Below are 42544 nucleotides of genomic sequence, written 5' to 3' on the forward strand. Positions count from 1 at the left end.
ATAACAAAGACGAACATGCAACTAAGCGACCTCGATTTTAACAAAACCTACACCTACGCCGATTATTTGACCTGGACTTTTGATGAGCGGCTGGAAATTTTAAAAGGTAAATTGTTTAAAATGACACCTGCGCCAAACAGGTTTCACCAAAGATTATCAGGAATAATTTTTAAAAAGCTTTCGGTGTTTTTAGAACGGAAACCTTGTCATGTTTATTCGGCACCTTTTGATGTCCGGCTTTCGAGGAAAAACGCTGCCGATCAAACCGTTACCACAGTTTTTCAGCCGGATATTTGTGTGGTTTGTGATTTGACAAAATTGGACGACCGTGGTTGTGTTGGCGCGCCGGATATTGTAGTGGAAATCCTTTCGCCTGGCAACAACAAAAAAGAACTGCGCAACAAGTTTGAGATTTACGAGGAAGCAGGGATTAAAGAATACTGGGTTGTTTGGCCGGTAGAACAAACTGCGTTGCAATATACTTTAAATGCAGAAGGAAAGTATGTGGCCTCACTAATTTTGGCCGCAGGCGATAAACTCGCTACGCCAATTTTGCCGGGATTTGTTTTGGATTTGGAGGAAGTTTTTGAGGAAGCATCATTGTAAAACTAATTATGGAAAACCAACCGATTGCCCGTTTAAACTTTACCTGCAACCGCAAATGGGAAGAAATGACGCCCGTAGCAGGCGGCCGTTTCTGCAACAGTTGCCAGAAAAAAGTGGTTGATTTTACCGATAAAACGAATGATGAAATTGCAGCTTATTTGATGGGCAGCACAACGCAAGTTTGCGGCAGGTTCCAGCAATCTCAATTGGTTCCTGCTCCTCCAAAGCCAATTTGGAAACGATGGCTTTCGGCCGCGGCCATGTTTGCTGCTGTTTTTATGGGGATAAAAGAAGCATCGGCACAAAAAGTTGTTCAAACTGATTCTGTTTCAAATCAACAAAAAAATCCAGGAAGTTTTCTTGGAGCCATTGAAATGTTGCCGAATTTTCCAGGTGGAGAAGCCGCTTTTGCTGCTTACCTGCATAAAAACCTTCGTTCGCCAAAAGGTGTTAAAGGAAGAGTTACTACCGCTTTTGTGGTAGAAAAAGATGGTTCATTAACAGACATTCGGATTTTAAAAGGCTTGAACAAAGAAGCTGATGAGGAAGCCATCCGGGTTTTAAAGGAAAGCCCAAAGTGGAAACCTGGCAGCCAACTGGGTATTGTAACAAGAACTGCTTACACTATGCCGATTACTTTCAATAATAAACAGCAATAGAATCCTAAACCACTTCCGGTTCAATCCAATTCCCATCCGTTTTAATAATCCCGATCAATTCATCCAAAGCCAAAGCCGAAGAAACGTTTTTCTTCACCACTTCTTTGCCGCGGTAAAGCGTAATTTTATCCGGGCCGGCGCCAACATAACCATAATCTGCATCGGCCATTTCGCCGGGGCCGTTTACAATGCAGCCCATAATACCAATTTTTAATCCTTTGAGGTGAGAAGTACGGCTGCGGATCATTTGCGTAGTAATTTGCAAATCGAACAGCGTTCGGCCGCAACTTGGGCACGAGATATATTCAGTCTTAGAAATCCGCGAACGCGTAGCCTGCAAAATACCAAAAGCGGTAGAAGTGATGGTTTTGGCAGGGATTTCGGGCGCATCAATCCAAATGCCATCACCAAAACCATCTACCAGCAAAGCGCCCAGATCGGTGGCGGCATAGAGTTGGAGAAGGGTTGTGAGGTCTGAGGTGTGAGGTGTGAGACCGGAAGCTGATTGCTGATTGCTGATGGCTGATGGCTCATAGCTCATACCTCCAACCTCATACCTCCTCCTCACAATCACCGGCACATCAATACCATTTTTTTGCAGGTAAAAGAAGCATGCGCGCTGATCGGCCATTCCGTGGGCTTCGTCTGTTTCCATCACAAAAACTAAGGTTTGATCGGCGTTGATCTGCTCAAAAGCTTCGGTTTGCAGGTCCCTGTTTTTGATCCTGACTAAATTTAATGCTACATCTTTTTCTGCGGAAGTATTGAATTCTTTCAACGTAAAAACCGGATGGCAGTTCTTTTTATCGGTTAAAAACTGCCAGGTTTTGTAGTTGTACAATTGTTTGAGATTGCCGGGGAAAGCGAATGAAGGCAGTTCATCCGCCAGGTAAACAAAATCAACCGACTGATCGGCCATGTTGTATTTATCCAGCAAAGGCGAATATAAATAACCGGCATCTGCCAAAATAGCTGGATATTTTAAGTTCCTGGCCGAAAAATCAAGCACCACACGCGGCACCATGTGGCCGCCGATAAAAGCGTTTGCTTCGTAGGTTTCGCGCTTCTTGTATTCGTAGGGAGAGTGAGAAAAGAGCGAAGAAGATAGAGCGGAGAGCGGATTTACAAGTTCAATCCTACCGGCGCGCTCCTCGCTCTTTGCTCCAAATACTGTGTTTGCTTTTCCTCGCTCCCCGCTCTTCGCTCCCCGCTCCCTGTACCGCTCCACCAAAGCTATCGCAACCGGTGCTTCAAATTCCGGTTCTTCGGTTAAAGAAACGCGGACGGTATCGCCCAAACCATCTTCCAACAACGTGCCAATGCCAACTGCTGATTTTATGCGGCCGTCTTCACCGTCGCCGGCTTCGGTTACGCCCAGATGCAGCGGATAGTTCATGCCTTCGGCCACCATCGTTTCCACCAGCATCCGGTAAGCCTGAACCATTACTTGCGGGTTGCTGGATTTCATCGAGATCACCAAATTATAATAATTCAGGCTTTCGCACATTCGGATAAATTCCATTGCCGATTCGACCATACCGCGCGGCGTATCGCCGTACTGGCTCATAATCCTGTCGGAAAGCGAACCGTGGTTGGTGCCAATGCGCATTGCCGTGCCGTATTCTTTGCAGATGTTGACCAGCGGCGTAAACTTTTTAAAGATGCGCTCCAGCTCATTCTGATATTCCGATTGCGTGTAAACTAGTTCGTCGAAACGTTTTTTATCGGCATAATTTCCGGGGTTGATGCGCACTTTTTCTACAATGCGTGCCGCAACTTCGGCCGCGTTTGGTGTGAAGTGGATATCGGCTACCAACGGCACATTGTAACCTTGCTGGCGCAATTGCTTTTTTATTTCAGCCAAGTTTTGTGCTTCTTTAACGCTTGGCGCCGTAATACGCACATACTCGCAACCGGCTTCTACCATGCGGATGGTTTGCGCTACGGTCCCGGCCGTGTCCATCGTATCCGTTGTGGTCATGCTTTGGATGCGGATCGGGTTTGCTCCACCCATCGGCACATCGCCAATCGTTACTTCGCGCGTTAACCAACGCAAATACGTGTTTAAAGAATTGCAATAGCGGCCCGGAAGCGATTTGATAATTTCAGCGTTCATGCTTCAAAATAAAGGATACAAAAGTAAGCATTCTTACGGCAAGACTGATTTTTAGGTGGTAAAAGAAGTATCAAATAACTTTTGATTCATCTTTTAAAAAAGTAAATTTGAATTATGGCAACTCAATTTATTGTAAACGATAAAGGCGAAAAGACAGCAGTGGTGCTTTCGTTGGAAGATTACGAAATCCTGCTGAACAGAGGGAATATTGATTTTGAACTATCAGACGAATACAAAGCCATGATAGACAACATGACCACGCAGGAAGAAAACGGCCAGGCCAAATATAAAACTTTGGAGGAAATACAAGGCCGGTTTTTAAACCGATAAATATGCATGAAATTCGTTTTCGGTTTGAGGCTTACGTAGATTTGGAAGAAATAGAATCTTATTATAGTGAAATTTCTTTGACTATTGTAAGTATGTTTTTCAAAGAGTTTTCTAAAACATTAAACTTGATCGAGCAGCAACCAAACCTATTTCAAGAACGATATAGAAAAATAAGAATTGCTCACTTATATAAGTTTCCTTATGGAATACATTACAAAATTACAGGCAATTTAGTTACCGTTTACAGAATTTTGCACACGAAAAGGTATTTTAAGCAATGACAATTTCAGGATGACTACTTATTTTTTGCCGATAAAAGAAGCATTAACCCAGAGAAATCGTTTTTAAAATAACTTTATGATAGGTTTTGGCTAAAGCCAATTTTTGTCACTTTGCTACCGTCCCATAAATGGGACGGCAATGAATACCTTTATAGCTGCCCTAAATTGTTCCGGCTCGTAATTCATTGCCGTTGGCTTCAGCCAACGGTTAAATGGGTAGGACAAGGCTTCAGCCAAAAACACACACAAATTTTTAAAAGAATTTCCCTGAATATCAACTTACTTCCGGATCGTAAACTGAAAAGTAGTGCCTTCGTTCAAAACCGATTCTACACAAATTTGTCCGCCTAAACTGTCCACCAAATTTTTTACGGTTGATAATCCGATGCCCGAACCTTTTTTATTGTAACGGTCGCGGCTGTTCAGCGTTACCATCGGCTCAAATATTTTACCGTAATTTTTTGGTTCGATGCCTATGCCGTTATCGCTCACGCGAAACTGGTAGCAATCGGCCTTTTCCTCAAAAGTTAAACGGATAAAACCGGCATCCTTATCATTGTAACGAACGGCGTTGTTTAAAAGGTTGATCAGGATTTGTTCCAGCGCAATGGCGGAAGTGCGGATGTACAATAAATCTTCCGGCGTTTCTACCCGAAAAGACTCGGGGACAGAAACCAGTTTCAAAACTTCCTGGATCAGTTCGTTCACACAAAATTCATCCTTTTTTTGGGTAAGGATATTGTACGATTTGGAGTACTCCAGCATCTGGTTCAAAAACTTGAGTAAACTGCTGGCCGAACTATTAACGATGTCCAGCATCTGGTTGCCTTTTTCGTCTAAACTACTGTGGTACTTCGCTTTAAGCACCTGGCCCGTCAGCATAATACTGGTTAGCGGGCTTTTAATATCGTGCGAAGCCATCAGCGCAAAACGCTCTAAATACTCGTTGGATTTTTGCAGTTCTAACGTGAGCGCATCCAGCTCTTTCACTTTTCGGCGCAACTCCAACTGCGCCATCACCTGGTTGGCCAGACTTTTTAAAGCGATAATTTGGCTTTCTGTCAAAACTTTAGGTTGCGAATCTACCACACACAAAGTACCCAAAGCGTGGCCGTCTTCGTTCACCAAAGGCACACCAGTATAAAAAACCACCCTGGGATCGCCGGTTGTTAAGGGGTTGTCTTTAAAACGCTCGTCTTTTGTGGCGTCTTCAACCATCATCACTTCGTCTGGCTTTAAAATGGCGTGGGCGCAAAAAGCATACTCTTTGGGCGTAGCCGCTACTTTTGCCCCATGACTTGATTTAAACCATTGCCGTTCCGAATCAATAAAGCTGATCAGGGAAATCGGTGTGTTGCAAATTTCGGAAGCTAAACGGGTAATGTCATCATAATCCTTTTGCGGCAAACTATCCAGAATATTGTAGGACTGAAGTGCTTTTAAACGATCCTCCTCATTTTCCGGTAAATTTGCTATCATCGTTGAACACGAAATTTGATGCAATAATAGTACATAAAATATGTGTGAATTGTAAATTTTATAATGCTAATTTTTGCATGGTAAAAACAGTATTACAAGCTGGTTAAAATATTACGCGCCCATCGCATACAAAACAATGTTTACCCCAAACTTGGTATTGTCTTCCGCCAGAAAACGCTTGTTCCTGAAATCGTAGTCCCACTCGCAGCCGTAATCTTTATTGCTGTACAAAACGGCAATCCGCCCGTTTATTTCGATGGCTTTTAAATAATCGTGGATCAAATCATCGCCCCAGCCGTTCAACTCAAATGAAGTATTGGGCGGGCCTTTTTCAAACTTAAAAAAAGAAGAATAAATGGGATGCGTGGCCGGGATTTTCTTCAAAGCATGTGCGCCAAACAAGGCCGACATTTGCGCTTCAAAAGAACGCGCAAAAAGCCCGTCAATATCGTGGTTGCAGTCATCCGCAAAAACGAAACCGCCGTTTTGCACATATTGCTTAAAATTGCTGCGTTCCTGCGCGTTAAACTGCACCAGTTTATGTCCACTGAGGTAGCAAAAAGGCGAGGCAAAAATTTCGTTGCTGCTTAAATCAATGATTTTTTCCTGCGTGTTGATCGGGATTGTGGTATATTCGAGCAGCGAATTGAGGATATTGGAAGGCATCCGCTGGTCGGTGTCCCAATCTCCCGATGTATATCGTAAACGGGTAAAAGTAAATCTGGCCGCATTCATAGCCCTAAATTATTGTAAAAATTGCGCAATGCTTCTTTTATCGGCATAAATCCTGTAAAGTTTCTGCTACCTTTTAATAGTTTTCTAAATTTCAGGATTTTATTTATACTTTTCTCGAAACAACAAATTCAGTTTTGCTCATTTTAATAACCAAACGTTTTGGAAACTACAGAAAGTACCGTAAAAAACCTGCTCGCCCAGCTTTCATCGCTTAAAAAAGAAATACAAAAAGTAATTATCGGGCAAGATCAGGTGTTGGATGAAATCCTCGTCGCTTTGCTGGCTGGCGGCCATTGTTTGCTGGAAGGCGTTCCCGGACTGGCCAAAACGCTGATGGTGCGCACGTTGTCTCAAGCTTTGCATTTGTCGTTCCGCCGCATCCAGTTTACGCCGGATTTGATGCCTACGGATATTGTGGGCACAGAAATTCTGGAAGAAGACCATGTAACCGGTAAACGTTTTTTTAAATTTAACAAAGGGCCTCTGTTTGCCAACATTGTTTTGGCCGATGAAATTAACCGTACGCCGCCAAAAACGCAATCGGCTTTGCTGGAAGCGATGCAGGAATTTGAGGTAACTTACGGCGGGCAAACTTATCCTTTAGACCGTCCGTTTTTCATCCTGGCCACCCAAAACCCAATCGAACAAGCCGGAACTTATCCGCTGCCAGAAGCGCAGTTAGACCGTTTTCTACTCTACGTAAAAATTGGTTACCCAACCGCGCAGGAAGAATTTGGCGTATTAAACAGCACCACCGGCAGCAAAAAAACAACCGTAAACCCGATTTTGGGCGGAGAAGAAATCAGGCAGTTGCAGACTTTGGTTCGCGATGTAACGATCAACGATGATCTGGTGCATTACGTCAGCAGCATCATCCGCGCAACACGGCCTGATACCACGACGGTTTCTTATGTAAAAGAATGGGTTCGATGGGGCGCCGGTCCGCGTGCCGGCCAGGCTTTAATTTTAACGGCCAAAGCACGGGCGTTATTTAAAGGAAGGTATGCCGTTTTAATGGAAGACATCCACAACATGGCTTTCCCGGTTTTGCGCCACCGCATTTTAATGAATTTTAAAGCCGAAGCAGAAAATGTAACTTCGGATATGGTTGCCGCAGAATTGATTAAGGCGATTGAACGGCCAAAAGTGTTGGCTTGATGATACTGTTTTTATAAGGATAAATTTGATAAGATGATGTTTGAACAGCAAGAAAATGAATTTGATTTTTGGGATGAATTGCCCGAATCAGTAAAAAACGAGGTCGAAGAATCAATTATTGCGGCTGATAAAGGTTTAGGAAAACCGCATGAAGAAGTGATGAAAAAATATTTATAAATGTCTTCGCTCCTCGATCCAAAAACCGTCATGTCCATCAAAAGCCTACAATTAGCTGCCAAAACAGTGGTTGACGGCTTTTTAAGCGGCGTAAACAAAAGCACCATCAAAGGGCCGGGCATGGAATTTAGCCAGTACCGAAGTTACCAGCCGGGCGATGACCTGCGTTCACTGGATTGGAAAATGTTTGCCCGATCCGACCGCTACTACATCCGCGAATCGGAAGTGGAAACCAGCATTTCTGTTTGTTTTTTGGTGGATGCCAGCGCTTCTATGAACCACGAAGATGCCGGTTTTAAAAAGATCACTTATGCCGCTTACCTCACGGCTTCGCTGGCTTACCTGGCCAATTTGCAAAGCGATGCCACCGGTTTGTTTGTGCTGCAAAACGGCGGTTTGTTTTCGTTGGTGCCGAGGCAAAGCACGCAGCATTTAAACCGTTTGTTTTATCAGTTGGAAAACCTTAATCCTGCAGGAAAACTAACCGAACCAGTAGCCTACAAAGAAATTTTTGCCGGGACCGGGAAACGCGAACTACTCATTTTTGTAACCGATTTTTATGAAGAAAACAACGAAATTTTAACGCTGCTCGACAAGCTTTCCACCTTAAAACACGAAATCATCGTCTTCCAGATCATCGGCAAAAACGAACTCGAACTTGATTTTGCCGGCTATTCCAATTTAGAAGATTTAGAAACCGGCGAAACCATCCAAATCAACGCCACACAAGCCCGAAAAATCTACCAGAAAAAATTGGAAGAACGCTTAACTTACATCAAAACACAACTTTTAGACAGAAACATTTTTTACCGTTTAATCAGCATGGAGCAACCTTTAGATTTGGCTTTGCGCGATTTTTTAAACCAGCGGATGAAGGGATTTTGAGTTGGAAGTTGATAGATAATGGTTCATGGTTAATAGCTGAAAGCCGAAAGCTGACAGCCCACAAAATAACAAACTTGAAAAGTGCTAACAGCCGATTGCTGAAAGCTGACCGCTAATATGCAACTACTCAACCCATTATGGCTTTGGGCGATGGCCGCGATCAGCATCCCGGTGCTCATCCATTTATGGCACATCAAAACCGGCAAAACGCTCAAAATCGGCAGCATTGCGCTGCTGGGCGAAAGTGCCAGGCAAAGTTCGCGCAGTTTCCGCATCAACGATTGGCTGCTGCTGCTTTTGCGCTGCCTGTTGTTGATCTTGCTTGCACTTTTGCTTACGCAACCTTATTGGCAAAAGCAGGCGCAGCAAACCAAAACCAAAGGCTGGGTTTTGGTTGAAAAAGGGCCGATAAAAGAAGTATATGCGCATTTTAAACCTCAGATGGATTCGTTGCTGAAAGCGGGTTATACTTTGCACCAATTGGATACTTCTTTTAAGGCCATTAATTTGCAGCAGGTTTTGAATGATACTGTTAAAACCTTAACAATCAACACAAAACCCCGCTCCTACTGGCCGTTGCTGGTTTTATTGGAACAGCAAATACCGCAAAAAACACCGACATATTTGTTCACTTTCAACCAGTTGCAGCATTTTCAAGGCGTAAAACCAGCGTTGAATTTAGATCTCCGCTGGAAAACCTACACGCCTGCCGATTCTGTTTCCACCTGGATCCAAAACGCTTATTTTACTTCCAAAGACAGCATCCGCATAATTGTCGGCGAAAGCAAACCTGCCCATACTTCTTTTAGCACGATAAATTTGCAATCCGCAGATCGCGGCAATTCCCGTTTTAACGTTTCTTTTGAAGAAGGAAAACCGGTTGTTTCTTTAAAAAACAAGCCGCGAAATTTAGTTTTGGTGGATACATCAACCTTAAAAATTACCATTTATCAAAATCAATTTCCGGTTGATGCGGCTTATTTAAATGCCTCCTTGCAATCGGTCAAAAAGTTTACGGGCAGGAAAATGAAGATTAATCTTGCAAATAATTTCAGCCAAATCCCATCAAATCAAAATTGGATTTTCTGGTTATCCAATCAAAATTTTCCTTTAAATTCTTCCAAATTGGTTTCGGGCGGAAGTTTGTTTCAATACGAAAATGGCAAAACGCAAAGCATTAATTCCTGGATCAATGATGAAAACGTAAACGATCCAATCAACTTATACCAACAAATTTTGCCTGATAAAAGAAGCATCGCAACAACAGAAAACGTTTGGCAAAACGGTTTTGGCGAACCAGTTTTAAGCAGTCAAAACTTCGGAAATAAAAACATCTATCATTTTTACAACCGCTTTAACCCGGCCTGGAACGATTTGGTTTGGAGCAGCGATTTCCCGAAACTGATCTTGAATTTAATCTTGAAAAGTTATCCGCAGCAAAATTTTGAAGCTTTTGATAAACGGACAATCGCCGCAAATCAGCAACAAATTGAAACGGCAACAAATGAAAATCCGGCAAAGCAAATCAATCAACCCAAAGATTTAACAGATTTAAAACATGCATTTTGGATTGCGCTTTTAATCGTGTTTTTGTTGGAAAGAATAGTTGCTTTGCGGCCAAAAAAAGAAATAAATTATGCCTGAAGCAAGCGGAAAATACATCATCAGCAACTGGCAAAAAAAGTGGGCGCGCAGCAATTTGTTCGCACTTGTTTTGCTGGCTTTATCGGCGGCACTGTTTTTAACAACACTTTTTCATGTCGTTTTTTCGGCGTCGTTCTGGCTCATTGTTCCATTATTTTTTGTGCTGGTTTCGGTGTTGTTTTTTGTGGATTCTTTATGGAAGATCAGTGTTCCGGAAGTGGCGCGTTTCCTCAATTCGTATTTCCCGGAGCTGGAAGAAAGCAGCGAATTGACTTTAAAACCCGCCGAATCGCTTAATTTGTTAGAACGTTTGCAGCGGCAAAAAGTAGAACATATTTTACCGGAACTGCCGGAGCCGAAAGAATTTTACAAGCGATTAAAATTGGCTTCCATCATCTTTTTTGTTTCGTTAATCCTCAGTTTTTTATTGGCGAAATTGCCGTTCAGTTTTCGTCGCGCTCATTTTATGCCGATAAAAGAAGCATTCAATGGAACGAAATCTTCTGCCAAACCGGAAGTTATTTTACCGGAAATTGATCATTTCAACCTAAAAATTACGCCGCCGGCTTACACCGGAAAAAGCAGCCGCGAACAGGAAAAGTTTAATTTAATTGCAGAAGATGGCGCAGTTGTCAACTGGCAAATCAGTACGAACAAAGCCGTGAAACAAATCAGTTTTATTTTTAATGACAAAGAAAAACTATTGTTAAAAGCAGCAAACGCAGATCGTACGTTGTGGAAAACGGCAAAAGAAATCCATACTCCGGGGTTTTATCAGGTGAATCTGGACGGCAAAATTTCCGAATTGTATCAGGTTGAAGTGATAAAAGACCAGCCGCCAATTATTCATATCCAATCGCCAAAACCAAGTATAGTTATTGATTTTGGCGAGCCGCAAAAAACACTGCTAAAAACAGCATTGAGCGATGATTACGGCATCAGCCAAGCGTATATCAACGCCACCATTGCCAGCGGAAGCGGCGAAGCGGTGAAGTTTAAAGAGCAAAAAATCAGTTTTGATGCGGCGTTTAACGGCCATCAAACACAATACCAACTGCAAAAAACGCTTGATTTAAAGGCGTTGGGGATGCAGCCGGGCGACGAACTGTATTTTTACATCCAGGCAACCGACAACCACCAGCAGGAAACACGCTCGGAAGTGTACATCGTTTCCATCGCTGATACGGCCAAACTGATGCAGCTTGATGGCATGGCAAACAGTTTGGATGTGAAGCCGGAACTGTTCAGAAGCGAGCGGCAAATTATTATCGAAACTGAACAATTACTGAAAGATAAAGATTCAATCAAGGTAGAAGAATTTAAAAAACGGAGCAACAATTTGGGTTTCGACCAAAAGCTGTTAAGGTTGCGTTACGGCAAGTTTTTGGGCGAAGACAATGAATCGAACATCGGCGACCCGGAAGCGGAAGGCGAAACTTCTTTGTCTGACCCAAAAGATTTCAGCAACGCCGCCAAAATTTTGGACGCTTATACCGACAAGCACGACAACGCCGAAGATGCCGGTTTTTTGACACCGGAAACCAAAAACCAGTTGAAGGCAACCTTAAATGAAATGTGGAGTGCCGAACTGCGTTTGCGAACATACAAACCGCAGGAAGCCTTGCCTTTTGCCTACAAAGCTTTGCGCTTATTGAAAGATTTGCAGCAAAAATCGCGCGCGTATGTGGCCAAAACAAGTGCCAAAATTGCGCCGCTAAAACCGGCAGAAAAAAGGCTGACCGGCGATTTGACCAAAATTATTGAACCGGTAAACCAGCAGGATTTTAAAAAACCAGCGGATCCAAATTTGGCTTTGCGGCAATCGGCAACGTTGCTGCACCAGCTTGAAAATGGAATTGGTTTGGGTGCAGGTTCGCAACAAATTTTGCGGCAAACCAATTTGCAATTGAGCAGTAAAGCGGCGGCGCAGCCTTCGGTTTATTTACCGGCGGTAGCGGCTTTTCGCAGGATTTTGGCACAATTGAATCAACCTAAAAACATACGCGAAACCGATATTTTAGCAGTCGAAAAAGCAATACAAAAAATGCTTCCGCCCGTCGCCAAACTACCGAAACCAAGCACAACCAACCCGGATTTAGGTTTGGCCAGTTCCTATTTTAAAAACCTAAACCGCATGAACCGATAACATGGCTTGGAATTTTGGCGTACTTGCTATCTCCGTTTTGCTGCTGGCTTTTTTGCTTTGGAAAGAGGTAGGCCGGAAAAATAAATCGCATTTGATTTGGCGTTTGCTGGCTTCGGTTTTGGCGGTTCTCAGTTTGGTTTGCCTGGCCATTCCGCCATTTTATCATGGTAAAAGAAGCATCAATTTAAATCAGGAAATTTTGCTGCTGACGGAAGGTTTCAACCAAGATAGTTTAAATAAATACCAAAATTCAACTCCGGTTTTTACGGCTGATCCTGCAATTTATCAAACTTTAAAATCTTCCAAAATCCGCTTTTTAACCGATTTGGATTTAAGCGAAAACGCAAACCTCAAACATAAAACTTGGCATATTTTAGGTTTTGGTTTGAAGGAAGATGAATTGAAAGCTGTGAAAAATTATTCGGTTCGTTTTACTTCGACGGAATTACCTTCAGGAATCCAAAAAATAAACTGGACGAAGCGGTTGAAAGCTGGCGAAATTTTTCGGGTACAAGGCAATTTCCTCAACCAAACGGATGGCGAAATCAAGCTAATTTTACAAGGTTTGAACACCGGTTTGGATTCCGTAAAAATAGGTGCTAAAAGAAGCATGGCTTTTTCATTCCAAACGGTTCCGAAAGAAAGCAGACGGGCAGTTTTTGAATTGCTGGCAATTGCGGGAGAAGATACGCTGGAAAACGAAGCGTTGCCGACTGTGATTAATCCGCAGGAAAAACTAAAAGTGTTGATGCTTTCGGCTTCGCCGGATTTTGAAAGCCGCTTTTTGAAGAACTGGCTGGCCGAAAATGCTTATGAAGTGGCGGCGAGAAGCACCATTAGCAAAAATAAAATCACAACGGATTTTGCCAATTTGGAAAAGTTTCCGCTGGAGAAAATCACGCCTTTGCTGCTCCAAAAATTTGATGTTTTGGTTACCGATGCAAGCGGGTTTAACGCGTTAAGCAAACCGGAAGCTTCGGCCATTTTAGCGCAGGTTAGCGCAAAAGGAATGGGTTTGGTTGTCCGTGCCGATAGTATTGACGATGCTTCTTTTATCGGTAAAAATTTCGCCTTGTACCAGCCGGACAACCCGCAGAAAGAACTGCGTTTGAAGCTGAATGATCTCGTCGGAACGCGTTTGAAAATCCAAAGCGAGCATCCGGCTTTTATCCGAAATCAGCCTAATTCACAAAATTTGGTGCAGGACGAAGCCGCGCACGTGTTGGTCAGCAGCAAATTATATGGTTCGGGCAAGCTGCTTTTATCAACTTTGAACAACACGTTTAGCTGGCAGCTTTCGGGCAGCAAGGCGGCTTACAGTACATTTTGGTCGGCGTTGTTATCCAAAGCGGCGCAAAAAACCAACCGGAAAGAAAATGTTTATGTTGAAAATTATGCCGGTAAAAACAGCATGACGAAAATTTATTTGGAAACTTCGGATCGGAATGCCACTTTAAAAGTGAACGGAGAAAGGCTTCCGCTTAGTCAAAATTCGGCAATCCCGTTTTTGCAGGAAGCTGTGTTTTGGCCGGAACGTTCGGGCTGGTTTCCCATCTCAACCCAAAACAACACGACCGATTGGGTTTATATTTTTGAAAACACCAACTGGAAAACTGTAAAAGCGGCGGATAAAATCAAACGAACGCTGCAATACGCGCGGCAATTCTCGGCAAAGCAGCAAAATCTTCAAAACCAGCAAAAAGAGGAGTTGGTTTTTGTTCCGCCGTTTTGGTTTTACCTGTTGTTTTTACTTTCCTGTACTTTTTTATGGCTTGAAACAAAATTGTTATAAACTTTTTTCCATCAACCTTAACTAAAAAGCACTAAATTGGAACTTTTAATAAATCAAATTTAATTCTGGAGGATAATTAATTGAAAAGAAGCGACTTTCTTTACCTTTCGGGCTTGGGCCTCGGCTCGATGCTATTGCCCAGCCTGGACGCGTTTGCCCGTCCGATTGATCCGATGGCTGCTTTGTACGACGGCATTGACATAAAACTCAAAAAACAACTGGCCGATGTGGCGTTGAACGCAGCAAAATCCAAAGGTGCCAGTTATGCCGATGTGCGCATTGGCCGTTACCTCAACCAAGCCATTATTACCCGCGAAAACCATGTGCAAAACATCGCCAACACCGAATCGCAGGGCGTTGGCATCCGCGTAATTGCAAACGGTTGCTGGGGATTTGCGGCGAGCAACAACATGACGAAGGAAGACGTTGCCAAAACAGCCGAACGCGCCGTTGCCGTGGCCAAAGCAAACGCCAAAATACAGGCCGAACCCGTGCAATTGGCGCCGCAAAAAGGTTATGGCGAAGTTAGCTGGAAAACGCCGATAGAAATTAATGCTTTTGAAGTGCCGATCAAAGATAAAACCGACCTTTTGCTTTCGGTAAATGCGGCGGCAAAAGCGGGAGGCGCCAGTTTTATCAACTCCACTTATTTTGCGGTGAACGAGCAGAAATATTTTGCTTCGACGGATGGTTCTTACATTGACCAGGATATCCACCGCAATTTTCCAAGTTTTGTGGTTACCAAAATTGATGCCGCTTCGGGCAAGTTCCAGTCGCGCAAATCGCTTAGTTCGCCGGTTGGCATGGGCCACGAATATTTGAATGCACGCCCGCAGGACAAAGTTACCGGTATCGTTACCCGCTACAAAGACCGCTACGATATGCTGGAAGATGTGAAAGCCGCAACAGCAGAAGCCAACCAAAAAATCAAGGCAAAAACAGTAGAGCCGGGTAAATATGATTTGATTTTGGACCCTTCGCATTTGTGGCTGACGATCCACGAATCTGTTGGCCACCCGACGGAATTAGACCGCGTTTTAGGTTACGAAGCCAACTATGCGGGAACCAGTTTTTTAACGTTGGACAAATGGGAATCCAAAAAATTTCAGTTTGGCAGTAAGTTGGTGAATGTGGTGGCCGACAAAACACAGCCCGGTTCTTTGGGCGCGGTTGGTTATGATGACGAAGGCGTAAAATGCAAGAAATGGGACTTGATCAGCGATGGTATTTTGGTGAATTACCAGGCCATTCGCGATCAGGCTCATATCATCGGTTTGAAAGAATCGCAAGGCTGTTGCTACGCACAAAGCTGGAACGATGTGCAGTTTCAACGGATGGCCAACGTTTCGCTGCAACCCGGAAAAACCAAATTGAGCGTGGACGACATGATCAAAAACACCGAAAAAGGGATTTACATCATCGGCGATGGTTCTTTCTCGATTGATCAGCAACGTTATAACTTCCAGTTCGGCGGACAAACCTTTTACGAGATCAAGAACGGTAAAATTGCAGGCATGTTAAACGATGTTGCTTATCAGGCCAATACGCGTGAGTTCTGGAATTCGTGCACAGCTATTGCCGATGAAAGCGATTACCGTTTGGGCGGTGCTTTTAACGACGGAAAAGGTCAGCCTTCGCAATCGAACGCGGTTTCTCATGGTTCGGCAACGACGCGTTTTAATGGTGTTAATGTGATTAATACGGCGCGGAAGATTTGACCAGAATTAATAGAATTTAAGAATTAACAGAATGCTGCTTTTACAACATAAAATCTGTGGAATCATTTTCAATCTATGAAATCGTTCTAAAAAAATCTGTGGAATCATCAAAAAATCTGTGAAATCAAAATAAAAAAGAAATGGCGATATTAAGCAAAGAAGAAGCCCAAACGATACTCAAAAAAGTACTTGGTTTTTCTAAGGCCGATGAATGCGAAGTGGGCTTGTACGGCAGCGAAGGCGGCAACATCCGTTATGCGCGGAACGGCGTTTCTACGGCCGGCGATATCAGCACGCTGGGGCTGGCGGTAACTTCTACGTATGGTAAAAAATCTGCAACTTCTACCATAGACCAGTTCGACGATAAATCGTTGCAAACGGTGGTGAAAAGATCAGAAGAACTGGCGCAACTGGCACCCGAAAACCCGGAATACATGCCTTTGCAAGGCCCGCAGAATTTTCCGGAAGGCATTGGCTATATCAGTTCTACCGCTGCCATTACGCCGGACACACGTGCCGAGGCGGTTTTAAAAAGCATCCAGGTTTGTAAAGATGCAAATTTACAGGCCGCAGGTTTCCTCGAAAACACAACCGGTTTTAACGCGGTCATGAACTCGAAAGGTTTGTTTGCGTACAATAAAGATACGGACGTGATTTTTTCGGTAACCACGCGCAACGCTGAAGGAACAGCTTCCGGTTATGCGGCGCGCGGTTTTAACGACATCAGCAAATTGGACACTTTGACGGCAACGAAAATTGCAGCCTCAAAAGCAAATGGATCAAAAGGTGCAAAAGCCATCGAACCGGGAAAATATACGGTGATTTTGGAACCGGTTGCGGCAACTTATATGCTCGAAAACATGTTCCGTTTTGATGCGCGCCAGGCAGACGAAGGCCGTAGCTTTTTGAGCAAACCCGGCGGCGGAACGCGTTTGGGCGAGAAGCTGATGGACGAAAAAGTAACTATTTATTCGGACCCGTTTAACGCGGAACTGCCTTCGGCAACTTGGGACCGCGAAGGCGATAAACTGGAAAAAACGACCTGGATTGATAAAGGCGTGGTTAAAAACCTCAGCTATTCGCGTTACTGGGCCGAGAAAAAAGGCGTAAAACCGCTGCCCGGCCCGGCCAATATCATCATGGAAGGCGGAACGGCTTCGGTGGAGGATTTGATCAAAAGTACCGAAAGGGGCATTTTAGTTTCGCGGCTTTGGTACATCCGCATGGTTGACCCGCAAACGCTGCTTTTAACCGGTTTAACCCGCGACGGTACGTTTTACATCGAGAACGGAAAAATCATGTACCCAGTAAAAAACTTCCGTTTTAATGAAAGCCCGGTGATTATGCTGAATAATGTGGAAGCTTTGGGCAAACCGGAGCGCAGCATCAGCGTAGAATCTTACCGCAGCTATTTGATCCCGCCGATGAAGATTCGGGATTTTACTTTCAGCTCGCTGTCCGACGCGGTATAACATTTTTTAGGCGATAAAAGAAGCACGGTTTGTAATAAGGCCGTGCTTTTGTTTTTACAACAATTTTAGGGTGATAAAAACAGCATCATTCATTTCACTGTAATGGAAAGCACTAAAAATATACCGATAAAAGAAGCATTGTAAAATTTTAATAAGATAATTGCTTGTTTGCCAATTATCAAAGTTGTTTAAACTTTTTTCTGGCCGTGTTTTTTTGGTTGATGCTTCTTTTATCGCATAAAAATTGGTGCCTTTACCGGTCTTGAACAAATCAAAAACCAGGCAATACCAATTTTTATACGGTAAAAGAAGCATGGCGTAAAGCACAAAGAAATAAGTTTAAACAAGTTCATCTTCTAAAATTTTTACATTTGATATTAGAGTTTGAATTTTTACTGACAAAAGAAGCATCTCCCGAATTGGTCAAAACTAGTTCGGGATTTTTTGTTTTTAGGAACTAAATGTGATAACTAAGAGTATAACTTCTGCAAATCGAACTTTGGCAAAAAACAAATAATGATGAAATATCTTTTCTTCGGAATTTTTTGCAATATTCTTCTAATGTCTTGCAAACAATACCCTACCATCAAAGAGCGGCACGCATTTGAATTAAACATGGCAAAAGCTTTACACCTTGTGTATATCAATAGGGATGAAAAATATAATAATCCGTTCTTTAATATATATAACGATACAATTGTTGGATTCGAATCCCATGCTTACATAAATAATAAATATTACGAATATTTTTTTGCTCATAGTCTTAAAAATCCAGAATTCAAAATTGAGACAGACAATGACTCATTAAAATACCCAAGTATATCTCATATTGACAATTATAAAAATGGAAACTTTTACTTCTGCCGTTTTGGAAGGGGTACTATGCAATCTTTAGATTCAACTGGAAAGCTGACCGAATATTTTAGGAAGTACGACCATGATATATCTTATGCTAATAAATTGATGTTTTATAAAGACAAGGTAGTTATTGCCGGAATGTATGGAGTTTATGTTTTTGATATGAAAAGCGAAAAATTATTATGGAAATACATTTACGTAGATGATCCAAATGATGGGATGAGTACTGTAATAAACGATAAACTTGTGTTTACTGAAACTGCAACAGATACTATCAAAAAAAGTACAAACACAAATATTGTTTGTGTTGATCTAAATAAGTTCAAAGTAAAATGGCTAAAAACATTGAATCATAGTGCAACTTATACTTATGATCAGCAGTATTCGCCTCATCACCATTTGTACAATGACAGTAGTGAAGTAGTTATTCCACAAATTGATACTTGTTATACGCTTAATCTTAATTCGGGTAAGGTTAAGGGAAAGCTACGCTGGAAAGGCTACTTCCGATATAACCCCCGTTTTAACGTAGAGAACCATAAGATATACTTAGAAAACAATTACACTTTGATTTGTGCAGATTTAATTTCTGGGAAAAAGATTTGGGAAGTTAAAAATGCGGGTTATTGGGGCTTATATAAAAAACATGTTATAGCTTGTACGCCTGGTTTAAAATTTTATTTGATTATAAACAAGGAAACCGGACAAATTGAAAGCAAAATACCAAAACCAGAAAGTAACGTAATGGACTTTGATCTTGTAGGCAATTATGTATTGATTAACCGTGAAGCTTTGTATCAGTAATAGATTTAGCAACCACACCAATTTTTACCCGGTAAAAGAAGCATCGCCAAACATCAACATAAAACCAATCACAGCTTCTTTTTACAGATGTTTAAACAAACATTCTACCAGCGGTAATGTTGATTTTACGATTACTATTTTGGAAAAGATTACAGAAGCAGCTTTATCAGTTTGGCTCGAATTAATGTAATCATCGAAAATATCATTCGCACAAATCCAGTCTATTTCTACAAAAACATGATCGCCGATACTTTTTTTGCCCTCCTAAATTCCGATCGGGTTACCGAACCTACACGCAAAGTTTTACTAAACCGCCTGACTGAAACCACCGATTCGTCTGCTTTTTTTACGGTAGAAGAATTTGCCTTGCTGCGCGCCGTTACCGATTGTTTGACAGCGCAACCAGCCGAAGCACGTTTGGCAGATGTAGCAACCATGATTGATAACCGGCTGGCCGCACAAACCGGGCCGGGCTGGCGTTTTGACGAATTGCCGACAGACGGAACAGCCTACCAAATCGGCTTAAAAGGCATTAGCGAAAGCGTGCTTCTTTTATACCATAAAAATTTTACTGACCTCTCCCGTGAGGAACAAAACAACCTGCTAAAAACAGTACAGCAGGGAAACGCGCCGGGCGAAACCTGGAAAACATTTCCGGCAACCCGGTTTTTTGAACTGATGCTGACCGAAACCGCCGAACACTTTTACAGTCATCCTGCCGCGCAGCAGGAAATTAATTATACCGGCTTTGCCGATGCCCAAGGCTGGCAGGTGCCCATACTTTAGTTTAAACTTATACTCTTTTTAGCCCACCTATTTATGCGTTGTTACCCAACCAATGAAACCGTTGACGCTGTCATTATCGGGACAGGCGCCGGTGGTTCGCCCATTATGGCGCGTTTGGCCAAAGCCGGTTTAAAAGTCGTTGCGCTGGAAGCAGGCAATTACTGGAACCCGGTTGCCGATTTTTCAACCGATGAAATTGACCAAAACAAGCTTTTTTGGCCGCACGAAAGGCTGAGTGCCGGCCAAGATCCGCTTGCTTTTGGCCGTAATAATTCGGGTATCGGCGTGGGCGGTTCTACCTTGCATTACACGGCTTATACGCCCCGGCCACAGCCCGATAACTTCGCCCTAAAAACTGATTTTGGTTTGGGGGAAGACTGGCCGCTGCAATACGTGGATTTGGAAGCTTATTACGATGAACTGGAGCAAAACCTCGGCATTTCCGGCCCGGCCGTTTATCCCTGGGGACCGGCGCGAAAAACTTCTTATCCGCTTCCGCCATTGGCTTTAAATACGGCCGCACAGTTGATGGAACGCGGCTGCAAACCACTCGGCATCAAAACTTCCCCTGCGGCAAATGCGGCTTTGTCGGCTGCGTATTTTCAGGAACATATTGGTTGGCGAAATGCCTGCACCAACCGCGGCTTTTGTCAGGCCGGTTGTACCACGGGCGCCAAAGCAAGTATGGATGTTACGCTGGTTCCAGTGGCTATTCATTTTGGTGCCGAAGTAAGGCCAAACGCTTTTGTAACGGAAATCATCAAAAATAAATCAGGAGAAATTGAAGCCATAGTTTACCGCAAAGACGGACAAGAAGAAAAACAGCTTTGCAAAAACGTTTTCCTTTGCGCCGGTGCCGTTGAAACGCCGCGATTATTATTGATCAACGGTTTGGCCAACAGCAGCGGGCAAGTGGGCAAAAACTTTATGGCAAATACCGGTTTGCAGGTTTGGGGCGAATTTGATGAACTGCTCGACCCTTGGATTGGCATTCCCGGCGGTTTGATTTCCGAAGCTATGCACCGCCCGGTGGATGCTGATTTTGCCGGCGGCTATCTCATCCAGTCCATTGGCGTGATGCCTGTAACTTATGCTTCACAACTGGCCAGGGCAACCGGTGTTTGGGGCGAGGAATTGCGCGAGCGGATGAAAGCTTACAAAAATGTGGCCGGCATCAACATGCAGGGCGATTGCCTGCCTTACGAACACAATTATTTAGAACTTTCGGATGAGTTGGACGATATGGGTTTGCCAAAACCGCGCATCCATTTTACCAACGGCGAGAACGAAAACCGAATGATGGCCCACGCCAAAAAAGTAATGGAAGACATTTGGAAAAACGCCGGTGCCAGCCATTTATGGACGATGGACCGCAACGCGCACACCATTGGAACCTGCCGCATGGGCAACGATCCGGAGAGAAATGTAGTTGACAAAAACGGCCAGTCTTTTGATATCCCCAATTTGTACATTGCCGATAACTCCATTTTTCCGAGTGCTTTAAGCGCCAATCCTTCCCTTACGATTATGGCTTTGTCTTACCGGATTGCAGATGCTTTTTTGAAAGGGTTGGGTTGATTTTGGAGGTTTGGGTTTTGGGTTAAATGCTTCTTTTATCGGTACTTTTTAAGCGTGCTGTCATTTCGACCGTAGGGAGAAATCTTCTTCAAAGCGATCAGTCTTTTTTGTTGAAAGAAGATTTCTTCCTACGGTCGAAATGACAAAAAAAACCCAAATACCAAAACCCCTACTTCTTCACCCAACCCGTTTCCTTTCCATCCTCCACCAAATAAAAACTTCCAAAACTGCCCAGCACGTTAACCGGTTTCCCGGCGGCCAAAATGGTTTTTCGGGGAGAAATGGTATCCGGATGCGCGTACAAAGCTTCGGCTACTTTTGGCGTTAATTTCCTCAATGGCATTTCGACGCCAATAACTGTTCTGCTGTTTAAGTAGCCCGAACTTCCATCCGGCAAAGTTACTTTATAAAAATTGCAGGTTGCGGCATCTACATGCAAAGCCGTTGCTTCGGGCAATGCTTCTTTTACCGGTGCTTTTTCAGTGGGTTCTGTTAATAATTTGCTGTTGCGGTTGTTGGTGCGCACAGTTGCATTCAGGTTTTTAAGCGAAGCGGTAACCGGTTCGGGCTTTTTGGTAATGGGCGCAACAAACGTAAGGGGGTTTACGGCCCCGCCATTGGTATAAATGCCGAAATGCAAATGTGATGGCGTGGTGCGCGCATTGCCGGTATTGCCCACCAAACCAACGGTATCGCCAACTTGAACATGCTGCCCGTTGTGCACCAACTGCGAATCCAAATGCGCGTAATATAATGTGTAATCGGCATCATCGGGATGAAGGAAAACCACTTTTCCGCCCAATTTATTTTCGCCGGGCTGTGCAATCCCGTTTGCCGCGGCCAAAGCTGGTGTCCCTTTTCTGGCGAAAATATCTATGCCTTCGTGTTTGCGGATCCCGGCATCACGCTCGGCACCAAAAAAACTACCAATATTTGGCCTGCCCGAAGCCGCGACCGGAAAAGCCAAGGCCGGGCCGGATTGTATGGTCAACGTATATTCGCCGCTGCGCAACAATTCCGGCTGCAAACGAAGCAAATAAGTTCCCGCCTGTTTCACCTCAACAATTAAAGGTTTGCCGGTGGTATCTGCCGAAGCCAGCAACTGGTTTTGCTGGCCGTTTTGCTGCCATACATCCACAAAAACAACAAAATTTTGAGCCGGGTTTTTGCTGAGGCTGATGTACAGCTTCTCCCCTCTTTTGCCTTCAAACTGAAACGTGGCCGCCCGAATTTTTTCAGCAGCAAAAAAACCGGTTTCTTTATACGGGATGGTGATATGCGTTGCTTTGCCCAGACTTTGATCCGCCGTTTGCAGCCATTCGCTTCCCAGCGCGGTTTGTTGCAGTCCGGCTGTTTTTAAACGGTTGCCATAAACATCGTGCGGCGACATCTTTTTGAACAATCCTGCCGGGCCAATGCTGTTGCACGAAAAAAGTACCGATAAAAGAAGCATCCCAAACAAGCTTTGGGTTTTGGGTTGAAAAATGGGTTTCATAACAAGTATTATACTCCTAATTTTAACCTTTAAAAAGAACGAATGTTTTGTTGCCAACCCGTTTAAGGTTTAGTAATTGGATAACACAAACGAAAAAACGGATACTGTTTTTATCGGCATAAAAACAGTATCAACACCTGCCCAAAATTAAAGTGTAAAAGTTGCTTTAAGCAGCATCATCCTTCCGGGAAGCTGATAAGAGCTAAACGAATAATTATTGGCCGATAAATAAACTGCGCTGTATTGTTTGATATTGAAAATATTGTTGAAATTCAATTCCAAATCTGTGCGTATTTTATTGAACTTGTACCTTGCAAAAGCATCGGCAAAAAAATATTTTAAATGATTGTTTTGGTTTTGTATTGTTAAATAATAATTACCCGAAAAATTAAACAGCAAATTGTTTTTGGGCGAATAATTAACCGCCGCTTCCTGCAAAGCTTGTCTTACAATTGTATTTGGAATTGCTGCGGAAGAAGAACTTTTTGTCCGGCTGTAATTAACCTTGTAACTTGCATTTAACTGGTTGCTAAACTTGGTTTCGGTACTTGCGGTAAAATTGTTTAAAACGGTATTGTAAGGCAGCAAAATATTATTTTGAATTTGGTTGGAACGATTGGATTGCAACAAAAAACCGCCGCTGATAGTTGTGTGCAAAACAAAAATATATTTACTTGTATTGGCATTTAGCGTCCAGGAATCAATACTGTTTTTATAAGGTAAAAGTACAAGTTGCTGGAAATTTTTGTTGATTAAACTTGATGCAATATTGTTACTTGTGATATGATTGTAAGAAGCATTGACCGAAAAAAAGAATATCACAATTGCTTTGCGCTGGCTGTAGTTCAGGATAAACGTACTGTTTTGCCTCTCGGTCAAATTTGCATTGTTGGCCTGCAATGAACGGTAATTGGTTAAAATATAACCGCGGTAAACATCCTGGATATTGCCAAATTCGTTTCTTAAATTGCAATTTAAATTGATTGTTTTTTCAGTTGCAATTTTATAAGTAACGCTTATTTTTGGGTTGAAAAACAAGCGCGTTAAGCTTTGGTTAAAATGGTATAAACTATCCGAGTAATCAATTTGCTGTAAACTGACCGGCAAATTGACACTTGCTTTTAATTTATCTCCGGGCAAATCGTAACTCGCTTCTGCATAAATCCGTTTTCGCAACCAATGCGTTTGATTGGCCGAACTATCTGCAAAAGCACGAACAGTTTGATTATTTTGCACCACATTTAAAGCCGATTGCAATTGTTGCGATTGCAAAGTGAAACCTGCTTTGTAGCCTTGCGTGATTTTTTCACCCGGAACTTTGTACGACAAATAATTGTTGGTGAACCACGACGGCACATTTACCGTTTGCACCAATTGCGAATACAATTTTCCTTCGTTAAAAACAGCATTGTTAAAGTTGGGTTCAATTGTGCGCGTTTCCGGTTCTGCAAAACGGTTAATGTAAGAGTAGATTTCCAAAATATGGTTGAACTTTAAAATTTGCATCAAATTAAACTCGTTGGAAAAATCTAATGGATTATTTTTTAAAACTTGGTTTACCGGACTTGTATTTGCAACAAAATTGGAATACGAAGACTGGTGATTGTAATCCAAAACCAATGCATTGTTCAAATAATATTTTTCTTTATTTACGTTGAGCGTAAATTGGCTGTGCAGCAAATCAGGCCGGAGTTTATTTTGCTGGCTTTCGCTGTACCTTACCGTATCTTGTGGCAAATAAACTTCGGTTCGTTTCTGGTAATATTGCCGCTGTGCATCGTGCAGTTCGTACAAGTTTACTTTTAATTGAACGTCTTGTTTCAAATGAACCAAGTTATTTAAATTAAGTAAAGCCGACTGGTTAAAAAGATAACGGTTGCGCGGCAAGTCTGGGTCGCCAACTGTGCCTAAAGTTAAAATTGCATCAGGTTTATTATTATCCAACCTTTTTAAATAATCAGATAAATTGTGCGATACCAAATCCTGCTGCAAATCCAAACTATAATTGTTCGCTTTTAAATAGTTAATGGCTTTGTATTGATCTTTGAAAGCCATCGCATTCAAATCGGCATAATACTTATCCGGCAAACCAAGCCCCAAAGTTTCCTGCCCAACCAACCGCAATTTTGTATCTTTTTTAAAAGTGAGGTTTAGCGCAACATCATCGCTTACCACTTTATTTTTTAACATTTTAATGGGTTGATGATTTTCCATCACCTGCACCTGGTCAACCACGCCATGCGGGATAGAACGCGTGGCAATGTTGTATTTATCGTCCAGCAAATTGTCGCCTCCGATGTACAAGTTAGAAATTGCTTTGCCGTTGTATTTGATCTTGCCGTTATCGTCCACATCAATGCCCGGCAATTTTCTGATCACATCGCCAATCACCCGGTCTTGCGGGCTGCTGAAATCAGAAACCTTGTAGCTTAACGTATCGCCGCTGGTTTTTAACCCGGGGCGGTTGTCCCTAACTGTAACTGTTTTTAGCTGATTGTTTGCTACGGATAATTTGAATTGATAAGCCGGGCCAAAACCGATAAAAGGTTTAGTTTGCGTTTTAAAACCGATGCAGCTTGCTTCAACAAATAGGCTTTTTGGGTCAACCCCTTCCGGCACAGGCAGTAAAAACTGACCTTTTTCATTGCTTCCCTGGTAAGCAATAATCAGGTTGCTGCTGTTTTTAAGGCTGATATTTGCATAAGCCACTGCTTTGCCGGTGCTGTCGGTAACTGTGCCGTGGATGTTTTGGGCGAAACCCGCATTCCACCCAAACAAAAAAATGACCGGTAAAAACAGTATGGCAAAACCGTTCATGGTTTGTCTGATAATTCTATCGGGTTGTTGATTGGTTTTCTTGCAGGAACAGGCGAAGTGCTGTAAACTTTTGCACTTGAACCAGCAGCTGCATACGCAGCATTTATAAATCCTGTTGGGTTTTCGTGTACAGCCTTGTCAAGCCTTGCAAATTCTTTTTCAGTAGTTTTTAAACCATCTTTAGGTAACTCAATTATTTTAAAAGAATAACTTTCTCTAACAAAAATCGTCATTGACTTTCTTTCGGAACTGTTATCCGCTTCTGCAACCGAAACTGAATTTTCAGCTATTTTGCTAACATCTTCCAGTCCCGCAAACTTCCAAACTACTTCTTTTTTAGTGTCGTTTGCTTCTACAATCAATCCCGGCAAACCATTTAATTTCCATGGCCCGCTGCGAAAAGGTAATGTGGGACAAAACCAAGCTTCATAATTTCTACCTTTAAAAGTAGTTTTGGCTTTCTGACAATGCAAAGTTCCAAAGCTGATTGTATCGGTTAAAATTGTCCAATTCATAGCAGGTAAAGTTTCATCCATTAAATAAATGTTAATGATTTTTTCCTGCCGGATTATTTTTTTCTCAGCCTGAAACTGGTAAAATTTAGTAGCAGAACCACGTGGTCCGCCTACTCCGGAAAAATTCACCATGCTGGTTGTCCCGGTTTTAGCGCGTTCGGCAATCAGCTTTTTCATTTTTTCATCATGCAAACGTTGATCTGCACTTCGATAAACACTTGCATTTTTGCCAAGCAGCAATTCCATGTTTTCGGTGTAAACTTTTGCTTTGTCCGTAGTATCGCGGATATGCGAAAAAGTATAACGAACTATTGCAATGGTTGCATCTGGTTTTTGCGCTTTTACCAATTGAAAAATCAATAAAATAGCCGGTAAAAGAAGTATGTGCTTTTTCATGGGAAGATGGTTTAAACAGAAAAAATAGCTTTTATTTTTCAGTCAATTCGATTGGATTATTAACTTTCTTACTAAAACCATAATTGGGACGGCTAACATTTATAGAACTAATTTTGGAAACATCAATATCATCCAAAGGAGAACGGAAGCTTTTACCTGCTACTTTAGAAAGTGCCGATGGATTGGTTTTTGCTACTTCCTGCAAACGATCAAACTCTTTTTGCGTGGTACGGATTGCGTCTTCCGGTAATTTGACCAATTGCTTTTGATCGCTGATCTGCTCAAAACCTGCAAATTTAAATTGTACTTCTTTTTTACTGTCGCTGGCTTCTATAATTAGTCCCGGCAAACCTTGCAACTTCCATGGCCCACTGCGAAAAGGCAAAGCCGGGCAAAACCAAGCTTCGTAATTTCTGCCTTTAAAAGCAGTAGTTGCTTTCTGACAATGCAGGCCGCTGACAGTAAGCGTATCACTCATGATTTTCCAATTAATTACTGGCATTGGTTCTTCTACCAAATAATCGTTTATTAAATTTTTCTTGGTAAAAGATTTATGGGCGGTAAAGAATTGAAAATATTCATCAGAAACCGGGCGTTTTGCACTGATGTTAAGGTTTAAATGATTCGGATCTGTTGCGTTTTTTATCTGGTTTTGTACCTCTTTTACCACATTTTCAATTTGCAAACGGGCATCAATACTTGTACACGCACTCGAATTACGTCCTAACAGCAAAAGCAAATCTTCAGTATAAGGATGTGTACGGTCTGTTGTATCCCGAACATGCATAAAATGGTAAGTAGCCTGGGCTTGCGCCGGTTCTGCTGTTTGTCCGTAAGATAATTTTGTAAATAGCATAGAAATCAGGCAAAGGTTTAGTATCGTTTTCATCATTAATAATTGTTTCAAAATTGCAAAAAGCAAATATAACTAAAAAAATAGTAACATAACTAAAAAACTATTTTATAAATTTTATTTTGATAAAAATAGAAAAGGCCGATACTTTTTTTTAGTACCGGCCTTTTGGCTGTTTAGGCCAATGCTTCTTTTATCGGTATAAAATCAGTACCGCTTCACATTAAAATCAGAAATGCCGCCTTTTAAGTTGAGGTAGATTTTCCGCGGCGCATTGTCAAACCCGGCGGTTTGGTATTCGTTGTCGCTTTTGGATTCAAAGCCATCAAAAGATTTGGAAGACAAGCCGGTTTTGCTGATGATATGGCAGGCTGCATTGCTTGGCACGCTGATGTTCACTTCCGAAACACCGGTTGAAATATCCACATTCATCACCGCAACAGGCTGGCCCAGCTTTAAATCCATTGAAGTTGCGCCGCCTTTTACCAATAGTTTACGCACTTTAAATTTGCTCAAATCCAAATCCATTTTGCTGGCGCCCGAAGCAATATCAATGTCCCAAACCGGGTTTACATTTAGTTTGATGTTGGCCTGGTTGCCTTTGTCGCTGTCCCAGTTGATGGAATTGCGCGAACTGCTGGTGTTAAAATTGATGGTTCGTCCAGAATCGGTAGCGGTGGTATTGAAGTGAAATTTACTCGATAACTCGTGGGTGCTGGCACTGAAAAGTTGGTTCGTGGTATCTTGCAAAACATACGTTGCGCCGCCGCCTTTGATGTTTAATGAAGCTACTTTTACGGCTGCTGTGTACGGTTCGTTATACGTTCGGCTGCCTTCTAATTTCATTACGCCTTTTCCATTATCATTATCGTCGTCGTCATTATTAAAATCGTTATCGCCGTTAAAAAAATGGTTGCCAAACTGGCGGCCAAAAAACTGATGGTTTGGCGGTTGCAGGCCGCGGTAAGCAACAATGCCCAGCACCGCAGCAAAAATCAGGGCGCGCAATGCTGTTATTCCTGTTGAATGATAGTGTTTCGTAACCATATTTACACCCGAGACGATCAGCAGCAGTGGCCACAAACTTAAAACATTGCTCCAGTGAAAGCTGATCACATTAAAATTATCCAGTAAAAACAGTATGCCGATGCACAGCAGCAACATACCTGTAAATAATCGGTCGCGTTTCATAGCTATAAATCTTTAGGTTCGTTTGGGTTAATGCCAGACCAGTCTTCTTTTTTGGTTGTTGTTTCCGGTTCGATAGTTTTACTTTTGGCGCGAAAGATGAGCACCAAACCAATCACAACCAAAATAACCGGCCAAAACTGCTCAAAGTTAAACCAATACGGAATGATGTCGAGCTGGTCTAACAGGAAAAATAGGCCCAGCAAAATCAGCACGATGCCGCCAATTTGCGCTACGTTTTTATTGTTGTTTACCCTAAAGTTTTGGTTAACGGTTTGAAAAGGACGGCTTTCATTGTGCACGGTATAATCAACAACCGGCTCGTTTAAAACCGAATTTCTGCGTGGCATTACAATCCACAAAACGATGTAGGCCAGCGTGCCGCCGCCGTGGTAAATCAGCGTTAACACAAAAATCAAGCGCACAATAGTTACATCAATACTAAAATAATCGGCCAGGCCGGCGCAAACGCCTGCTATTACTTTACGGTTTTCGTCGCGGTACAATTTTTTTTCCATGATCTTTTTTATTTTAAATTTCTTTTGTTGTGGTTTGGATAATCAGCTCATCAACATTGGCCCCGGCACTCATTTTTAAACAAGCAATTATTGCCGCGGCAACATCTTCGGGCAAGATAAATTTTTCTGCCGGAATTGTGGTTCCGTTCCAGGAATCTGTTAAAGTTGACCCCGGAAAAACCGCCGTTACTTTTACCTGATAAGCTTTCATTTCTTCGCGCATAACATCATTAAGACCGCGCTGCGCAAACTTTGTTACAGAATAACTTCCGGCATTTGCAACAATTTGTTTGCCAGCCATGGAGCAAATGTTAAAGACATGCCCGCTTCTTGCAGCCATTAGTTTTTTGCCGAAATAACGGTACAATTCGTAGCCGGACATCAGGTTCAAATCCAACTGTTTTTGCAAAGCGTTTTCCTCTTCCTCCAAAATACTTACAGGAAAAAAAGCACCGGCATTATTAATGATGATTTGGATAGAACCCAATTCCCGTTCCGCTTCGGCAGCAAACCGGCGGACATCATCGCGCAAACTGCAATCGGTTGTGCGTGTAAAAACCTTTATTTGCGGGCTGATTTGCAGCAATGCTTCTTTTACCAGCAATAATTCTTCCTCATTTCTGGAACAAATGGCCAGGTTTATGCCTTCTTTGGCCAGCGCTTTGGCTATGGCCAGTCCGATGCCTTTGGTGGCGCCCGTTATCAGTGCGTTTTGCATGGATAAAATTAGCTTAAAAACAGCATCGGCACTTAAATTGAAAAAATGTATTTTTAAAAAAATTTAAAGGATGATTTTTCACCACTTAGGAAAGTATATATTATTGCTGCGGGCAAGCTTTAAAAAGCCCGAAAAATTTAAGGTTTACTGGAGCGAGATCATGCGCGAAATGGTTTCTATCGGCATTGGTTCGCTTGGGATTGTTTGCATTATTTCGGTTTTTATCGGTGCGGTTTCTACCGTTCAAACGGCGTTTCAGTTGGTCAGCAATTTAATTCCGCGTTCTATCATCGGCGGCATTACGCGCGATTCGGTTATTTTAGAATTCAGCCCAACCATTACTTCTTTGGTGCTGGCAGGCCGCGTTGGTTCCAGCATTGCTTCCCAGATTGGCACCATGCGCGTAACCGAACAAATAGATGCGCTGGAAATAATGGGCGTAAACGCACCTGGATATTTAATTTTGCCCAAAATTATTGGCGGTGTTACCATGTTCCCGCTGCTCGTGATCATCTCCGTTTGCCTGTCGTTGTTTGGCGGCTATATTGCCGGTGCAGCTTCGGGCGCGGTTTCGCCCAATGATTATGTGATTGGTTTAACCACCGATTTTAACCCGCTTTTTGCCCGGATTGCGCTGATTAAAGCCCTGGTTTTTGCGTTTATCATCACCAGTGTTTCGGCTTATCAGGGTTATTATACTTCGGGCGGCGCGCTTGAAGTTGGGCAGGCCAGCACACGCGGCGTGGTGATGAGCTGTATCATTATCCTTTGTGCCGATTATTTGATAGCCCAGTTGATGTTATGATTGAGATTAAAGATATTAATAAAAGTTTTGGCGATAAGCACGTTTTAAAAGGTATTTCGGCTGTTTTTAACCAGGGTATGAGCAACCTGATCATTGGTGGTTCCGGTTCCGGGAAAACAACTTTACTAAAATGTATTGTAGGTTTGCACGAACCCGATAAAGGCGAAGTGCTGTACAGCAACCAGAATTTTACAAAGATGGATTTTGAACAACGAATCCCGATCCGAAAAGAAATTGGCATGTTGTTTCAAAATTCAGCTTTGTTTGATTCGATGACGGTGGAAGAAAACATTATTTTTCCGCTGAATTTATTTACCGAAATGTCTAAGGCCGAAAAAGTTGACCGCGCCAATTATTGCTTAGAAAAAGTAAACCTAAAAGGCACGAACAAACTGTTTCCATCCGAACTTTCGGGCGGGATGAAAAAACGGGTCGGCATTGCCCGCGCCATTACCATGCAGCCCAAATATCTGTTTTGCGATGAGCCTAACTCCGGCTTGGACCCAAAAACTTCCATCGTAATTGATGAACTGATTAAAGACATCACCGAAGAAAACAACATTACCACGGTTGTGGTTACGCACGATATGAACTCAGTAATGGGCATCGGCGATAATATTTTATTTTTGCACAACGGCGAAAAATGGTGGCAAGGTTCCAACAAAGAAATTGCCCACACCGATAATAAAGAACTGAACGAATTTGTATTTGCCAGTAAATTTATGCAGGCAGCGAAGGAGAAGTTGTAGTAGAGAGGTGTGAGGTAAGAGGTATGAGCATTGAGGTATTGTTTGCTCTCTATTATTTCAAGCTTTGAATTTGTTATAAGAATCGGATAACTTAAAAAAAGTTTTCATCAAACAGGCTTACCCCAAACCTAATTTACCTCACACCTCTTACCCCGCACCTAAAAAATGATCCAACTCCTCACCCCACAACATTGGAAAGATTACGAACTGATGGATTGCGGCAATTTTGAAAAACTGGAACGCTTTGGCAGCCTGATTTTGATCCGGCCGGAACCGCAGGCCGTTTGGGGCAAAAGCTTATCGGAAAACGAGTGGCAAAAACAGCATCATATCCGTTTTAAAGGCCGTTCGGCAACTTCGGGCGAATGGCTGAAAAAGAACTCGGCAACGCCCGACCGCTGGCACATCGAATACCAAAACCCGGAAGTTGCTATCAAACTACGCCTCGGCCTAACGTCTTTTAAACATGTTGGCGTTTTCCCGGAGCAAGCCGTTAATTGGGACTATATTTCTGCCAACATCAAAAAACTAAAAACGCCTCAGCCTAAATTTTTAAACTTGTTTGCTTATACCGGCGCGGCATCTTTAATTGCAAGAGCTGCCGGTGCAGAAGTTACGCACGTGGATTCGATCAAACAAGTGGTTACCTGGGCGAATGAAAATATGCAATTGTCTTCGCTCGACAACATCCGCTGGGTGGTGGAAGATGCGCTGAAATTTGTAAAACGCGAACTGAAACGGGGCAACAAATACAACGGCATCATCCTCGACCCGCCTGCTTTTGGCCATGGGCCAAACGGCGAGAAATGGAAACTGGAAGACAACATTTTGGAAATGATGCTGGACGTGGTGAAGCTGCTGGACGAGCAGGAACATTTCCTGATCTTAAATACTTACTCGCTTGGTTTTTCTTCGGTGATTGTAGAAAACCTCATCCGCAACGCTTATCCCAAAGCAAAAAACTTGGAAACCGGCGAACTTTATTTGCAGGCAACCGCCGGAAGCAAACTGCCTTTGGGCGTGTTTGGCAAGTTTAACAATTTGTAAAAAGCACTGATAAAAGAAGCATTACCATTTTTTGTGCCGAAAATGAACGGATAGAAAAGCCTTTTTTTCTGATTGATATTGTTATGTTTGATTTTTGGAACCGAAAGCAAGCAATCAACGTATGAGAAATTTTTAATTGATTGTTAATTTTAGGCCGATAAAAACAGCATCGGCTACTTATTATTTACATTGCCCGTATAAACAAACATGAACCTTAAAAACTTACTTTTAAATTTAACTTTTGCCTGTACATCCATTATGCTGCTCACCAATTGCAGCGAAAGCAGTACGGCCGAAAAACTACTTGCCACAGCCAATTCAAAACAAGCAACCGCAGATACGGCAAACCTTAAAAAAACACCGCCGCCGCCAAAACCAATTGATAAACAGCAGTACGATTCGTTGATGAAAAAACTGGCCAACGGCGATACCACCGGAAACTGGCCGGTAAAAAACACACCTTATCCGTTGGCCGGAGCCATTTTGCCCGAACACCGCATTGTTGCTTTTTACGGAAACCTGTATTCAAAAAGGATGGGGATTTTGGGCGAACTGCCGCCGAACGAAATGCTGCGAAAATTGGATTCCGAAGTAAAAAACTGGGAAAAAGCTGATCCTTCCACGCCTGTCATCCCGGCCTTGCATTATATCGCTATTGTTGCGCAGGGCGATGGCGGTGCCGATGGAAAGTTTCGTTACCGGATGCCTTTTAAACAAATTGATTCGGTTTTGGCCATTGCAAAAAAGCGTGATGCTTTGGTTTTTTTGGATGTACAGGTTGCTTTAAGCGATATCCGGACGGAACTGCCTTTGTTTGAAAAATACCTGATGATGCCTAACGTGCATTTTGGCATGGACCCGGAGTTTTCGATGAAAACCGGCGCAAAACCAGGAACAAAAATTGGCACTTATGATGCGGACGATATTAATTTTGCCTCCAACTATCTGGCCGGTTTGGTCAAAAAGTACAACCTCACGCCAAAAATCCTGATCGTGCACCGTTTTACCAAAAACATGGTTACCAATTACAAACAAATCAAACTGCGCCCCGAAGTGCAATTGGTGATGGACATGGACGGCTGGGGCGAACCGGAACTGAAAAAAGGCACGTACCGCCATCATATTTATGCAGAACCGGTACAGTTTACCGGCTTTAAACTGTTTTACAAAAACGATTTGAAAAAGGCACCCAACCGTATGATGACACCAAGTGAAGTGCTGGCCTTGAAACCGAAACCAATCTATATTCAGTATCAGTAGAACGCGCTTTTTTTATACCGGACTTGTTTTAGCATCCTTCGTGATTTTTAGAGCCTGTTTAAATTTTATTGAATAGAGTTTTGGCTAAAGCCAATCTAAACTTACACCTACCACGGCCTAAAGGCCGTGGCAATTGAATCGCTTTGTTTTACAAATCTTTTTAACCCGATAGCAAAACCCTAAAGCATCATGCTTTATTCATTGCCGCGGCCTTCAGGCCGTGGATAAAGGCGAACAGGAATTGGCTTCAGCCAAAGGTTGCCTCAATTTTGGTGGCATAAAAGAAGCATGAAAAACAGGCAAGCCAAAATTTAAACACGCTTTTGGTTTGTCAATTTTACCTCATTAAAAACAGCACCGCAAATCAAAACACAAGTGTTTGCGTTTGTTAACATATGAGTAAGAAAGCAACGTTTGGCGGAGGCTGTTTTTGGTGCACCGAAGCTGTTTTTCAGAATGTAAAAGGCGTCATCAAATCCGTTTCGGGATACATGGGCGGCGCGGTTAAAAACCCGACATATGAACAGGTTTGCGGCGGCAATACCGGACACGCTGAAGTAATTGAAGTAGAATACGATCCGGCAGTAATTTCTTTTAATGAGTTGTTGCTAATCTTTTTTAAAACCCATAACCCAACCACGTTAAACCGGCAGGGCAACGACAGCGGTACGCAATACCGCTCGGTTATTTTTTATGCTGATGACGAGCAAAAAGCCGAAGCCGAAGCCATGATCCAAAAATTGGATGCAGAAGGCATCTTCGACCAAAAAATTGTAACGCAAGTAGTTCCGGCCGAAACTTTTTACAAAGCAGAAGGCTACCACCAAAACTATTTCAACAACAATTCCAACCAGCCATACTGCGCCTTTGTAATTCAGCCTAAACTGAACAAGTTTATCAAGGAGTTTAAAGAGAAAACCAATTTAGCCTCTTAAAAGCAATACCAATTTTTAGGTGATAAAAGAAGCATTTGCGTAAAAGTAGGTGCTTCTTTTTTTGTGGCGGAAAAAAGAAAATATTTTTGCTTTCTTTAGGCTTGTATAAAAGCAAAAAATATTTTCAATGATTAAACAAACACTTTACTTGTTCATCATTTTTTGCTTGTGCCTCAGTTTTAATAGCAAAGTCTATGCACAATCTGACACAGGTAAAGTAAAACCGCAAACTTACGTGCAAGTGTACTATTCGCTTACCAATACCGCAGGGACGCTGGGCGGCAAATCCAATTTATCGGTTGAAGTGGGCAAACAATGGAACGTTTTTAGCTTAGGGCTTGATCTGGGCAAAACTACCTTAGAACACATCCACGGCCGGGACACCTCGTTTTATTTTGAGATTAGGCCAAACCTAAATATTTTTCAGCAAGGTCGGTTTACCAATACGCTTACGGTTGGCGTGGGCTACGTGTTTTTGGCCCCCAATAATTTTTTAAGCGAACTGACTTCCGGTATCGAGTACTCGGCCTCCGACCGCCTGCACCTAAACGCCAACTTCGGTACGTTTTATTACAGCGGAAGGTACACGGCAACTTCGGCCACATTTTTCGGGTTATCTGCCTCTTATTATTTTCTGCCTTATAAAAACCGGTCTTCTGTTATCAGGCCGAAATGATTTGGTAGTTGCGGCGCATTTTTAATACTTCTTTTATCTGCATAAATTAGTAAAACCGAGCGATCAAAACATGAAGGCAACAGAACTTAGATCAGCAATCCATCGAATTGTAAAGGCAACGGAAAACGAGCAGGTTCTGCAAGCTTGTTACGATTTCTTAAAATTGAAGCAAAACGAAAAGGACGATTCGATTTGGAAATCTTTAAACGAAGAACAGCAAGATGAAATATTATTAGCTTATGAAGAATCCAATCAGTCGAAGAATTTGATAGATGCAAAAACCGTTTTTAAAGGCTTTAAATAAGACAAAAACACCAAAACCTGCATACTTCTTTTACCACCCAAATTTCCTCCTCCGCAACCGCACCTGCTTTTCAGCTTTTTTAATAGCTTTGAAATCCTTGTAAAACAGCAAATGCAATACTGTTTTTATGGCATAAAAATTTGATCTGAATGCTGACTGTAGAAAAAATCGGGGGCACTTCCATGACGGCCCTCAAAGATGTGCTTAAAAATATCATCCTGTTTAACCGTACCGGCGACGAGCTGTACAACCGCATTTTTGTGGTTTCGGCTTTTTCGGGCGTTACCAATTTGTTGCTGGAAAACAAAAAGACCGGCGAACCTGGCGTTTACCATTTGATCGCCAATTATCAGGATTTCCACGCCGCCTTGAACGACCTCGTTATCAAACTTCAAACCATCAATAAAACCTATGTTGATTTGGGTTTGGATTTGGCCGCTGCCGATCAGTTTATCGAAAAACGTGTCCGCGATGCGCAAAGTTACCTCGAAAACTTGGTCAATATTCTGGCTTCGGGTTATGTAAGCGAGGAAGGGATTTTGCAGGCCGCACGCGAAATCCTGGCTTCCATCGGCGAAACGCATTCGGCTTTTAACTTCACCAACATCCTGCAAAACAACCGTATCAACGCTACTTGTATTGATCTGAGCGGTTTCGACGACCATCAATATTACACCATTGACCAGCGTATCCGTGAAGCTTTTAAGGATATTGATTTCGGTAAAACCATTTGCATTGTTACCGGCTACGCCAAAGGGACGGAAGGCATCATGCGCGAATTTGACCGCGGTTATTCGGAAGTTACCTTCAGCAAAATTGCGGTTGCCGTAAAACCAGAGGAAGCGATCATCCACAAAGAATACCATTTGTGCACGGCCGACCCGATGCTGGTTGGCTTAGACCATTGCCAGCCCGTAGGTTTTACCAATTATGATGTGGCCGACCAATTGGCGGATATTGGCATGGAAGCTATCCACCCAAAAGCTTCTAAACCTTTGGAAATCAATAATATTAACCTGCGCATTAAAAATACTTTCGAGCCGGAACATCCCGGAACGCTGATTACGCAGGATTACGTTTCGGAGAAAAAACGTGTTGAAGTAATTACCGGGACCGATAAAGTGATGATCCTCGATATTTATGACCCGCTGATGGTAGGCCATGTGGGTTCGGATTTACAGATCATGCAGGTTTTTTTCAAACATGACGTTAGTTACAGCTACAAAGCAACCAGCGCCAACAGCATTACCGTGGTAATTTGGGAGAAAGATTTTAAGCAATCTTTGTTCAACGAGCTGGAAGAAAAGTTTGAAAAAATAACGGTAGAACAAGCTGCCATGGTTTGCATCATCGGTTCTAACATTGACCAGCCGGGCTTGCTGGCCAAATCTGCAACCGGTTTGGCCAATGAAGGCATCAACATCAAAAGCTGCGGTTTTTCGTTGCGGAAAGTAAACATCCAGTTTTTGATTGCCCGCGAAGATTTTGCCAAAGCCATTATCGCTTTAAACAAAGCCATGTTTTTTATGGGGTAAAAGAAGCATTGGGTAAAACAAAACTTCTTTTTACAAAATTACTTAGCTAATTGCTTAACTTTATAAGCAAATAAAAACCACTACTATGGCAGATATAAGATTATCAATCAACCGGGATTTTATGACTGAATTAAGCAATAAAACCGGCATTGACAAGCCTGATGAGTTGACTAAAGATGCTTTGACATTTTTTAGCTGGGTAGTATCCGAGGTAAAAAAAGGCCGTGTTTTTCTTACCGTTGACGAGAATGGGGAAAACCCAAGAAAAGTGGTAACAACGACCTTAGAAAAAGCAAAACTGACCAAATAAATTTAAGCTGAATGAGTGGCTCTGAAGTACATTTTAATATAGCAGCTTTACCGGAAGACCATCCTAACTTAGAGCTTAAAGAAGATAATACAATCGCTCCCCAGATCAGCGTACTCGACCCAAAATCGCGTATTGGTTATCATTTGGCACGCATCGTGCTGGCAATCATTAGTGTATTTTTAATTTTTCTGATCCTGTACATCCTTTTTGAAAAGCCAAACAACGTTCCGAAAATAGATTTGGCCGGTAAGGGAAACTTGACCGACAGCGCTTTTAACCGAAATTTCAGGCTGATCCAATTGGCGCAGGAAGACAATAAAGCTTCCCGCGATTTTATTGTCCAGATCAGCCAAATGGTTTTGCTCAATATGCTCTTACCTATTTTAACGGCAATCCTGGGTTATATTTTCGGTTCGCACAGCGAGAGCAGAGGTTGATGAATTTTAGGCGATAAAAGAAGCATGGCGTAAATTAAGGTTTAAGGTTTGCTCTGTCATTCTGAACTTGTTTCAGAATCCCTCTTTCAATATTTAAATCTTTCTGATGGGATGCCGAAACAAGTTCGGCATGACTAAAACAACGGCAACTGCCCCTTCCCTTTTAAATCCACATCATCCGGGTTGGTAATTTCCAGTTCAATCTTTTTGGCCGGTTTAACCACCTGTTCTTCTTTCTGCGAGATTTCTTTTTCGGCTTCTTCTTCCTTGTGTTCTTCCAAAACAATCGCTTTTAAAGAAACTTCTGCAACCGGGTCTGGCACATCTTCTTCGTCATCGTGTTCGGCAATCAATACAATACTTTTGATTTCATGTTGAGAAAGCCGGTTTCCCTGTGCTTTGATGCCTTTTACATCAATCAAATCGGCCAGGTTCAGTTCTGTCGTTTCCGGGATATGTGCTTTTCCTTTCAGCAATTCTACTTTAACCACCGGTTGCGACGCGCCCGAAATCAAAGTCATTTTAGAACCATGTTCATCGCTGATCAAATTGACCGGTTTGCCGATCACCATATTTTCAAACGTAAAACGCTTTACAAAATAGTTTTTCAGCTTGCCTTCGTAATGCACCACGGTGTAAACCTGATCGGGATTGTACTTTTCGATCCTGATCATTTTATCTTCAAAATGATTAGTGAGATCGAAACTACTCAACTCGCAAATACCGTTGCTCAACACTTTCAGTATCTTGTCTTCTCCGTCAAATTCGCCTAAAAAAGTTCCGCGGCCATCTACATTTAATCTTTTCAGCACCTCATCGTACCAAATCTTCCGGCCGGAAAGTGTGGAAATCCCTTTCGTTTTCAGCGTGATTTTTTTGATCGGATATTTGGTAACCACGTTCCCCAGCGAACTTCTGCCTTTGATGGCCACATCGGCAAAATTCAAATCAAAAGTCAGTTTTTTTAATTTGGCATGAGGTTTTAACTGCACGTTTACCACTTCCGCCTCGCCGTTTGGATTATGCGTAAAGTAAAGCGTTTTGGTGCCTTTCGTGCCTTTGGTCAAATCGTATTCGCGGTCGCGCGTGATGCCCTGCACAAAAAAACGCTTGATAAAAGCAGTACCGGTTTCGCCATCCCTGTAAATCAAATTGTAAACCGTGCGCTCGTCGTTCTTTTTAAAGATGCCGGCGTAGATGATGTCTTTCCCCACAAAAACCTTTTCCTGCACTTTGGTAACCAAAAAGCGGCCATCTTCGCGGAAAACAATAATTTCATCCAAGTCAGAGCAATCGCCTACAAATTCGTCTTTTTTCAGCGCGGTTCCCACAAAACCATCTGCACGGTTCAGGTAAATTTTTACGTTTGCCAGCGCAACTTGTGCTGCTTCTACCCGATCAAAAATGCGCAATTCGGTTTTGCGTTCGCGGCCTTTGCCAAACTTTTCTTTCAGTTTCTGGAACCAGTCAATGGCATAATCCGTGAGATGTTTCAGGTGATTGTTGACTTCCCTGATCTCATTTTCCAGCGATTTCATCTGCTCGTCCGCTTTTTTTACGTCGAAGCGCGTGATGCTGCTCATCGGTTTGTCAATTAGCTTTTTAAAATCTTCGGGCAAAATTGCACGGTAAAGCTGCGGCAAAAACGGCTCGAACAATTTGTACAATACTTTTACAACCGCTTCAAAGTTTCCGGAAGTTTCGTAATCCGGATGCTTGTACATTCCGTTTTGAATAAAAATCTTCAACAGCGAACTGAAAAATATTTTCTCCTTCAGTTCGGCCAACCGGATATCCAGTTCCTGCTTCAATAATTCCCTGGTAAAAACAGTACTCTCCGTCAGGATGTCGTTCACACTCATAAAGTGCGGCTTGTCATCCTTGATCACGCAGGTGTTTGGGGAGATGGAAACCTCGCAATCGGTAAAAGCATACAGCGCATCAATGGTAACATCGGGCGAAATGCCGGGCGCCAAATGGATGATAATCTCTACGTTTTTCGCCGTATTATCTTCAATTTTTTTGATGCGGATTTTCCCTTTGTCATTTGCCGCAATTACGCTATCAATCAAACTTCCGGTGGTGGTAGAAAACGGGACTTCGGTAATAGCCAGCGTTTTTTTATCGCGCTCTTCTATTTTGGCCCGGATACGGATTTTGCCGCCGCGCTGGCCTTCGTTATAAGCCGAACAATCGGCCAAACCACCGGTCGGGAAATCGGGCAGCAAATTTGGCCGTTCGCCTTTTAGTATTGCTATCGAAGCATCAATCAGTTCGATAAAATTGTGCGGCATTACTTTGGTGGCCAAACCAACGGCAATTCCCTCGGCACCTTGCGCTAATAAAAGCGGGAATTTAACGGGAAGCGTTACCGGTTCTTTGTTGCGGCCATCGTAACTGGATTGCCATTCGGTGGTATCGGGATTAAAAACAACATCCAGCGCGAACTTGGACAAACGCGCTTCGATATAACGTGGTGCCGCAGCAGAATCGCCGGTTACGGGATCGCCCCAGTTTCCCTGGCAATCAATCAACAAATTTTTTTGTCCGATCTGCACCATCGCATCACCAATCGAAGCATCGCCGTGCGGGTGATATTTCATGGTGTTGCCGATCACGTTCGCCGCTTTGTTAAAACGCCCGTCGTCCATTTCTTTTAAAGAATGCAGGATTCGGCGCTGCACCGGCTTCAACCCATCGTGGATATGCGGCACGGCACGGTCGAGGATTACGTAAGAAGCGTAATCCAGGAACCAGTTTTCGTACAGCCCGGAAAGGGAAGTTATGTTAGAAAGCTGTTCGTTTTGCTGACTTAAATCGTCATTCATTCGGTATTGGCTAAAAAAGATACAAATATAAGTTATCGTGGTAAAATTCTGGCAATGTTTACTGGCTGCGTTAATGCTGTTTTTACCTATGTTTTTTTGGTGCGTCTCCCCACCTCTATTATTTAACAAAAAATTAATTGCATTTGGTGTAACGAACTGGTTACTCGTGGCGTCTATCTACCAAAACAACATAAAAACTTAAAAATTAAATATCATGAAAACTACACTAAAAACCACCCTCATCGCTTTGTTATTGACCGTAACTTACAATTTTACCCAAGCTGCCACGCCAAACGTAAACGAAAAACTGACCATGCGTTATGCCATTGCTGCTTACGTGGATGCTTTTGCACATGGCCACTTCGATGGCTTTTCTGAAGTGATTGACGACAGTGCCAAATTTACCCAAACCCGCGGCCAAAAGATTTTGAGCTTTAGCAAGAACGACATTATCGAAAGCTTGAAAGGCCAGCAAAATGTAGAACAAAACTGCAAAACTACGGCCCGCATTGTAGAAAACACCGGTAATTTGGTTGTTTACAAAGTACAAATGAAGTACGATAACTTTGCCCGCATCAATTATGTAACCATGACTGATACCGGCGCCGGTTGGAAAATTACCAATGTTTCTACCGTGTTTAACTAAGCCCAATTTTTAGGCGATAAAAGAAGCATTCTTACGGAAATAGGGATGCTTTTTTTATGGGGTGAAAATTTGGCATTATTATTTCTGTTTCTGCAAATACTAATTTATCAAATAGATATTCTTACTTTTACTTTATCTATGGCATCAGTTAGTATCACTCAATTGTATTCACTTTTAAATGAGAAAGTAGGCAAAGAAACTGCTGAAAACTTGACAGGCTACATTGAAGAAAAAATAAAAGCTGAATTTGACAGACAATCAGATAATGTAGCCACCAAACAAGACCTGTTAAAACTTGAAACAAAATTAACTGAAAAATTTCTCGAAGCTAAATCAGATACCATCAAATGGATGTTCATTTTTTGGATCGGACAAATTGTTGCTACTTTTGGTTTTATTTTGCTATTCTTAAAAAAGTAAAAGCCAATATCACTAAATTTAGCTAACTTTAGTAATTGTTAACAAATACCCTATAAATTAAGTGGTTAACTGTTCAGATTATCCTAAAAAAAATCTTTATACTGGTTTGTGCAAATCATTTTAAAACATGAATTACGAAATGTCCTTTCAGGAAAGAGCCAAGTTAGGTTTGGAACAACTATCAAAACAGTCGCCAGTTACCTTAAAGATGGCGAAAAAACAAGTTCAGCAATTGAAGACACAAAGCGTTTCAAAAGTGAAGAAACAAAGAGATTAGAAGATTTTATTACACAAAGTGATTTTTGGATAACTGAAATTGACTATGTAGAACAAAACTACAAAACCACAGCCAGTATTGTAAAAAACACCAGCAACCTGGTTGTTACAAAGTACAAATGAAGTACGATAACTTTTCCCGCAATAACTATGTAACCATGACTGGCACCGGTGCCGGTTGGAAAATTACCCATGTTTCTACCGTGTTTAACTAAGCCCAATTTTTAGGCGATAAAAGAAGCATTGTTACAGAAATAGGGATGCTTTTTTTATGGTGGTAAAATTTGGTTAGTTGTATTTTAGGTTGATAAAAAAAGTCTGGTTACTTGAATTAAAAATTTGAAGCTTAGAGGTTGGGATTGCAAATTTCGACCAATGGAAACTAAATCAAAATTACTCTCTAAAGAGGAAATGATTTTTTGCTTTTTCCATAACCGCAGGCCTGCCATCAATCTCCTTGCTGAAATGCCGTCTCATCTCTTTTTTAGTATATTTATTTCTCAAGTTTGAATCTTTGCACGCTTGTTTAACTAACTCATCAATTTTATTACTTCTTTCTATAGGTGATATATACAATTTCAATAACTCTTGG

The 42544-nt window shown here is 42.3% G+C and carries 40 protein-coding genes; 28 read left to right on the forward strand and 12 right to left on the reverse strand.

Annotated features, from left to right (window positions below; genetic code table 11):
• Nucleotides 1–15 precede the first annotated feature (15 nt).
• Nucleotides 16–606, forward strand: a complete 591-nt coding sequence (locus V5804_RS11675; RefSeq protein WP_369591563.1) for a Uma2 family endonuclease — start codon at nucleotides 16–18, stop codon at nucleotides 604–606.
• Nucleotides 607–614: 8 nt separating this feature from the next.
• Complete coding sequence (locus tag V5804_RS11680; RefSeq protein ID WP_369591564.1) at nucleotides 615–1265, forward strand: energy transducer TonB; 651 nt, start codon at nucleotides 615–617, stop codon at nucleotides 1263–1265.
• A 4-nt stretch (nucleotides 1266–1269) separates the two neighbouring features.
• Here the strand turns inward: V5804_RS11680 and ispG are convergent, their stop codons facing one another.
• Nucleotides 1270–3381, reverse strand: a complete 2112-nt coding sequence (ispG, locus tag V5804_RS11685; protein ID WP_369591565.1) for a (E)-4-hydroxy-3-methylbut-2-enyl-diphosphate synthase — start codon at nucleotides 3379–3381, stop codon at nucleotides 1270–1272.
• A 114-nt stretch (nucleotides 3382–3495) separates the two neighbouring features.
• Here ispG and V5804_RS11690 point away from each other — a divergent pair, with 114 nt between their 5' ends.
• Both V5804_RS11690 and V5804_RS11695 read left to right on the forward strand, forming a co-directional pair.
• Complete coding sequence (locus V5804_RS11690; protein WP_369591566.1) at nucleotides 3496–3711, forward strand: hypothetical protein; 216 nt, start codon at nucleotides 3496–3498, stop codon at nucleotides 3709–3711.
• A gap of 2 nt (nucleotides 3712–3713) precedes the next feature.
• Nucleotides 3714–3992: a type II toxin-antitoxin system RelE/ParE family toxin gene (locus tag V5804_RS11695; RefSeq protein ID WP_369591567.1), complete on the forward strand. Its 279-nt coding sequence runs from the start codon at nucleotides 3714–3716 to the stop codon at nucleotides 3990–3992.
• A 279-nt stretch (nucleotides 3993–4271) separates the two neighbouring features.
• Here the strand turns inward: V5804_RS11695 and V5804_RS11700 are convergent, their stop codons facing one another.
• Entirely contained in the window at nucleotides 4272–5471 is a 1200-nt protein-coding gene (locus tag V5804_RS11700; protein ID WP_369591568.1) for an ATP-binding protein, read from the reverse strand.
• A gap of 111 nt (nucleotides 5472–5582) precedes the next feature.
• A complete protein-coding gene (locus V5804_RS11705; protein ID WP_369591569.1) occupies nucleotides 5583–6206 on the reverse strand; it encodes a DUF4159 domain-containing protein in 624 nt (207 codons plus the stop codon).
• A gap of 159 nt (nucleotides 6207–6365) precedes the next feature.
• Here V5804_RS11705 and V5804_RS11710 point away from each other — a divergent pair, with 159 nt between their 5' ends.
• The 11 genes from V5804_RS11710 to V5804_RS11760 all read left to right on the forward strand — a co-directional run bounded on the left by V5804_RS11710 (nucleotide 6366) and on the right by V5804_RS11760 (nucleotide 21224).
• The gene (locus tag V5804_RS11710) at nucleotides 6366–7364 is read left to right on the forward strand and encodes an AAA family ATPase (RefSeq protein ID WP_369591570.1); all 999 of its coding nucleotides are present in this window, start codon (nucleotides 6366–6368) and stop codon (nucleotides 7362–7364) included.
• Between the two features lie 33 nt (nucleotides 7365–7397).
• Nucleotides 7398–7541: a hypothetical protein gene (locus V5804_RS11715; protein ID WP_369591571.1), complete on the forward strand. Its 144-nt coding sequence runs from the start codon at nucleotides 7398–7400 to the stop codon at nucleotides 7539–7541.
• Complete coding sequence (locus V5804_RS11720) at nucleotides 7542–8426, forward strand: DUF58 domain-containing protein (RefSeq protein ID WP_369591572.1); 885 nt, start codon at nucleotides 7542–7544, stop codon at nucleotides 8424–8426.
• A gap of 117 nt (nucleotides 8427–8543) precedes the next feature.
• On the forward strand, nucleotides 8544–10070 hold the full coding sequence (locus tag V5804_RS11725) for a BatA domain-containing protein (RefSeq protein WP_369591573.1): 1527 nt from the start codon (nucleotides 8544–8546) through the stop codon (nucleotides 10068–10070).
• Nucleotides 10063–12216 (forward strand): DUF4175 family protein, encoded by a 2154-nt coding sequence (locus V5804_RS11730; protein WP_369591574.1) that lies wholly within the window; start codon nucleotides 10063–10065, stop codon nucleotides 12214–12216. The genes V5804_RS11725 and V5804_RS11730 overlap by 8 nt, the downstream gene beginning before the upstream one ends.
• Before the next feature lies 1 nt (nucleotide 12217).
• Nucleotides 12218–14008, forward strand: a complete 1791-nt coding sequence (locus tag V5804_RS11735) for a hypothetical protein (protein WP_369591575.1) — start codon at nucleotides 12218–12220, stop codon at nucleotides 14006–14008.
• Between the two features lie 80 nt (nucleotides 14009–14088).
• On the forward strand, nucleotides 14089–15726 hold the full coding sequence (locus V5804_RS11740) for a TldD/PmbA family protein (protein WP_369591576.1): 1638 nt from the start codon (nucleotides 14089–14091) through the stop codon (nucleotides 15724–15726).
• A gap of 140 nt (nucleotides 15727–15866) precedes the next feature.
• Nucleotides 15867–17198: a TldD/PmbA family protein gene (locus V5804_RS11745; RefSeq protein ID WP_369591577.1), complete on the forward strand. Its 1332-nt coding sequence runs from the start codon at nucleotides 15867–15869 to the stop codon at nucleotides 17196–17198.
• A 615-nt stretch (nucleotides 17199–17813) separates the two neighbouring features.
• Nucleotides 17814–18860, forward strand: a complete 1047-nt coding sequence (locus V5804_RS11750) for a hypothetical protein (protein WP_369591578.1) — start codon at nucleotides 17814–17816, stop codon at nucleotides 18858–18860.
• Nucleotides 18861–19097: 237 nt separating this feature from the next.
• Nucleotides 19098–19646: a gluconate 2-dehydrogenase subunit 3 family protein gene (locus V5804_RS11755; protein WP_369591579.1), complete on the forward strand. Its 549-nt coding sequence runs from the start codon at nucleotides 19098–19100 to the stop codon at nucleotides 19644–19646.
• 33 nt (nucleotides 19647–19679) lie between these two features.
• On the forward strand, nucleotides 19680–21224 hold the full coding sequence (locus tag V5804_RS11760) for a GMC family oxidoreductase (RefSeq protein WP_369591580.1): 1545 nt from the start codon (nucleotides 19680–19682) through the stop codon (nucleotides 21222–21224).
• Nucleotides 21225–21393: 169 nt separating this feature from the next.
• Here the strand turns inward: V5804_RS11760 and V5804_RS11765 are convergent, their stop codons facing one another.
• From V5804_RS11765 to V5804_RS11795, 7 genes are all read right to left on the reverse strand, one after another.
• Nucleotides 21394–22719 carry a peptidoglycan DD-metalloendopeptidase family protein gene (locus V5804_RS11765; protein ID WP_369591581.1) on the reverse strand — a complete coding sequence of 442 codons (1326 nt, stop codon included), beginning with the start codon at nucleotides 22717–22719 and terminating at the stop codon, nucleotides 21394–21396.
• Between the two features lie 147 nt (nucleotides 22720–22866).
• Nucleotides 22867–25536 carry a carboxypeptidase regulatory-like domain-containing protein gene (locus V5804_RS11770; protein ID WP_369591582.1) on the reverse strand — a complete coding sequence of 890 codons (2670 nt, stop codon included), beginning with the start codon at nucleotides 25534–25536 and terminating at the stop codon, nucleotides 22867–22869.
• On the reverse strand, nucleotides 25533–26447 hold the full coding sequence (locus V5804_RS11775; RefSeq protein WP_369591583.1) for a GLPGLI family protein: 915 nt from the start codon (nucleotides 26445–26447) through the stop codon (nucleotides 25533–25535). Before V5804_RS11775 ends, V5804_RS11770 begins: the two co-directional genes overlap by 4 nt.
• A 31-nt stretch (nucleotides 26448–26478) precedes the next feature.
• Nucleotides 26479–27339: a GLPGLI family protein gene (locus V5804_RS11780; RefSeq protein ID WP_369591584.1), complete on the reverse strand. Its 861-nt coding sequence runs from the start codon at nucleotides 27337–27339 to the stop codon at nucleotides 26479–26481.
• Between the two features lie 168 nt (nucleotides 27340–27507).
• Nucleotides 27508–28491: a DUF5668 domain-containing protein gene (locus V5804_RS11785; RefSeq protein ID WP_369591585.1), complete on the reverse strand. Its 984-nt coding sequence runs from the start codon at nucleotides 28489–28491 to the stop codon at nucleotides 27508–27510.
• Between the two features lie 2 nt (nucleotides 28492–28493).
• Nucleotides 28494–29006 carry a PspC domain-containing protein gene (locus V5804_RS11790; RefSeq protein WP_369591586.1) on the reverse strand — a complete coding sequence of 171 codons (513 nt, stop codon included), beginning with the start codon at nucleotides 29004–29006 and terminating at the stop codon, nucleotides 28494–28496.
• A gap of 13 nt (nucleotides 29007–29019) precedes the next feature.
• Nucleotides 29020–29724 (reverse strand): SDR family oxidoreductase, encoded by a 705-nt coding sequence (locus V5804_RS11795; RefSeq protein WP_369591587.1) that lies wholly within the window; start codon nucleotides 29722–29724, stop codon nucleotides 29020–29022.
• Nucleotides 29725–29794: 70 nt separating this feature from the next.
• On the opposite strand from V5804_RS11795, the gene V5804_RS11800 reads away from it, so the two are divergent.
• The 10 genes from V5804_RS11800 (at nucleotide 29795) to V5804_RS11845 (ending at nucleotide 37782) form a co-directional block, all read left to right on the forward strand.
• Nucleotides 29795–30529: an MlaE family ABC transporter permease gene (locus V5804_RS11800; RefSeq protein ID WP_369591588.1), complete on the forward strand. Its 735-nt coding sequence runs from the start codon at nucleotides 29795–29797 to the stop codon at nucleotides 30527–30529.
• Nucleotides 30526–31278 (forward strand): ABC transporter ATP-binding protein, encoded by a 753-nt coding sequence (locus V5804_RS11805; protein ID WP_369591589.1) that lies wholly within the window; start codon nucleotides 30526–30528, stop codon nucleotides 31276–31278. Before V5804_RS11800 ends, V5804_RS11805 begins: the two co-directional genes overlap by 4 nt.
• A 165-nt stretch (nucleotides 31279–31443) precedes the next feature.
• A complete protein-coding gene (locus tag V5804_RS11810) occupies nucleotides 31444–32325 on the forward strand; it encodes a class I SAM-dependent methyltransferase (protein ID WP_369591590.1) in 882 nt (293 codons plus the stop codon).
• Nucleotides 32326–32532: 207 nt separating this feature from the next.
• Nucleotides 32533–33585, forward strand: coding sequence for a hypothetical protein (locus tag V5804_RS11815; protein WP_369591591.1), 1053 nt, complete (start codon nucleotides 32533–32535; stop codon nucleotides 33583–33585).
• A gap of 395 nt (nucleotides 33586–33980) precedes the next feature.
• Entirely contained in the window at nucleotides 33981–34520 is a 540-nt protein-coding gene (gene msrA, locus V5804_RS11820) for a peptide-methionine (S)-S-oxide reductase MsrA (RefSeq protein ID WP_369591592.1), read from the forward strand.
• Between the two features lie 127 nt (nucleotides 34521–34647).
• A complete protein-coding gene (locus V5804_RS11825; protein WP_369591593.1) occupies nucleotides 34648–35196 on the forward strand; it encodes a hypothetical protein in 549 nt (182 codons plus the stop codon).
• 70 nt (nucleotides 35197–35266) lie between these two features.
• Entirely contained in the window at nucleotides 35267–35500 is a 234-nt protein-coding gene (locus V5804_RS11830; RefSeq protein WP_369591594.1) for a hypothetical protein, read from the forward strand.
• A 149-nt stretch (nucleotides 35501–35649) separates the two neighbouring features.
• Nucleotides 35650–37035 carry an aspartate kinase gene (locus V5804_RS11835; RefSeq protein ID WP_369591595.1) on the forward strand — a complete coding sequence of 462 codons (1386 nt, stop codon included), beginning with the start codon at nucleotides 35650–35652 and terminating at the stop codon, nucleotides 37033–37035.
• Between the two features lie 85 nt (nucleotides 37036–37120).
• Complete coding sequence (locus V5804_RS11840) at nucleotides 37121–37345, forward strand: hypothetical protein (RefSeq protein ID WP_369591596.1); 225 nt, start codon at nucleotides 37121–37123, stop codon at nucleotides 37343–37345.
• Nucleotides 37346–37356: 11 nt separating this feature from the next.
• On the forward strand, nucleotides 37357–37782 hold the full coding sequence (locus tag V5804_RS11845; RefSeq protein ID WP_369591597.1) for a hypothetical protein: 426 nt from the start codon (nucleotides 37357–37359) through the stop codon (nucleotides 37780–37782).
• Between the two features lie 134 nt (nucleotides 37783–37916).
• Here V5804_RS11845 and V5804_RS11850 read toward each other — a convergent pair whose 3' ends face one another.
• Complete coding sequence (locus tag V5804_RS11850; RefSeq protein WP_369591598.1) at nucleotides 37917–40610, reverse strand: DNA gyrase/topoisomerase IV subunit A; 2694 nt, start codon at nucleotides 40608–40610, stop codon at nucleotides 37917–37919.
• 214 nt (nucleotides 40611–40824) lie between these two features.
• Between V5804_RS11850 and V5804_RS11855 the strand changes: the two genes are divergently transcribed.
• The 3 genes from V5804_RS11855 (at nucleotide 40825) to V5804_RS11865 (ending at nucleotide 42075) form a co-directional block, all read left to right on the forward strand.
• The gene (locus V5804_RS11855; protein WP_369591599.1) at nucleotides 40825–41256 is read left to right on the forward strand and encodes a nuclear transport factor 2 family protein; all 432 of its coding nucleotides are present in this window, start codon (nucleotides 40825–40827) and stop codon (nucleotides 41254–41256) included.
• A 69-nt stretch (nucleotides 41257–41325) separates the two neighbouring features.
• Entirely contained in the window at nucleotides 41326–41676 is a 351-nt protein-coding gene (locus V5804_RS11860; RefSeq protein ID WP_369591600.1) for a hypothetical protein, read from the forward strand.
• 108 nt (nucleotides 41677–41784) lie between these two features.
• Nucleotides 41785–42075 carry a hypothetical protein gene (locus tag V5804_RS11865; protein ID WP_369591601.1) on the forward strand — a complete coding sequence of 97 codons (291 nt, stop codon included), beginning with the start codon at nucleotides 41785–41787 and terminating at the stop codon, nucleotides 42073–42075.
• A 270-nt stretch (nucleotides 42076–42345) separates the two neighbouring features.
• Here the strand turns inward: V5804_RS11865 and V5804_RS11870 are convergent.
• Nucleotides 42346–42544: hypothetical protein (locus tag V5804_RS11870; RefSeq protein WP_369591602.1), on the reverse strand; the 199-nt coding region annotated here is incomplete at its 5' end.

This window comes from Mucilaginibacter sp. (genome assembly GCF_041088075.1).
Classification (GTDB): domain Bacteria; phylum Bacteroidota; class Bacteroidia; order Sphingobacteriales; family Sphingobacteriaceae; genus Mucilaginibacter_A.

Excerpts from the sequence above, each read along its gene's own strand:
- V5804_RS11780 (WP_369591584.1), bottom strand. The coding sequence starts at position 27,339 with ATGATGAAAACGATACTAAACCTTTGCCTGATTTCTATGCTATTTACA.
- V5804_RS11840 (WP_369591596.1), top strand. The coding sequence starts at position 37,121 with ATGGCAGATATAAGATTATCAATCAACCGGGATTTTATGACTGAATTA.
- V5804_RS11785 (WP_369591585.1), bottom strand. The coding sequence starts at position 28,491 with ATGAAACGCGACCGATTATTTACAGGTATGTTGCTGCTGTGCATCGGC.
- V5804_RS11735 (WP_369591575.1), top strand. The coding sequence starts at position 12,218 with ATGGCTTGGAATTTTGGCGTACTTGCTATCTCCGTTTTGCTGCTGGCT.
- V5804_RS11835 (WP_369591595.1), top strand. The coding sequence starts at position 35,650 with ATGCTGACTGTAGAAAAAATCGGGGGCACTTCCATGACGGCCCTCAAA.
- V5804_RS11705 (WP_369591569.1), bottom strand. The coding sequence starts at position 6,206 with ATGAATGCGGCCAGATTTACTTTTACCCGTTTACGATATACATCGGGA.
- V5804_RS11845 (WP_369591597.1), top strand. The coding sequence starts at position 37,357 with ATGAGTGGCTCTGAAGTACATTTTAATATAGCAGCTTTACCGGAAGAC.
- V5804_RS11760 (WP_369591580.1), top strand. The coding sequence starts at position 19,680 with ATGCGTTGTTACCCAACCAATGAAACCGTTGACGCTGTCATTATCGGG.
- V5804_RS11700 (WP_369591568.1), bottom strand. The coding sequence starts at position 5,471 with ATGATAGCAAATTTACCGGAAAATGAGGAGGATCGTTTAAAAGCACTT.
- V5804_RS11830 (WP_369591594.1), top strand. The coding sequence starts at position 35,267 with ATGAAGGCAACAGAACTTAGATCAGCAATCCATCGAATTGTAAAGGCA.
- V5804_RS11790 (WP_369591586.1), bottom strand. The coding sequence starts at position 29,006 with ATGGAAAAAAAATTGTACCGCGACGAAAACCGTAAAGTAATAGCAGGC.
- V5804_RS11730 (WP_369591574.1), top strand. The coding sequence starts at position 10,063 with ATGCCTGAAGCAAGCGGAAAATACATCATCAGCAACTGGCAAAAAAAG.
- V5804_RS11725 (WP_369591573.1), top strand. The coding sequence starts at position 8,544 with ATGCAACTACTCAACCCATTATGGCTTTGGGCGATGGCCGCGATCAGC.
- V5804_RS11680 (WP_369591564.1), top strand. The coding sequence starts at position 615 with ATGGAAAACCAACCGATTGCCCGTTTAAACTTTACCTGCAACCGCAAA.
- V5804_RS11800 (WP_369591588.1), top strand. The coding sequence starts at position 29,795 with ATGATTTTTCACCACTTAGGAAAGTATATATTATTGCTGCGGGCAAGC.
- V5804_RS11795 (WP_369591587.1), bottom strand. The coding sequence starts at position 29,724 with ATGCAAAACGCACTGATAACGGGCGCCACCAAAGGCATCGGACTGGCC.
- V5804_RS11770 (WP_369591582.1), bottom strand. The coding sequence starts at position 25,536 with ATGAACGGTTTTGCCATACTGTTTTTACCGGTCATTTTTTTGTTTGGG.
- V5804_RS11775 (WP_369591583.1), bottom strand. The coding sequence starts at position 26,447 with ATGAAAAAGCACATACTTCTTTTACCGGCTATTTTATTGATTTTTCAA.
- V5804_RS11855 (WP_369591599.1), top strand. The coding sequence starts at position 40,825 with ATGAAAACTACACTAAAAACCACCCTCATCGCTTTGTTATTGACCGTA.
- V5804_RS11850 (WP_369591598.1), bottom strand. The coding sequence starts at position 40,610 with ATGAATGACGATTTAAGTCAGCAAAACGAACAGCTTTCTAACATAACT.
- V5804_RS11720 (WP_369591572.1), top strand. The coding sequence starts at position 7,542 with ATGTCTTCGCTCCTCGATCCAAAAACCGTCATGTCCATCAAAAGCCTA.
- V5804_RS11695 (WP_369591567.1), top strand. The coding sequence starts at position 3,714 with ATGCATGAAATTCGTTTTCGGTTTGAGGCTTACGTAGATTTGGAAGAA.
- V5804_RS11765 (WP_369591581.1), bottom strand. The coding sequence starts at position 22,719 with ATGAAACCCATTTTTCAACCCAAAACCCAAAGCTTGTTTGGGATGCTT.
- msrA (WP_369591592.1), top strand. The coding sequence starts at position 33,981 with ATGAGTAAGAAAGCAACGTTTGGCGGAGGCTGTTTTTGGTGCACCGAA.
- V5804_RS11810 (WP_369591590.1), top strand. The coding sequence starts at position 31,444 with ATGATCCAACTCCTCACCCCACAACATTGGAAAGATTACGAACTGATG.
- V5804_RS11715 (WP_369591571.1), top strand. The coding sequence starts at position 7,398 with ATGATGTTTGAACAGCAAGAAAATGAATTTGATTTTTGGGATGAATTG.
- V5804_RS11805 (WP_369591589.1), top strand. The coding sequence starts at position 30,526 with ATGATTGAGATTAAAGATATTAATAAAAGTTTTGGCGATAAGCACGTT.
- ispG (WP_369591565.1), bottom strand. The coding sequence starts at position 3,381 with ATGAACGCTGAAATTATCAAATCGCTTCCGGGCCGCTATTGCAATTCT.
- V5804_RS11815 (WP_369591591.1), top strand. The coding sequence starts at position 32,533 with ATGAACCTTAAAAACTTACTTTTAAATTTAACTTTTGCCTGTACATCC.
- V5804_RS11690 (WP_369591566.1), top strand. The coding sequence starts at position 3,496 with ATGGCAACTCAATTTATTGTAAACGATAAAGGCGAAAAGACAGCAGTG.
- V5804_RS11755 (WP_369591579.1), top strand. The coding sequence starts at position 19,098 with ATGATCGCCGATACTTTTTTTGCCCTCCTAAATTCCGATCGGGTTACC.
- V5804_RS11745 (WP_369591577.1), top strand. The coding sequence starts at position 15,867 with ATGGCGATATTAAGCAAAGAAGAAGCCCAAACGATACTCAAAAAAGTA.
- V5804_RS11675 (WP_369591563.1), top strand. The coding sequence starts at position 16 with ATGCAACTAAGCGACCTCGATTTTAACAAAACCTACACCTACGCCGAT.
- V5804_RS11825 (WP_369591593.1), top strand. The coding sequence starts at position 34,648 with ATGATTAAACAAACACTTTACTTGTTCATCATTTTTTGCTTGTGCCTC.
- V5804_RS11750 (WP_369591578.1), top strand. The coding sequence starts at position 17,814 with ATGGCAAAAGCTTTACACCTTGTGTATATCAATAGGGATGAAAAATAT.